Source organism: Sphingomonas sp. GW821-FHT09B04, assembly GCF_059418285.1.
Window position 1 is genome coordinate 950622 of sequence record NZ_JBWKPO010000001.1, and the last position, 55837, is coordinate 1006458.

Annotated in this window: 54 protein-coding genes (2 of these 54 only partly in view); 29 read left to right on the plus strand and 25 right to left on the minus strand. The window is 66.0% G+C overall.

The features are described from left to right. Together AC07NK_RS04680 and AC07NK_RS04685 are read right to left on the minus strand one after the other, a co-directional pair. Positions 1 to 1074: the 5' portion of a penicillin-binding protein 1A gene (locus tag AC07NK_RS04680; RefSeq protein WP_495169390.1), read on the minus strand. 1437 nt of this gene lie to the left of the window's left edge; the window shows 1074 of its 2511 coding nt (coding positions 1–1074); its start codon is at positions 1072 to 1074; the stop codon falls past the left edge of the window. A gap of 66 nt (positions 1075 to 1140) precedes the next feature. Further along, on the minus strand, positions 1141 to 2388 hold the full coding sequence (locus AC07NK_RS04685) for an N-acetylmuramoyl-L-alanine amidase (RefSeq protein WP_495169391.1): 1248 nt from the start codon (positions 2386 to 2388) through the stop codon (positions 1141 to 1143). 463 nt (positions 2389 to 2851) lie between these two features. Here AC07NK_RS04685 and AC07NK_RS04690 point away from each other — a divergent pair, with 463 nt between their 5' ends. The 6 genes from AC07NK_RS04690 (at position 2852) to AC07NK_RS04715 (ending at position 10525) form a co-directional block, all read left to right on the plus strand. Then, positions 2852 to 5404 (plus strand): Rne/Rng family ribonuclease, encoded by a 2553-nt coding sequence (locus tag AC07NK_RS04690; RefSeq protein ID WP_495169392.1) that lies wholly within the window; start codon positions 2852 to 2854, stop codon positions 5402 to 5404. 132 nt (positions 5405 to 5536) lie between these two features. Further along, complete coding sequence (locus AC07NK_RS04695) at positions 5537 to 6886, plus strand: M48 family metalloprotease (RefSeq protein ID WP_495169393.1); 1350 nt, start codon at positions 5537 to 5539, stop codon at positions 6884 to 6886. Next, entirely contained in the window at positions 6883 to 7635 is a 753-nt protein-coding gene (locus AC07NK_RS04700) for a DsbA family protein (protein ID WP_495169394.1), read from the plus strand. Before AC07NK_RS04695 ends, AC07NK_RS04700 begins: the two co-directional genes overlap by 4 nt. 24 nt (positions 7636 to 7659) lie before the next feature. Continuing rightward, positions 7660 to 8736 (plus strand): serine hydrolase domain-containing protein, encoded by a 1077-nt coding sequence (locus AC07NK_RS04705; RefSeq protein ID WP_495169395.1) that lies wholly within the window; start codon positions 7660 to 7662, stop codon positions 8734 to 8736. Positions 8737 to 8816: 80 nt separating this feature from the next. Next, positions 8817 to 9758 (plus strand): ABC transporter ATP-binding protein, encoded by a 942-nt coding sequence (locus AC07NK_RS04710; RefSeq protein ID WP_495169396.1) that lies wholly within the window; start codon positions 8817 to 8819, stop codon positions 9756 to 9758. Further along, positions 9755 to 10525: an ABC transporter permease gene (locus AC07NK_RS04715; protein WP_495169397.1), complete on the plus strand. Its 771-nt coding sequence runs from the start codon at positions 9755 to 9757 to the stop codon at positions 10523 to 10525. Before AC07NK_RS04710 ends, AC07NK_RS04715 begins: the two co-directional genes overlap by 4 nt. Positions 10526 to 10531: 6 nt before the next feature. Here AC07NK_RS04715 and AC07NK_RS04720 read toward each other — a convergent pair whose 3' ends face one another. From AC07NK_RS04720 to glpX, 3 genes are all read right to left on the minus strand, one after another. Beyond that, entirely contained in the window at positions 10532 to 12394 is a 1863-nt protein-coding gene (locus AC07NK_RS04720) for a CocE/NonD family hydrolase (RefSeq protein ID WP_495169398.1), read from the minus strand. Positions 12395 to 12444: 50 nt separating this feature from the next. After that, complete coding sequence (locus AC07NK_RS04725; protein WP_495169399.1) at positions 12445 to 13152, minus strand: CPBP family intramembrane glutamic endopeptidase; 708 nt, start codon at positions 13150 to 13152, stop codon at positions 12445 to 12447. 61 nt (positions 13153 to 13213) lie between these two features. After that, entirely contained in the window at positions 13214 to 14182 is a 969-nt protein-coding gene (gene glpX / locus AC07NK_RS04730; protein WP_495169400.1) for a class II fructose-bisphosphatase, read from the minus strand. Positions 14183 to 14346: 164 nt separating this feature from the next. On the opposite strand from glpX, the gene AC07NK_RS04735 reads away from it, so the two are divergent. Continuing rightward, the gene (locus tag AC07NK_RS04735) at positions 14347 to 14673 is read left to right on the plus strand and encodes a hypothetical protein (RefSeq protein WP_495169401.1); all 327 of its coding nucleotides are present in this window, start codon (positions 14347 to 14349) and stop codon (positions 14671 to 14673) included. 55 nt (positions 14674 to 14728) lie between these two features. Next, positions 14729 to 15076, plus strand: coding sequence for a hypothetical protein (locus tag AC07NK_RS04740; RefSeq protein WP_495169402.1), 348 nt, complete (start codon positions 14729 to 14731; stop codon positions 15074 to 15076). Between the two features lie 4 nt (positions 15077 to 15080). Here the strand turns inward: AC07NK_RS04740 and AC07NK_RS04745 are convergent, their stop codons facing one another. From AC07NK_RS04745 to AC07NK_RS04755, 3 genes are all read right to left on the minus strand, one after another. Next, positions 15081 to 16373 carry a homoserine dehydrogenase gene (locus AC07NK_RS04745; protein ID WP_495169403.1) on the minus strand — a complete coding sequence of 431 codons (1293 nt, stop codon included), beginning with the start codon at positions 16371 to 16373 and terminating at the stop codon, positions 15081 to 15083. 53 nt (positions 16374 to 16426) lie between these two features. Next, positions 16427 to 17377, minus strand: coding sequence for an isopenicillin N synthase family dioxygenase (locus AC07NK_RS04750; protein ID WP_495169404.1), 951 nt, complete (start codon positions 17375 to 17377; stop codon positions 16427 to 16429). A 133-nt stretch (positions 17378 to 17510) separates the two neighbouring features. After that, entirely contained in the window at positions 17511 to 18014 is a 504-nt protein-coding gene (locus AC07NK_RS04755; protein WP_495169405.1) for a hypothetical protein, read from the minus strand. 104 nt (positions 18015 to 18118) lie between these two features. Between AC07NK_RS04755 and AC07NK_RS04760 the strand changes: the two genes are divergently transcribed. The 5 genes from AC07NK_RS04760 to AC07NK_RS04780 all read left to right on the plus strand — a co-directional run bounded on the left by AC07NK_RS04760 (position 18119) and on the right by AC07NK_RS04780 (position 21273). Beyond that, a complete protein-coding gene (locus tag AC07NK_RS04760; protein WP_495169406.1) occupies positions 18119 to 19360 on the plus strand; it encodes a multidrug effflux MFS transporter in 1242 nt (413 codons plus the stop codon). A 78-nt stretch (positions 19361 to 19438) separates the two neighbouring features. Then, positions 19439 to 19699: a DNA primase gene (locus AC07NK_RS04765; RefSeq protein ID WP_495169407.1), complete on the plus strand. Its 261-nt coding sequence runs from the start codon at positions 19439 to 19441 to the stop codon at positions 19697 to 19699. Between the two features lie 68 nt (positions 19700 to 19767). Beyond that, on the plus strand, positions 19768 to 20361 hold the full coding sequence (locus AC07NK_RS04770; RefSeq protein ID WP_495169408.1) for a YdeI/OmpD-associated family protein: 594 nt from the start codon (positions 19768 to 19770) through the stop codon (positions 20359 to 20361). A 62-nt stretch (positions 20362 to 20423) separates the two neighbouring features. After that, the gene (locus AC07NK_RS04775; RefSeq protein ID WP_495169409.1) at positions 20424 to 20837 is read left to right on the plus strand and encodes an ExbD/TolR family protein; all 414 of its coding nucleotides are present in this window, start codon (positions 20424 to 20426) and stop codon (positions 20835 to 20837) included. 40 nt (positions 20838 to 20877) lie between these two features. Then, the gene (locus AC07NK_RS04780; protein ID WP_495169410.1) at positions 20878 to 21273 is read left to right on the plus strand and encodes an acyl-CoA thioesterase; all 396 of its coding nucleotides are present in this window, start codon (positions 20878 to 20880) and stop codon (positions 21271 to 21273) included. A gap of 496 nt (positions 21274 to 21769) precedes the next feature. On the opposite strand, the gene ppc is transcribed toward AC07NK_RS04780, so the two are convergent. From ppc to AC07NK_RS04795, 3 genes are all read right to left on the minus strand, one after another. After that, positions 21770 to 24445, minus strand: coding sequence for a phosphoenolpyruvate carboxylase (gene ppc, locus AC07NK_RS04785; protein ID WP_495169411.1), 2676 nt, complete (start codon positions 24443 to 24445; stop codon positions 21770 to 21772). Positions 24446 to 24516: 71 nt separating this feature from the next. Next, positions 24517 to 26193, minus strand: coding sequence for an MFS transporter (locus AC07NK_RS04790; RefSeq protein WP_495169412.1), 1677 nt, complete (start codon positions 26191 to 26193; stop codon positions 24517 to 24519). A 98-nt stretch (positions 26194 to 26291) separates the two neighbouring features. After that, entirely contained in the window at positions 26292 to 26663 is a 372-nt protein-coding gene (locus tag AC07NK_RS04795) for a septal ring lytic transglycosylase RlpA family protein (protein WP_495169413.1), read from the minus strand. A gap of 155 nt (positions 26664 to 26818) precedes the next feature. On the opposite strand from AC07NK_RS04795, the gene AC07NK_RS04800 reads away from it, so the two are divergent. After that, entirely contained in the window at positions 26819 to 27964 is a 1146-nt protein-coding gene (locus tag AC07NK_RS04800; protein WP_495169414.1) for an acyltransferase family protein, read from the plus strand. Here the strand turns inward: AC07NK_RS04800 and gyrB are convergent, their stop codons facing one another. Continuing rightward, positions 27965 to 30484: a DNA topoisomerase (ATP-hydrolyzing) subunit B gene (gene gyrB / locus AC07NK_RS04805; protein WP_495169415.1), complete on the minus strand. Its 2520-nt coding sequence runs from the start codon at positions 30482 to 30484 to the stop codon at positions 27965 to 27967. Positions 30485 to 30624: 140 nt separating this feature from the next. Between gyrB and AC07NK_RS04810 the strand changes: the two genes are divergently transcribed. Next, positions 30625 to 30765, plus strand: a complete 141-nt coding sequence (locus AC07NK_RS04810) for a hypothetical protein (RefSeq protein ID WP_495169416.1) — start codon at positions 30625 to 30627, stop codon at positions 30763 to 30765. Next, the gene (locus tag AC07NK_RS04815) at positions 30765 to 30905 is read left to right on the plus strand and encodes a hypothetical protein (RefSeq protein ID WP_495169417.1); all 141 of its coding nucleotides are present in this window, start codon (positions 30765 to 30767) and stop codon (positions 30903 to 30905) included. Before AC07NK_RS04810 ends, AC07NK_RS04815 begins: the two co-directional genes overlap by 1 nt. Here AC07NK_RS04815 and AC07NK_RS04820 read toward each other — a convergent pair. The 3 genes from AC07NK_RS04820 to AC07NK_RS04830 are packed head-to-tail and all read right to left on the minus strand — an operon-like array spanning position 30902 to position 33434. After that, positions 30902 to 31936, minus strand: coding sequence for a DUF5700 domain-containing putative Zn-dependent protease (locus AC07NK_RS04820; protein WP_495169418.1), 1035 nt, complete (start codon positions 31934 to 31936; stop codon positions 30902 to 30904). The genes AC07NK_RS04815 and AC07NK_RS04820 overlap by 4 nt on opposite strands. Before the next feature lie 45 nt (positions 31937 to 31981). Continuing rightward, positions 31982 to 33043 carry a DNA replication/repair protein RecF gene (gene recF, locus AC07NK_RS04825; protein WP_495169419.1) on the minus strand — a complete coding sequence of 354 codons (1062 nt, stop codon included), beginning with the start codon at positions 33041 to 33043 and terminating at the stop codon, positions 31982 to 31984. Between the two features lie 37 nt (positions 33044 to 33080). After that, positions 33081 to 33434 (minus strand): VOC family protein, encoded by a 354-nt coding sequence (locus AC07NK_RS04830; protein WP_495169420.1) that lies wholly within the window; start codon positions 33432 to 33434, stop codon positions 33081 to 33083. Between the two features lie 84 nt (positions 33435 to 33518). Between AC07NK_RS04830 and thrS the strand changes: the two genes are divergently transcribed. The 5 genes from thrS to infC all read left to right on the plus strand — a co-directional run bounded on the left by thrS (position 33519) and on the right by infC (position 38680). Beyond that, on the plus strand, positions 33519 to 35561 hold the full coding sequence (thrS, locus tag AC07NK_RS04835; protein ID WP_495169421.1) for a threonine--tRNA ligase: 2043 nt from the start codon (positions 33519 to 33521) through the stop codon (positions 35559 to 35561). After that, positions 35558 to 36001, plus strand: a complete 444-nt coding sequence (locus AC07NK_RS04840) for an acetyltransferase (RefSeq protein WP_495169422.1) — start codon at positions 35558 to 35560, stop codon at positions 35999 to 36001. Before thrS ends, AC07NK_RS04840 begins: the two co-directional genes overlap by 4 nt. Further along, positions 35998 to 36651: a helix-turn-helix domain-containing protein gene (locus tag AC07NK_RS04845; RefSeq protein WP_495169423.1), complete on the plus strand. Its 654-nt coding sequence runs from the start codon at positions 35998 to 36000 to the stop codon at positions 36649 to 36651. Before AC07NK_RS04840 ends, AC07NK_RS04845 begins: the two co-directional genes overlap by 4 nt. A gap of 200 nt (positions 36652 to 36851) precedes the next feature. Continuing rightward, a complete protein-coding gene (locus tag AC07NK_RS04850; RefSeq protein ID WP_495169424.1) occupies positions 36852 to 37997 on the plus strand; it encodes a hypothetical protein in 1146 nt (381 codons plus the stop codon). Positions 37998 to 38146: 149 nt separating this feature from the next. Beyond that, entirely contained in the window at positions 38147 to 38680 is a 534-nt protein-coding gene (infC, locus tag AC07NK_RS04855) for a translation initiation factor IF-3 (RefSeq protein ID WP_495169425.1), read from the plus strand. A gap of 81 nt (positions 38681 to 38761) precedes the next feature. On the opposite strand, the gene AC07NK_RS04860 is transcribed toward infC, so the two are convergent. The 6 genes from AC07NK_RS04860 to AC07NK_RS04885 all read right to left on the minus strand — a co-directional run bounded on the left by AC07NK_RS04860 (position 38762) and on the right by AC07NK_RS04885 (position 45058). Continuing rightward, positions 38762 to 39151, minus strand: a complete 390-nt coding sequence (locus AC07NK_RS04860) for a VOC family protein (RefSeq protein ID WP_495169426.1) — start codon at positions 39149 to 39151, stop codon at positions 38762 to 38764. A 204-nt stretch (positions 39152 to 39355) separates the two neighbouring features. Next, positions 39356 to 42097: a [protein-PII] uridylyltransferase gene (locus tag AC07NK_RS04865; protein ID WP_495169427.1), complete on the minus strand. Its 2742-nt coding sequence runs from the start codon at positions 42095 to 42097 to the stop codon at positions 39356 to 39358. Between the two features lie 187 nt (positions 42098 to 42284). Continuing rightward, on the minus strand, positions 42285 to 42833 hold the full coding sequence (gene grpE, locus AC07NK_RS04870) for a nucleotide exchange factor GrpE (protein ID WP_495169428.1): 549 nt from the start codon (positions 42831 to 42833) through the stop codon (positions 42285 to 42287). A 22-nt stretch (positions 42834 to 42855) separates the two neighbouring features. Then, positions 42856 to 43899 (minus strand): heat-inducible transcriptional repressor HrcA, encoded by a 1044-nt coding sequence (gene hrcA, locus AC07NK_RS04875; protein WP_495169429.1) that lies wholly within the window; start codon positions 43897 to 43899, stop codon positions 42856 to 42858. Between the two features lie 20 nt (positions 43900 to 43919). Beyond that, positions 43920 to 44438, minus strand: coding sequence for a hypothetical protein (locus AC07NK_RS04880; protein WP_495169430.1), 519 nt, complete (start codon positions 44436 to 44438; stop codon positions 43920 to 43922). A gap of 26 nt (positions 44439 to 44464) precedes the next feature. Further along, positions 44465 to 45058, minus strand: coding sequence for a DUF6438 domain-containing protein (locus tag AC07NK_RS04885; RefSeq protein ID WP_495169431.1), 594 nt, complete (start codon positions 45056 to 45058; stop codon positions 44465 to 44467). Between the two features lie 92 nt (positions 45059 to 45150). On the opposite strand from AC07NK_RS04885, the gene rph reads away from it, so the two are divergent. The 5 genes from rph to AC07NK_RS04910 all read left to right on the plus strand — a co-directional run bounded on the left by rph (position 45151) and on the right by AC07NK_RS04910 (position 49345). After that, positions 45151 to 45867 carry a ribonuclease PH gene (rph, locus tag AC07NK_RS04890; RefSeq protein WP_495169432.1) on the plus strand — a complete coding sequence of 239 codons (717 nt, stop codon included), beginning with the start codon at positions 45151 to 45153 and terminating at the stop codon, positions 45865 to 45867. Beyond that, entirely contained in the window at positions 45864 to 46505 is a 642-nt protein-coding gene (rdgB, locus tag AC07NK_RS04895; RefSeq protein ID WP_495169433.1) for an RdgB/HAM1 family non-canonical purine NTP pyrophosphatase, read from the plus strand. Before rph ends, rdgB begins: the two co-directional genes overlap by 4 nt. A 113-nt stretch (positions 46506 to 46618) precedes the next feature. Then, a complete protein-coding gene (locus AC07NK_RS04900) occupies positions 46619 to 47476 on the plus strand; it encodes a CDP-alcohol phosphatidyltransferase family protein (RefSeq protein ID WP_495169434.1) in 858 nt (285 codons plus the stop codon). Positions 47477 to 47482: 6 nt separating this feature from the next. Further along, on the plus strand, positions 47483 to 48574 hold the full coding sequence (locus AC07NK_RS04905) for an inositol-3-phosphate synthase (RefSeq protein WP_495169435.1): 1092 nt from the start codon (positions 47483 to 47485) through the stop codon (positions 48572 to 48574). 69 nt (positions 48575 to 48643) lie between these two features. Further along, positions 48644 to 49345 carry a phosphocholine cytidylyltransferase family protein gene (locus tag AC07NK_RS04910; RefSeq protein WP_495169436.1) on the plus strand — a complete coding sequence of 234 codons (702 nt, stop codon included), beginning with the start codon at positions 48644 to 48646 and terminating at the stop codon, positions 49343 to 49345. Between the two features lie 6 nt (positions 49346 to 49351). Here the strand turns inward: AC07NK_RS04910 and AC07NK_RS04915 are convergent, their stop codons facing one another. Together AC07NK_RS04915 and AC07NK_RS04920 are read right to left on the minus strand one after the other, a co-directional pair. After that, positions 49352 to 49747 (minus strand): cupin domain-containing protein, encoded by a 396-nt coding sequence (locus AC07NK_RS04915; protein WP_495169437.1) that lies wholly within the window; start codon positions 49745 to 49747, stop codon positions 49352 to 49354. Positions 49748 to 49758: 11 nt separating this feature from the next. Continuing rightward, a complete protein-coding gene (locus AC07NK_RS04920) occupies positions 49759 to 50265 on the minus strand; it encodes a DinB family protein (protein WP_495169438.1) in 507 nt (168 codons plus the stop codon). Between the two features lie 83 nt (positions 50266 to 50348). Here AC07NK_RS04920 and AC07NK_RS04925 point away from each other — a divergent pair, with 83 nt between their 5' ends. Together AC07NK_RS04925 and AC07NK_RS04930 are read left to right on the plus strand one after the other, a co-directional pair. Continuing rightward, entirely contained in the window at positions 50349 to 50996 is a 648-nt protein-coding gene (locus AC07NK_RS04925) for a TetR/AcrR family transcriptional regulator (RefSeq protein ID WP_495169439.1), read from the plus strand. 69 nt (positions 50997 to 51065) lie between these two features. After that, on the plus strand, positions 51066 to 53207 hold the full coding sequence (locus AC07NK_RS04930; protein WP_495169440.1) for a TonB-dependent siderophore receptor: 2142 nt from the start codon (positions 51066 to 51068) through the stop codon (positions 53205 to 53207). 150 nt (positions 53208 to 53357) lie between these two features. On the opposite strand, the gene AC07NK_RS04935 is transcribed toward AC07NK_RS04930, so the two are convergent. Continuing rightward, on the minus strand, positions 53358 to 53909 hold the full coding sequence (locus tag AC07NK_RS04935; protein ID WP_495169441.1) for a CAP family protein: 552 nt from the start codon (positions 53907 to 53909) through the stop codon (positions 53358 to 53360). A 39-nt stretch (positions 53910 to 53948) separates the two neighbouring features. Between AC07NK_RS04935 and hemW the strand changes: the two genes are divergently transcribed. Beyond that, positions 53949 to 55085: a radical SAM family heme chaperone HemW gene (gene hemW, locus AC07NK_RS04940; RefSeq protein WP_495169442.1), complete on the plus strand. Its 1137-nt coding sequence runs from the start codon at positions 53949 to 53951 to the stop codon at positions 55083 to 55085. Here the strand turns inward: hemW and AC07NK_RS04945 are convergent. Beyond that, positions 55082 to 55837: the 3' portion of a penicillin-binding protein activator gene (locus AC07NK_RS04945; RefSeq protein ID WP_495169443.1), read on the minus strand. It continues 441 nt past the right edge of the window; only the last 756 of its 1197 coding nucleotides appear in the window; its start codon lies beyond the right edge, outside the window — the gene reads right to left on this strand; it ends in the stop codon at positions 55082 to 55084. The two genes, hemW and AC07NK_RS04945, sit on opposite strands and share 4 nt — an antisense overlap.

Below are 55837 nucleotides of genomic sequence, written 5' to 3' on the forward strand. Positions count from 1 at the left end.
GCCGTCGATCTTGAGCTCGCGCATCGGGCCGGCCCAGCCGCGGCCGCGGTCGTAGCGGAGCAGGCCATCACGCAATGCCTTCTGCGCGGCTTTCTGGATCTCGGGATCGAACGAGGTGCGCACCCACAGACCGCCGGCATAGACGCTGTACGGGCCGACCTTCTCGGTCTCGCCGAACTTGTCGAGCAGCTGCCGACGCACTTCTTCGATGAAATAGCCGCCGAGCGGATCGACGCTGGGCGATTTGCGCGGGACTGCGCCGAGCGGCGCGGCGACCGCTTCGTCATGCGCCGCCTGATCGATATAGCCATTCTCGCGCATCTGCCCCAGCACCCAGTTGCGGCGCTCGATCGCACGATCGGCATGGCGTTCGGGCATGTAGTTGGACGGGCCTTTTGGCAGGATCGCGAGATAGGCCATCTGCGGCAGGCTGAGCTTACTCAGATCCTTGTCGAAATAAGCGTGCGCCGCGGCCTCGACCCCGAAGGCATTCCGGCCGAGCGCGATCTGGTTGAGATACAGCTCGAGGATCTGCTCCTTCGACAGCGTGTTCTCGATGCGGAAGGCAAGAATCGCCTCGCGCGCTTTCCGGACGTAGCTGACCTCATTGTTGAGCAGCAGGTTCTTGGCGACCTGCTGGGTGATGGTCGATGTGCCGCGCGGGGTCTCGCCGCTGGTCAGTCCCTGCCAGGCCGCGCGGACGAGACCGGGATAATCGACGCCGCCATGGTCGAAAAAGGTCTTGTCCTCGGCGGAGAGGAACGCACCGACCAGCAGCTTGGGATATTCGTCATAGGACAGCTCGACGCGGCGCTCGCGCGCATAGCTGCGTAACGGGGAGCCATCGGCCTGACGGACATTGGTCGGCAGCGGCGGCTCGTAGGCGCGCAGCATGTCGACCGAAGGCAGGTCGCGCAGGAACAAGGCCCAGAGCAGCACGGTGCCGACGCCTGAGAGCAGCGCGAGCCACGCCAGCACCTTGAACCACCAGCGCTTGCGGAGTGCCGCAAACCGGCCTCCGCCATCCCCGCGCGTGAACTTCAGCCTGAAATTGGGTTGGGTCGTTTCCGCCATTGGGGCGGGGTTTAGCAGGATTGAAGCGCCTTGCCACCCGCGCTTGCGGCAGGTGGTGAAAGAGCCCTAGCGCGCAGCCATTCGCGTGGCGAAATGGATCGCGACCGCGCGGCTCACGCTCTCAGCGATGCGGCGGCGGCCGTCGGCGGAGTTGAGGAAGGCGGCATCCCTGGCGTTCGAGATATAGCCGGTCTCGAACAGGATCGACGGCACGTCGGGCGCCTTGAGTACCAGCAGAGACGCCATGCGGTGGTAATTGTCCTTGACCGGGATCAGTCCCTGCGCCTCGCGGCCCAGCAGTCGCGCGAACTTGGCGGAGGCATTCATCGTCTCGCGCTGCGTCAGGTCGATCAGGATCGAGGAAACGTCGCGATTCTGCCCGACGAGATCGATGCCGGAGAGCAGATCGGACTTGTTCTCGCGCGCGGCGAGGCGAGCGGCTTCCTTGTCGGACGCGACCTCGGAGAGTGTATAGACCGTCGCGCCGCTCGCCTCGGCATTGTGGGCGGCGTCGCAATGGACCGAGATGAACAGCGCGGCGCCAAGCTTGCGCGCAATCTCGAACCGGTCGCGGTGGAGCAGGTAGCGGTCGTCTTCGCGCGTCATCGCGACGCGCACGCGGCCGGATGCGACAAGCTCGTCGCGCATCGCCCGCGCGACCTTGAGCGTCAGGTCCTTTTCCTGAAGGCCATCGGCCGACAGCGCGCCGGGATCATGCCCGCCATGCCCAGCGTCGATCACCACCAGCGGGCGGCTGTCGTCGTCGCCCTGGATTTTCGGCAGGCGATAGGCGGCCGGGCGCGCGGGCACCGGCACCGAGACGCTGTAGCTGTGACGGCTGGAGGCGCGCGCAAAGCTGAACGGGGGCAGGAAGCTCATCCGTCCTTCAGCCGCTGCGCGCGCAAACCGCGAATCATCGACCGTGCGAAGCTCAAGGGTGAGCGCGGTTCCATCGGCGGAAAAACGTCCCTGCGTCACGATCGCGGGGCGCGAAAGATCGAACACCACCCGCGATCCGTCGCCGCGCGCGGCCTGGCGGATGCCGTTCACCGGGCCGCCGGTGTCGGCGCGCGCGCCGGGGGCCGCGCCCGACAGATCGAGCGCGATGCGGTTCGGACCCGCGAGCACGAAGCTGCTCGCCGCCGCCACCCGTTCATCGAACTGGATGACGATGCGGTTCGACTGAACGTCGATATCGCGGATCGTACCTGCCCAACTCGGCGCGCCGGTTAGCCAGCCGGCGAGAAGGGCAAGAAAGAAGGACACCCGGGCGATATGCCGCGCCGGGCTGGGGGGGGTCCAGCCCAAAAGCATGCAATGAAACTCACACAAGGAATTACCTGACCGGGACCGGATAGGCGGGCGCCACTTCCAACGAGGTGAAACAGCACGGTTAATTTGCGGTTCGGCACGTTTTTGCCGAAATGGGTGGCAAGAGCTTGCCGGTCCGGGCGTCTTGGGCTGATCCGTTGCGCGGCCGGTTGCAGGGTGCTACGCATCGCCGACCGGCTTGTGCCGGCCGTTCGCCGCCACCATGTTTCGGCGGTAATTCAGGTTGATGCTGTGATGTCGCAATTTTCCCGTCGCTCCGATCGCCAGGCTGTTCCAGCCGGCCGGAACGTGACGGTGAAGCATCCGGGCCGCGGGCTCGGACGTGCGCTTGCAGCAGACGCAAATCTTAAAACCCATTTCGCACGCGCTGCCAGAAGCAGTGCGTGCGGCATCATTGACCGCGTGCCGCGGCTGACAACCGCTCGGCGCGCCCGGAGAACATTAAATGACCACGCGTATGCTGATCGACGCACGCCACCGGGAAGAAACCCGTGTGGCTGTCGTCAAAGGGAACCGGATCGAGGAGTTTGATTTCGAGTCCGCTGAGCGCAAGCAGCTCAAGGGCAATATCTATCTGGCCAAGGTAACCCGCGTGGAGCCATCGCTCCAGGCGGCATTTGTCGAATATGGCGGCAATCGCCACGGCTTCCTGGCCTTCAGCGAAATCCACCCCGATTACTACCAGATCCCCAAGGAAGATCGCGAAGCGCTGCTTCGTGAAGAGGCCGAGCACGCCGCCGAGGAAGCGGCGCTGCGCGAAGAGGCCGATGGCGACGACGACCACGATCATGACGACGAGGACGGCGACGTCGAAACCCTTGAGCGTCCCGAGGACGAGGAAGAGGACGCCGCTGAGGCATCCGAAGGCGAAGAGGGCGCTGCCGGCAATGGCGGCCGCCGCCGCCGCGGCCGCAAGGGCAGCGACGATCAGGTCGAGGCGTTGCGCCAGCGCCGCATGAACCTGCGCCGCCGCTACAAGATTCAGGACGTGATTCGCCGCCGTCAGGTGCTGCTGGTTCAGGTCGTCAAGGAAGAGCGCGGCAACAAGGGCGCGGCGCTGACCACCTATTTGTCGCTCGCCGGCCGCTATTGCGTGCTGATGCCCAACACCGCGCATGGCGGCGGCATCTCGCGCAAGATCAGCTCGGCTGCCGACCGCAAGCGCCTGAAGTCGATCATGGCGGACATGAAGTTGCCGGCGACGATGGGTTGCATCGTCCGCACCGCCGGGCTCCAGCGCACCAAGACCGAGATCAAGCGCGACTTCGACTACCTCGCTCGGCTGTGGGACGAGATTCGCGAGAAGACGCTGCAGTCGGCCGCGCCTGCTCTGGTCTATGGCGACAGCGACCTGATGAAGCGCGCGATCCGCGACATCTATAATCGCGATATCGAGGAAGTGATCGTCGAGGGCGAGGACGGCTATCGTCACGCCAAGGAGTTCATGAAGCTCCTGATGCCGAGCCACGCCAAGAAGGTGAAGCATTACAGCGACCCCGTGCCGCTGTTCCAGCGTGCGCATGTCGAGGATCAGCTGTCGGCGATGTACCACCCGGTGGTGCAGCTCAAGTCCGGCGGCTACCTCGTCATCAACCCGACCGAGGCGCTGGTGTCGATCGACATCAACTCGGGCCGCTCGACGCGCGAGCATAATATTGAGCAGACCGCGACCGCGACCAATCTGGAAGCGACGCAGGAAATCGCCCGCCAACTGCGCCTGCGCGACATGGCCGGGCTCGTCGTCATCGACTTCATCGACATGGACCACGGATCGAACGTCCGGAAAGTCGAGAAGGCGATGAAGGAAGCGCTCAAGAACGATCGCGCGCGCATCCAGGTTGGCCGCATCAGCGCCTTCGGCCTGATGGAAATGAGCCGCCAGCGCCTGCGTACCGGCGTGCTCGAGGCGTCGACCGTCACCTGCCCGCATTGCGAGGGCACCGGCCTGGTTCGCACCGCATCGTCGGCGGGCCTGAGCGCGCTGCGTCTGATCGAGGACGAGGCCGCGCGCGGCCGCGGTTCGCTGCTGACGCTGCGTTGCAGCCAGGAAGCGGCCTTCTATGTGCTCAATCGCAAGCGCGCCGACATCGCCGAGATCGAGGACCGCTATGGCGTGACTGTGGAAGTCATGTCGGACGGTGAGCTCGAAGGTGCGCGCATGTCGGTCGAGGCCAGCGGCCCGCCGCCGGCGCACGCACCCAAGTTCGCCGCCGCGATCGAGGAGATCGAGGAAGACATCGTCGAGGAGATCGACGAGGAAGAGGACGAAGAGGAAGAAGTCGAGGCCCGCGAGCCGCGTCGTGAGCGCAGCGACCGGGGCGAGGGTGATGGCGAAGGCCGCAAGCGCCGCCGCCGCCGCCGTGGCCGCCGCGGTCGTCGCGACGACGAGACCGGCGAGCATGCTGAGTCCGAGGAAGCCGCCGAAGACGGCGAGGACGAGGCTGAGGCTGAGGAAGCTGTCGAAGCCGAAGTCGCCGCCGACGAAGGTGAGCATCGCAAGCGCCGCCGCCGCGGTCGTCGTGGCGGACGCCGCGGTACCGGTGGTGAGGCCGGTGAATCCGAAGCGGCCGAGGTTGCTGAGGAAGCACCCGCCGAGCCGGTGACGGTTGAGGCCGAGGTCGAAGCCCCGGTCAAGTCGAAGCGTCGCAGCCGCAAGAAGGCGGTCGAGGCCGAAGCGCCCGAGCCGGTCGTGGAAGTCGCGGCCGAGCCGGAGCCCGAGGCGGCCGAGGAAGCGCCGGCCAAGCCCAAGCGCACACGCCGCAAGAAGGCCGATGCCGAAGCGACCGTCGCTGAAGCTGCGCCCGTGGTTGCTGAAGTGGCGCCGGAGCCTGCCGCGGAGGAAGCCCCGGCCAAGCCGAAGCGCCGCAGCCGTGCCAAGGCCCCGGTTGCACAGGATCTGGAGCCGACCGCTGCAGAGCCGGCCGATGGTGACGCGGATGGCGTGGGCGAAGATGGCGAGCCGCGCCGCGGCTGGTGGCAGCGCACTTTCGGGGCGTGAGATGTGGAGCGGCGGGGATGGCTTCATTCCCGCCGCTCACGCATCGTTCATGCGGCCCGATCCATCCCGTTCCGGGGCTTGCGGCCGCTGCTTGCGGTTGATCGCACGGGATAATCCGCCATGATGCCGGCTATGAAGCGCTTCCTATCGCTCTTTGCGCTCCTGCTGCTCGTTTGCGTCACGAGCCCGGTCTACGCCCAGTCGATCCTGCGCGACGCCGAGAGCGAAGCGCTGCTAGCCGACATGTCGCGCGACCTGATCAAGGCCGCCAATCTTCAGCCTAATAATGTGCGGATCATCCTGATCGGCGATCCGTCGATCAACGCCTTCGTCGCGGGCGGGCAGGCGGTCTATATCCATTCGGGCCTGATCGACGCCGCCAGCAGCGCCAATGAAGTGCAGGGCGTGATCGCGCATGAGCTCGGCCATGTCACCGGCGGGCACGTCCCGCTCGGTGACCGCATGGCCAAGGGCGCGACCGGGATCACGATCCTCAGCCTGTTGCTCGGCGCCGCGGCGATGGCTGCGGGGTCGGCTGACGCCGGCATGGGGCTGATGCAGATGGGCCAGCGCGCCGCGCTCGGTAATTTCCTCGCCTTCAGCCGCGCACAGGAAGCGACCACCGATGCCGCCGGCGTGCGTTACCTTTCGGGCGCCGGGGTCAGCGGGCGCGGGATGCTCGACTTCTTCAAGAAGCTTCAGCAGCAGGAATATCGCTGGGGCCTCAAGCGCGGCGGCGAACAAAGCTATGTGATGAGTCACCCGATGTCGGGCGAGCGCATCGCGACGTTGACCGCTGATCTTCAGGCCGATCCGGCGTGGGCCAAGGCCAACGATCCCGCGCTGGAGGAGCGATTCCGCCGGATGCAGGCTAAGCTGCGCGGCTACGTCTCCGATCCCAAGGATACGCTGAAACGCTACCCGGAAACCGACACGACCGTCCCGGCGCGCTACGCCCGCGCCTATGCTTATCATAAGTCGGGCTACCCCCAGCAGGCTGCGGCCGAGGCTGCGGCGCTGGTCAGGGCCGAGCCCCAGAATCCCTATTTCCTTGAGCTGGAGGGGCAGATCCTGCTCGAATCAGGCAAGCCCAAAGAGGCAATCCCGCCGCTGCGCGAAGCGACCGAGAGAACCAATTTTCAGCCCCTGATCGCCACGACCTTCGGCCATGCGCTGCTCGCGGTCGAGGATCCCGCGCTCTTGCCGGAGGCGGAGAAGGTCCTGCGTCAGTCGGTGGTGCGCGATCAGGAGAATCCCTTCGCCTGGTATCAGCTCGGCATGGTCTATGAGCGCAAGGGCGACAGCGCGCGTGCCGCGCTCGCCACCGCAGAGCGCACCAGCATGATCGGTGATATGCGTATCGCGCTCCCCAGCGCGCAGGCGGCGATGGCCGGGCTTCCGCAAGGCTCGCCCGACTGGATTCGCGCGCAGGATATCGTCATGGCCGCGCAGGCGATGATGCAGGACAGAAAAAGAAGGTGACCGATTCGATGGTGAAGACCCCGCTGGCGGTTGCCGGTCTCGTGGCGCTGTCTGCAGCGATCGGTGCGGGTGCGGTACTCGGCGTTCAGACACTTAGACCGGCCGGTGTCGCCGACGCTGATAAGGCGCGGATCGGCCAGGTCGTGCGCGACTATGTCCTCTCCAATCCGGAGATCCTGCCCGAGGCGATGAAGCGTCTGCAGGAACGCGAGATGGGCAAGGCCGTGCTGTCGAGCGGCGGTGCGATCACTCAGCCCTATGCCAGCGCGTGGGAGGGCAACCCCAGGGGGGATGTCACCGTCGCGGTGTTCATGGACTATGCCTGCGGCTATTGCCGCGCCAGCCTGCCGATGATCGAACGGCTGGTGGCGTCGGACAGCAATGTCCGTATCGTCTATCGTGAGCTGCCGGTGCTGAGCGAGGTCAGCCGTGTTGCCGCGCGCTGGGGCCTCGCCGCTGCCGATCAGGGCAAGTTCAAGCCGTTCCACTCTGCGCTTTATGGTGCGGGTCAGCTCAGCGAGGCGTCGATCCGCGCCGCGGCGGCTTCGGCGGGACTCGATACCGCAAAGGCACAGGCGGCGCTCGCTACGCCGCGCGTCGAAGCGGAGATCGCCAGCAATCTGGAAGTTGCTGGCAAGCTCGGCGTCAGTGGCACGCCCAGCTGGGTGATCGGCGATCAGGTCATTTCGGGCATGGTGCCCTATGAGGTGCTCGAACAGGCTGTGAAGACAGCGCGCAAGAAGCGCTGACGACGGATCAAGGGCGGAGGGTGTATGCGTATCGGTGTCCTGGCATTCACCCTCGCGGCTCTCCTCACCATCCCGGCAACTGCCCGGGATCCGCGCGATGACGCGATCGCGGCGCTGGCCCGCGAACATCCCCGCACCGCGATCGGCGCGGCGCTGATCCGCAATGGCAGGGTGCTGTGGACCGGGGTCGCCGGCGCGCAGACCGATAAACAGCCCGCGACCCGCGACACGCTGTTCAACATCGCCTCGATGACGAAGCCCGTCACCGCCGAACTGGTGATGCGGCTGGTTCAGGCGGGCCGGATCGGCCTCGACGAGCCGATGGCTGCGGTGTGGATGGATCCCGACATTGCCGGTGACGTACGCGCGCGGCGCCTCACGCCGCGGCTCGCGCTCAGCCACCAGACCGGTCTGCCCAACTGGCGGCCGGAGAACCGCCGGCTGGTCTTTGCCCGCGAGCCGGGGACGGGCTACATCTATTCGGGCGAAGGCCTTGAGCTGGTCGCGCGCTTCGCCGCGCGCAAGCTGCACACCGAGTTCGAGGATCTGGCCGACGCGCATCTGTTCCGTCCGATGGGCCTCACCCGGATCGCCTATACCTGGCGGCCGTGGATGGAGGGCCGGGTCGCGGTGCCCGCCAATGGCAATGGCTATCCCGGTACAGCGGGACCGCATCCCTATGGCCATTGGCTGGCTGCGGACGACATCTACACGACCGTCGGCGACTATGCCGCCTTTATCGCCGGGGTGGCGCGCGGCGACGGGCTGAGCGCAAAGCTCAGGGCCGAGCGGTTGCGTCCGCAGATCGCGATGCCCGGATGCGCGAAGCCCGTCGCGGGCTGCCCCGACAGTGTCGCTATGGGGCTGGGCTGGCAGATACTGCGCTTCGGCAAGCGCCGGATGGTGCTGCACGATGGCGGCGATCCGGGTGTCTCCGCCATCGCCTATTTCGACGCCGACACACGCGACGGCGCGCTGGTCTTCCTCTCGGGTGAGGGCGACGCGCCGCTGGCGTTGCAGGTCATCGATGCGGTCGATCCGCAGTCGCTGGTGGCGAGCGGCTATCGCGCGATGATGAAGTCGCACGAAGCTGTTGAATAGGAAATCGAACGAAGAATGAACATTGCGGGTTGCGAAGCCTGCATCCGTTCCTACATCGCGCGCTAATCAGGGGGCCTTTCATGCAGCCGATCCTATCCGTTCGCGGTGTCAGCAAGACTTATGCCTCGGGGCATAAAGCGTTGGGATCGGTCGATCTCGACATCAACAAGGGCGAGATTTTCGCGCTGCTCGGCCCGAACGGCGCGGGCAAGACGACGCTGATCTCGATCATTTGCGGCATTGTGACGCCGAGCTCGGGCACGATCGTCGTGGATGGGCATGACGCGCTGTCCGAACCGCGCGCGGCGCGGATGAAGATCGGACTGGTGCCCCAGGAACTGTCGGTCGATATGTTCGAGACGGTGCAGGCGACCACGCGCTACAGCCGCCGCCTGTTCGGCCGCTCCGCGAACGATGCCTATATCGATCAGGTGCTCAAGGACCTGTCGCTCTACGACAAGCGCCATTCCAAGGTGATGGAGCTGTCGGGTGGGATGAAGCGTCGCGTGCTGATCGCCAAGGCGCTGGCGCACGAGCCCGACATCCTGTTCCTCGACGAGCCGACCGCAGGTGTCGATGTTTCGCTCCGCCGCGACATGTGGAAGCTGATCGGTGGTCTGCGCGAGCGCGGCACGACGATCATTCTCACCACCCACTATATCGAAGAGGCCGAGGAAATGGCCGACCGGGTGGGGGTGATCAACAAAGGCGAGCTGTTGCTGGTCGAGCGCAAGGCAGAGCTGATGAAGAAGCTCGGCAAGCGCGAGATGGACATCGCGCTGGTCGATCCTCTGGACGATGTTCCTCACGATCTGGACGAATGGCATCTGAGCCTCGAGGACGAGGGGACGCGGTTGCGCTACACCTTCGACGCGCAGGCCGAACGCACCGGCATCCCCTCGCTGCTGCGCAAGCTCGGTGATCTGGGCATTCAGTTCAAGGATCTCGATACCTCCAAGTCGAGCCTCGAGGACATTTTCGTCGACCTTGTCGAACGTCGCGATGAGGAGAAGGCGGCATGAGGGGCTTCAACCATCACGGCGTCTGGGCGATCTACCGCTTCGAAATGGCGCGTGCGCTGCGCACCCTGTGGCAGAGCCTCGTCACCCCGGTGATCACCACAGCGCTCTATTTCGTGGTGTTCGGCGGTGCGATCGGATCGCGCATGCAGGAGCTGGACGGGGTTGCCTATGGCAGCTTCATCGTGCCCGGCCTGATCATGATGAACCTGCTCCAGCTATCGATCTCCAACGCATCGATCGGCATCTACTTCCCCAAATTCACCGGTACGGTTTACGAGCTGCTCTCGGCGCCGGTCTCGGCGATGGAGATGGTGATCGGCTATGTCGGCGCAGCGGCGACCAAGTCGATCGCGATCGGGCTCGTTATCCTGTTCACCGCGATGCTGTTCGTCGATGTGCCGATCAAGCACCCCTTCATGATGCTGACGATGCTGGTGCTGACCGCGCTCACCTTCAGCATGCTGGGCTTCATCATCGGCATCTGGGCCAAGGGGTTCGAACAGCTCTCGTTCGTCCCTGCACTGATCATCACGCCGCTCACCTTCCTCGGCGGCGCCTTCTACACGATCAACATGCTGCCCGATCCCTGGCGCACGATCAGCCTCGCCAATCCGGTGGTCTATCTGGTCAGCGGCTTCCGCTGGAGCTTCTTCGGCACCGGCGACGTCTCGATCGGGGTTAGCCTCGGCTTCACCGCGGCGTTCCTTGCAGCCTGCCTCGGCGTGATCGGCTGGATCTTCAAGAGCGGCTGGCGGCTCAAGAACTGAGCCGCCTCACCCTGCTACAGGCAGCGTGATCAGCGATCCGGCGCAGACGCGCTGGGTCGCCTTCACGAAGTCGGTGGGCTTCGCTTTGTAGATGTTCGGCACGAACGTCTGGGGATTGCGGTCGATCACCGGGAACCAGCTCGACTGGACCTGCACCATGATGCGGTGGCCCTTTTTGAAGACATGGTCGTGGTCGCGCAGCGGCACGTTCCACGCGACGACCTTGTTGGGCACCAGCGGCTTGGGCGTCGAGAAGCTCTCAAGCCAGCGCCCGCGCCGCACCTCCATCGCGATCGGCAGCTGATAGCCGTTGAGCGCTTTGGGATAGTCGCCCAACGCCTTGATCGGGGTGGTCATGTCATAATCGTCGGGCAGCACGTCGATCAGCTTGACCACCATGTCGCTGTCGGTGCCTGAGGTGGAGGCTTGCAGTGTCGCGCTGATGGTTCCGCTGACGGTCAGGTCCTTGTCGAGCGGGGCGCTGACATAGGTGAGGACGTCCGGCCGGCCGTTGACGAAACGCTGGTCCGCCGCCTCCCACCACTTCCACTCCTGCGAGGGATAGGTGACCGAGATCGGGCGCTCGCGGTACGGCACCGGATTGGCCGGGTCGGAGATATACTCGCGGCAGCCCTCGCCGGAGGGCGTGAACGATAATGATCCGTCAGCGTTCAGGTAAAGATTGGCCGTTTTTGCGCCGGCGGGCGGCCATTTGGCATAGTTTTTCCACTGCCACGATCCGCTCTGGAAGATCTTCGCCTCGCCGGTCGGCTGCGGGCCCTTGCCGTGCAGCCAGTGCGCAAAAAACGGCGCTTCGATATCGCGCATGAAGTCGGTGCCGCTGGGCTTGCCGAACTTCACATAGCCCAAATCCTCGCCCGCACCGCGCCAGCTGCCATGGTTCCACGGTCCCGCTGCGATGATGCTCAGCCCCTTCGGGTCGTCCTTCTCCATCTGCTCATAGATCTTCCACCCGCCGAGTGGGTCTTCCTGATCCCAGAAGCCGACGACATGCAGCGTCGGCACCGTCGTCCGGCCGAGCCGCTCGGTCCACACCTGGCGCTTCCAGTGATCGTCATAATCGGGGTGCTCGATGATCTGGGTCAGCATCGGCACGCTGCCCTTGAAGTGCAGCTTGTCGAGATTCTCGACCGGGCCGAGCTTCAGGAACCAGTCGTACAGATCGACCGGCTCGGGGCCGCCGGGGTTGTAATCGAAATCATCGCCATTCTTGTTGTTCTGGAGCCCATAGGTCCAGTCGGTGAGATAGGAGAGACGGAGCGCGCCATAGCGGTGGAGATCGTCGTTCATCCACCAGTCGTTCCACGCCGCCTGCGGGCTCACCGCCTTGAGCGCGGGATGCGGGCGCGCCAGCGCCACTGCGGCGGCATAGCCCGGATAGGAGCCGCCCATCATCCCGACGCGGCCATTATTGTCCGCGACGTTCTTCACCAGCCAGTCGATCGTGTCGTAGCCGTCGCTCGCCTCGTCGGGCGCGTTCGATCCCGGCGGCGACAGCGCCATCGACATGTCGAAACTCCCCTCCGACTTGTAGCGCCCGCGCATGTTCTGGAAGACGAGGATATAGCCATCCTCCATCAGATACTTCATCGACGCCGGCACCGCCTTGGGCGCCGCGCCGGGCACGCCATAGGGGGTGCGCTGGAGCATGATCGGCAGCTTGCCGCTCTTGCTGGTCGGGCGCAGGATCACCGTCTGCAGCTTCGTCCCGTCGCGCATCGGAATCATCACCTCCTGAAAGGTGAAGGCGGCCGCCGGCGCTTGCGTCGTGGTTGCCTGGCGTGCCGGAGCGGGCGCGGTCAGACCGGTTGCGGCAAGAGCGGCAAGGATAGCGGCGCGGCGGTACATCTACTCTCTCCCGGGTTTTGGCGGGAATAGAGGCGCGGCACCCGCTGCTGTCAATCGGCCCGTGGACGCAGCGCCGCGGGGCGCAGGACGAGGCCGTTGAGGTTGAGCAGCACATGCACCAGCATCGCGAACCAGAGCTCGCCCGTCGCCAGATAGATCGTCGCAAGCAGCGCGCCGGCGAGCGCGGAAAAGGCCATGCCGGCCCAGCCCTGATACCGGTGTGCGCCGGCGAAGAGCAGAGTCGCGAGCACGAAACCAAGGGTGGCGCTTCCGGTCGCCAGCGTCGCGAACAGCGGCAGGGCAAGGCGGAAGAACAGCTCCTCGACGATTCCAGCGGCGATTCCCAGCGCCGCCGTCCAGCCGAATTCGCCGCCGTTTCGCGGCAGGATACGCTCGATGTCGCCCGCGCTGAACGGCCGTTTCCCGCGGCCCAATCTCCAGCGTGCGAGGAGAAGCCCCAGCAGCGCGCCTCCGGCCAGACCCGCGAGCACTGCGACCTTGAACGCCACGCCGCCAAATCCGGCAAGCCAGCGCGCCTCCACCGCCAGCGCGGCGAATTCGGAGGGCAGGCGGGTCAGCGCGTCGAGCCGGCCACCGATCGCCAGCGCAGCCACCGCGCTTACCCCGAACGCCAGCGGTGCGCGGCGCAGCCAGCGGCGGTAGCGGGCGACCCGTCCGGTGCCTGCCGGCACCCCTCCACCCCGGAGATACCAGGCATAGGCGGCTACCAGAGCCGCCAGCAGCGCCCAATGGATCAACCCAGCGAGTCCTGACGTTGCTGCGCCGGTCCCGTTTCAGCGAAGCTGAAAATGCCCTGCATCACCCGTTGCGATGCTCGCCCCGGACCCAGCGGACGGTGCCCGAACTCGAGCGCATCACCACGCTCTCCGTCGTCATCTTGCCCGGGCGGCGCTTGACGCCCTCGAGCAGCGAGCCGTCGGTCACGCCGGTTGCGGCAAAGATGCAGTCGCCCTTGGCCAGCTCGGTCAGGTCGTACTGCTTGTCGAGATCCTCGATGCCCCATTTGCGGGCGCGGGCACGCTCGTCCTCGTTGCGGAACAGCAGGCGGCCCTTGAACTGGCCGCCGACGCAGCGCAGCGCGGCACAGGCAAGCACGCCCTCGGGTGCGCCGCCCTGGCCCATATAGACGTCGATAGTGGTGTCGGGATCGGTGGTCGCGATCACGCCGGCGACGTCGCCGTCGCCGATCAGCATCACGCCGCAGCCGATCGCGCGCAGCTCGGCGATCATCTTCTCGTGGCGCGGGCGATCGAGCACGCAGGCTATGATCTCGTTGGGCTTGACGCCCTTTGCCGCGGCGATCGCCTCGATATTCTGGGTCGGGGTCTTGTCGAGGTCGATGACGTTCGCCGGATAGCCGGGGCCGACCGCGATCTTGTCCATATAGACGTCGGGCGCGTTGAGCAGGTTGCCCTCCTCGGCGATCGCCAGCACCGCGAGGCTGTTCGGACCCGCCTTGGCGCAGATGGTGGTGCCTTCGAGCGGATCGAGCGCGATGTCGATCTTTGGCCCCTTGCCGGGCGCACTGCCCACCTTCTCACCGATGAAGAGCATCGGCGCTTCGTCGCGCTCGCCCTCGCCGATCACGACGGTGCCGTCCATATAGAGCGAGTTGAGCGCGGCGCGCATCGCTTCGACTGCGGCTGCGTCGGCGGCCTTTTCGTCGCCGCGGCCCACCAGCGTCGATGCGGCGATCGCCGCGGCCTCGGTGACGCGCACCATCTCGAGCACAAGAACGCGGTCGAGCACCTTGCTGGCGGTCTGCATGATCGGCGAAGCCCTCTCTTAAGTTCGTTTCCGCTGCGCGATAGGAGCGCGCGCAGACCTTGTCGATGGCCGCCAACGCTGTCATCCATTCAAAAGCCGGGGATGCCCGCGAAACCTAAGTCAATTCGCGGCGTTCGGTGTGGGTCGGGGGATGAGGTGCGCGCATGATTCTGAGTTTGGTGTTGGCGCTGAGCGTCGCGGGCGAGCCCAGAATCGTCACTCTGCCCAAGCGCGCGCGCCCGGTCGCGGTGGTTCGCAAGCGCGCCCCGCGTAAGCTCGCACGGCGGCCTCTCCCGCAACCGGCCAAGCTGTGCCTGACGGGCACTTGCTCCAGATCTGCCGCTCCCGGCTACCGCCTGACCGGCGTAACGGGTGCCGAGCGGAGCGGGAAGATGGATGTGGTCAGGTCGACGGGTTTGCCCTGCGGGGTGCAGGGCGCGCCGGTCTGCCCGAAAAAGGGCCAGGAGTTGCTCGCCACCGGTATCGACTGACCCGGTTTTCGCGGCGCCCTCGTTATGCTAACGCAACGAGCGGAGGGTTTTGCCCATGTCCGTGTTGCTTATTGCGTTGATGCTTCAGGCCGGTGGCGATGACGCCGCAATGCAGGCCTATCGTGACAAGACTCGCGCCATCATCCCGTGCAAGACCACCGGCGATCCGGACGAGGTGACGATCTGTGCCTTGCGCGATGCGGACAAGAAGTATCGCGTCCCGTTTGTCAGCGTGCGTGCCGCCGACAATGTCCCGGCGCAGACCGAGCGCGTGCTGGAGGACACGATGTTCCAGTGCGGCGTCAGCGGTCCGTTCCTGACGCAATGCGGCGGGATGGTCGGGGTGACGGTCGGCGTCGGGTTCGACGGCAAGGTGATGCGCAAGCGCGAACCGGCGCCCTAGCCTCTCATTCGCCCAGGATGTGCATCCACATCGGCTCGCCGGCGAGGCTGGGTGAACCGCGCAATTTCTCCAGCGCCTGTGCGATCGAGCGCTCGGGAACCTCGTGCGTCACGATGGCGACGAGCACGCTGCCGTCGGCCATCGCGCCACGCTGGATCAGCGATTCGATCGAGACGCCGGCATCGCGCATCGCCGCGGCGATCTCGGCCAGAACGCCGACCTTGTCGGCGACGGTGAAGCGCAGATAGGCGCGGCCCCGGCGCTCGCCGGTGGGGGCGACGGGCTCGGCGGTCAGGCTGGCGGCGGGCATCGCATAGGGCGGGCCGAATTCGGTGCGCGCGATATCGATCAGGTCGGCGACCACCGCCGAGGCGGTCGGGCCATCGCCCGCGCCCGCGCCCTGGAACAGCAGCCGGCCGACGAAATTGCCTTCCGCCACGACCGCATTGGTCGGGCCAAGCACGTGCGCCAGCGGATGTGCCAGCGGGACAAGGTGGGCATGGACGCGCTGGAACAGCCCGTTGCCGTTGAGGTCGGCGATGCCGAGCAGGCGGATGCGATAGCCCAAAGCCGCCGCCTCGGCGATGTCGGCGGCGAGCAGATGGCGGATGCCGCCGATCGCGACGTCCCCAAACGCGGGCTGGGTTCCGAAGGCGATGCTGGCGAGGATCGAGAGCTTGTGCGCGGCGTCGACACCGTCGATGTCGAAGCTGGGATCGGCTTCGGCGAAGCCCGCTGCCTGTGCCTCGGCCAGCACTTCGCCGAAGTCGCGGCCTTCGGCTTCCATTTTGGACAGGATGAAATTGCAGGTGCCGTTGAGGATGCCATAGACGCGGTCGATCTGGTTCGCCGCAGCGCCCTCGCGCAGCCCCTTGACCACCGGCACGCCGCCCGCGACCGCCGCCTCGAACTTCATCGGCGTGTCGCTCTTCTCGGCGACCTGCGCCAGCTCAAGCCCGTGATGCGCGATCATCGCCTTGTTGGCGGTGACGAGGCCCTTGCCCGCCGCCAGCGTTGCGCGGGCGAGGGCGAGGGCGGGGCCATCCGATCCGCCGATCAGCTCGACCACCACATCGGCACGCGGATGGCGCGCCAGTTCGGTCATGTCGTCGACCCAGTCGAAACGCGAAATATCGACGCCGCGATCCTTGGCGCGGTCACGCGCGGAGACCGCGACGATCTCGATCGGCCGGCCCGCACGGCGCGCGATCAGCTCGGCATTGGCGTCGATCAGGCGAATGACGCCCGCACCCACGGTTCCAAGTCCGGCAAGAGCAACGCGCAACGGTTCGGTCATGTCTCAATCTCCTGGCACTCCCGCTAGAGAATGCCCGGAGCGCCGCAACCCTATTATTTCTTTGTGAGGCCGATCTCGCGCAGCCGCTCGCCAAGATAGTCGTGCGCGGTGATTGGCGGCTCGCGCTCCGGGTTCGCCGCGCTCACGCATTGCGGCAGCGCCTTGATCAGGAAATCGGGCGCGGGGTGAAGGAAGAAGGGCATCGAATAGCGCGGCGTGCCGCGGCGCTCGACCGGCGGGTTGACTACGCGGTGGGTGGTCGAGGGCAGGACATGGTTGGTCAGCCGCTGGAGCATGTCGCCGACATTGACCACCATCGCGCCTTCGGGCGGCTTGACCGGCAGCCACTGACCGTCCCTGTCGAGCAGCTCGAGTCCGGCTTCCTCGGCGCCGAGCAGCAGCGTGATGAGGTTGATGTCCTCATGGGCGCCGGCACGCACATTGGGCGCATCCTCGGTCACCGGCGGATAATGGAGCAGGCGCAGCACCGAATTGCCGTCCTTCACCGCATGGTCGAACCAGTCGGGCTTGAGGCTCAGGTGGCGGGCGATCGCCGAGAGCAATTTGTCGCCCGCGGTGTCGAACGCCGCGAACAGCTCGAGAAAGGTGTCGCGAAATCCCTCAGGCTGGTCGGGCCAGATGTTGGGCGACATGTTTTCTTCGAAGCGATGCCCGGCGGGTAGCTCGCGGCCGATATGCCAGAACTCCTTGAGGTCGACATACTCCGCGCCTTTGGCGATCTCGGTCTTGAACGGGGTGTAGCCGCGCGCGCCGCCGCCGCCCGCGACGAAATAGCCGCGCTTCTCGTCCTCGGGCAGCTCGAAGAACGTCTTGGTCGCCGCCCAGGCACGGTCGATCAGCGCTTGCGGCACGCCATGATCGGACACCATCGCAAAGCCGAACCGCTCGAACGAACCGCCCAGCGCGGCGGCGAAACCGTCAGGGTCGCCAGCCTGATCGGCCAGGCTGACCAGCGGGACTTCGGCGAGAATTGTATCGGGCATTCAAGGTAACTCCGGAAACGATTCTCCCGGAAATAGACCTTCGTGGCGTCCACGAACAGAGGCGGGAGAGGCGCAGTGCCGTGCACCCCTCCCGCAGACCAATCGCCTACGCAGCGACGGACTTTCCGAAACCCTATTTGCCAAGAACGGTGAGCGTGCCGTGGCTCTTGCTATCTCCTGCCGGGTCGACCTTGAGCGTGAAATCGCTACCTTCGCTGGTCTTGCCGCTGAACTGCCCGTCCTTCGCCGCGACGGTGAAGCCGGCGGTCTGCATCTGCTCTTCGAACCAGCTGCGGACCTGGCTCGCGGCAGCGGGTGCCTCGAACTGGACCCGCACCGTATCCTCGCCGCCCGCGTCGCGATTGGCGTCGACATTGAGGTTGGCGATCGTCGATCCGGGGTAGAGCTTCAGTCCGTCGACATCGAAATTCTCTGCCTTCAGGTCGAATTTGGGCAGCTTGATCGATCCTTCGAAGCCGGGGACCTTGACCGCGACGCGACCGTCCTTGTCGGCCTTGATCGATGCGTTACCCTCGCCGCTATTGACCGAGATGCTCGCGCCATTGCCATCGCCCGTACCGTCGCCGCACGCCGCGAGCGCCAGCATCAGGGGCAGAACAAGCCAGTTCCGGGTCATGCGTAAAACTCCGCCGTATTAGTTAAACAACACACTATGCCCTCGCGCAAAAAAGATCAAGCCGCGGGGTGACGTGTCCGAAGCGATGCGGCATTGGGCGCGGCATGGACGCGCAGACTCCGCATCAACCCGGCGAAGCGGCGAACCGGTCGCCCATCCCGATGGGCGAGTTCGTCGCGCTGATCGCATCGATCATGGCGCTGACCGCGCTTGGCATCGATTCGATGCTGCCTGCGCTGCCCGCGATCAGCGACGAGCTGGGTGTGACAGAGCCCAACCATCGCCAGTACGTCATCACGGCCTTCATGCTCGGCTTTGCGGTGGCCCAGCTCTTCCACGGGCCGCTTTCCGACCGCTTCGGACGCAAGCCGGTGATCGCGATCGCGCTTGCCTTCTATGTCGTGACCAACGCGGTCGCGGCATTCTCCGGCAGTTTCGAGTTGTTGCTGCTCGCCCGCGCCGCGAGCGGCGCAGCGGTGGCCGCCGGGCGTGTCGTGACGATCGCGTTGGTACGCGACTGTTTCCAGGGGCGGGCGATGGCGCGGGTGATGAGCCTTGCCTTCATGACCTTCATGGTCGTCCCCGTGCTCGCGCCTGCCTGGGGCCAGCTGATGGTGATCATCTTCGGCGACTGGCGGCTGATCTTCGGCGGCATCGCGATCATCGCTGCGCTGGTGCTGATCTGGTTCACCCTGCGCATGCCCGAGACGCTGGCGCGCGATGCCGTGCAACCGCTCGATCTGCGCGCGATCTGGCGGGGTTACCGCACCATGTTCCGCGATCGCTGGGCCGTCGGCTACACCCTTGCCACCACCGCGATCTCGGGCTGTTTCTTCTCGTTCATCGGGTCGATCCAGCAGATCGTCTATGATGTGTTCAAACGGCCCGAATTGCTGACATTGGTGTTCGCATCGGTGGCCGGGCTGATGGCGCTCGGGTCGTTCCTCAACTCGCGGCTGGTCATGCGGTTCGGGATGCGCTTCCTGTCGCATTTCGCGCTGGTGGCGACGACGGCGCTCGCGGTGATCCACCTGATCGTGATCCTGCTGGGTGGCGAGAATTTGTGGGTGTTCGTCGCGCTGCAGGCGCCGATGATGGCCGCGATGGGGCTCGCCAACTCCAATTTCTCGGCAATGGCGATGGAGAATATGGGCGAGATCGCGGGCACCGCGTCGAGCCTTCAGGGCTTCATCGCGACGATGGGCGCGGCAGTGCTCGGGGCGCTGATCGGTCAGGCGTTCGATGGCACGACCATACCGCTCTATCTCGGCTTCACCGTGCTCGGTTTCACAGCGCTCGCCATCGTCTTCGTCACCGAGCGCGGCAAGCTGTTCCGCCGCACCTGAAGCGCGTCGCGGCGGCGTTACGGAACCGCACGCTCCCTCCCGCCGTTCCTGTCTTCAGGAGAAGGAAGGAGGGCTGCGATGGGCGGTCATCAGGTTCCCGGGCGCGGACCCGGCGACGACGGCTATGACGAGGACGGCTATGACGAGAGCCAGCGCGCGGAGATTCTCGAAGCGACGCGCAATGGCCCGACCGACGGGCTGATCCAGACCGACCTCGACCCCGATCTGGGCGAGGAGATCGACGCGGATGAAGACGATCCGCTCGAGATGATCGCCGATGACGCCGAGGGGGATGTGGCGGAGTTCGATGCCGCCGACGAGGATGATCCCGACGCGTAGCGATCGCCCATGCGTGCGTTGACTGTCGCGTGTTTCGCGCAGAGCATCGTCCGCGAAGGGAGCGTGACATGGCGACCGATCCGCGAGTCGACAGCTATATCGACCGGCAGGCCGATTTCGCCCGTCCGATCCTGAGCTGGCTGCGCGCCCGGATCCACGCCGCTTGCCCCGATGTCGCGGAAGACATCAAATGGGGAATGCCCGCATTCACCTATCAGGGTCGCCCACTGGCCGGCATGGCTGGGTTCAAGGCGCATGCCAGCTTCGGTTTCTGGTATCGCGATCAGCTCGCCACGGGAAAGGAAGGGGAGGCGATGGGTCAGTTCGGCCGCATCGCATCACTCGCCGACCTGCCTGACGATGCGGCGATGGAGGCACAGGTGCGCGAGGCGATGGCACTGACCGATTCGGGCGCGATTCCGAAACGGGCGAGCAAGCCGGCCAAGCCTGAAGCTGAAGTCCCCGAAGTCTTGGCGGAAGCTCTGGCACGCGACCCAACCGCCGCTGCCAATTTCGATGCCTTCGCGCCCAGTTGCCGCCGCGAATATTGCGAATGGATCGGTGAGGCCAAGCGCGAGGCGACCCGCGACAAAAGGCTGGCCGAGGCGATGGGCTGGATCCGCGAGGGCAAGAAGCGGAACTGGAAATATGAAAGCTGCTGAAGGGGCTTGCATCCAATAAAGATCATGGCATGATATATCATCTCTTATCAAGGAGGTGATATATGCGACGTTCCATTGCTCCCACCCGATCCGCGGACGAGCCGATCTCCGCGCTCAACACCACCCCGCTGATCGATGTGTTGCTGGTGCTGCTGATCATGCTGATCGTTACCATCCCGTCCGCCATGCACAAATTGCCGGTCGATCTGCCGCAGGGGCGTTCGCAACCGACGCCGGAGCTGCCGCACCGGCTGGATATCGCCGCGAACGGCGCCCTTGCCTGGGACGGGCGGGCGATCACCGATGCCGAGCTTCCCGCATTGCTCGCCTCGACCGTTGCGACAAGCGGTGTGCTGCAGTTCAAGGCCGACGATGCCGCGCGTTACGAGCGCTTCGCCACGGTGCTGACTCAGGTCAAACGCTCGGGCGTCACCCGGTTGGGTTTTGTCGGCAATGAGTCGATGCGGTTCGACTGATCTTTCCCGCGCGCCACGGGTGCCGTAAACGTCAACGCCTATGGCGCGTTTCACACAGACCATCACTGCCGGGCCGGACGACATCGACGAGCTCGGCCATGTCAACAATGCGGTCTGGGTCCGCTGGATCCAGGATGTCGCGGTCGCGCACTGGAACGCGGTCGCTCCGCCCGAGCATCGTGACGCCTATATCTGGGTCGTGACCCGGCACGAGATCGACTATCGCGGCAACGTGTCGGAGGGCGAGACTGTCACCGGCGAGACCTGGGTGCCCGAACCGCCGCGCGGCGCCCGCTTCGACCGCCACATGCGCTTCACCGGTGCCGACGGCAAGGTGAAGGTCGAGGCGGTCTCGACCTGGGCGATGCTCGACCGCGCCACCGGCCGGCTGGTGCGCGTGCGCGACGAGATCGCCGCGCCGTTTCTGGAGGGGTGAGTGGGGGAGACGTGCGGGGCCGCTTTTGACTCTATTGCGAAACCTCGCGGTCAAGATAGGCTCGACCTATGCGGGCCGTTCTCACTATTTTTGCTCTCGTGGCGTTTGCCAGCGTGCCCGCTGCGGCACCCGGCACATATGATCAGACCATAAGGCGGCTCGCGCCCGCGGAATTGGCAGCGTGTTATTCAGCCGGGGGCGTACCCACGATGGTAAGCTTTCTCATCGAGGGCTGCCGGCGACCGTATCGCGACGCTGGCAAATCATGCGCGGACGATAGAGAGTGTGAAGGGGAATGCATTTACCCTGCCAAGGGAAGCCCCCCGCCGCCTCATAATACATCCGGTCTATCAGGTGTGTGTGAACCGTCGACGGGGACCTTGAGTTGCCGCGCGCTAATTCGCGATGGAGTCCTGCACCAAGAGCCATGCGCCTAATCGACATCCCGTCGATTACGTTTCCTATCCGCTGAAAGCCGATGACCGCGCTGTGCGGCTCACCCCGAATTGCGCAGCGCGGTCGCGATCGCGTTGATCGACAGCAGGATGCCCTGTTCGATCTTGGGATCGGTCTCGCCCGCGCGGTGGCGCTTGAGCAGTTCGACCTGAAGCAGGTTGAGCGGCTCGATATAGGGCAGGCGCAGCTTGATCGAGGTTTCGAGCGCCGGGTGCTTCTCGAGCAGCCGCGTCTGGCGCGTCACTTCGAGCAGCTGGTCGTGCGTCGCCTGCCAGCCGTCGCGGATGCGCCCGAAGATCGCATCGCCTGAGCTCCGATCCTCGACCAGCTCGGCATAGCGTGCGGCGATGCCCATGTCGGACTTGGCCAGCACCATTTCCATATTTGCCAGCGCCGATGCGAACAGCGGCCAGCCCGCCGCCATCTCGCGCAGCAGCCCGCGATCCTTGAACTGCGACAGCGCCGCGCCGACGCCGTACCAGCCCGGCAGCATCACGCGCGCCTGCGCCCAGCTGAACACCCAGGGGATCGCGCGCAGATCCTCGATCGCGTCGCTCTTCTTGCGGCTCGCCGGGCGGCTGCCGATCTTGAGGCCGGCGATCTCGGCGATCGGAGTCATCTGGCGGAAGAAGGTCGTGAAACCCTCGGTGCCATAGACCAGATCGCGATAGGTCTTGAACGCCGTGCCCGACAATTCCTCCATCGCCGCCTCGAACCGCGCGGCGTCCGCGGTGCTGAGCTGCTGCGGCTCGAGGCTGGCGAGCAACGTCGCCGATGCCATCGCCTCGAGATTGGTCTGCGCGCTCTCGCGCGTGCCGTATTTGGCGGCGATCACTTCGCCCTGTTCGGTGATGCGGATGCGCCCCTGCACCGTGCCCGCGGGCTGCGCCTGAATCGCCTGGAACGACGATCCGCCGCCGCGCCCGACCGCGCCGCCGCGGCCATGGAACAGCTGCATGCCGATCCCGGCTTCCTCGAACACCGGCTTCAATGCGGTCGAGCCCTTGGACAGGCCCCAGGTCGAGGTGAGGTAGCCGCCGTCCTTGTTCGAATCCGAATAGCCGATCATCACTTCCTGATGCCCGCGTTCGCCGGCGATCGCCGCGACCTCGGGCAGCGCGAACCAGGCGCGCATGATGTCCGGCCCGGCATCGAGATCGGCGATCGTCTCGAACAGCGGTACCGCCATGATGTGTGCCTGCGGTTCCTCGCCCGGGATGTAGAGCCCGGCTTCCTTGAGCAGCACATGGACTTCGAGCAGGTCGGAGACCGATTGCGCCATCGACACGATATACTGGCGGATCGCGGCGCGACCGTAGCGCTGGTGCGCCTCGGCGGCGGCCTGAACGATCGCCAGCTCCGACGCGGTCTCGTCCGAATAGCTGGCGAAGCGGCTGGTCAGCGGGCGCGGCGACGCCAGCTCGCGGCGCAGCAGTTCGACCCGCGCCGCCTCGTCCAGCGTGACATAGTCGGCTTCGACCCCGGCAACCTTGAGCAGTTCTGCGATCACCCGCTCGTGCACCGCGCTGTTCTGGCGCATGTCGAGCGTGGCGAGGTGAAAGCCGAAGATATCGACCGATCGGATCAGTCGCCCGAGCGCGCCGCTCGACGCCAGCGTCTCGGCGCCCTGCGCGGCGAGGCCGTGCGCGACGGTGGAAAGGTCGGCGCGGAAGGCGGCGGGATCGGGATAGCGTTCGCCGGTTAGCGCGCCGGGACGCGGCGGCGCCTTGCCGGTGAGGTCGCGATAGGTGGCGGCGAGGCGGGCATAGATGCCCGACAATGCGCGGCGATAGGGCTCGTCGGCACGGCTTGCGGCGGCGTCGCCGCTGGCATCGGCGAGCGCAGCGACCTCCGCATCGATATCGGCATGATGGCTCGAGATCGACAGCTCGGCGCCCAGCGCATGGACCGCGTCGAGATAGTGGCTCAGCACCGTCTCGGCCGAGCGCGACAAGGTCAGGCGCAGCGAATCGGCGGTGACGAAGGGGTTGCCGTCGCGGTCGCCGCCGATCCAGTTGCCGGGGCGCAGGAAGGCGGGCACGCGGCTGCCCAGCGCGCGGTCCCAGCGCGCGTGGAGCGCGGGCAGGACCGGCAGGAACACATCGCGCATATAGGACAAAGCCGTCTCGACCTCGTCGGCGACATAGAGGCGCTCAGGGCGCAGGACGCGGGTCTGCCACAGCAGCGCGATCTGCCGCACCACCGCCTCGTCGACCAGATCGCCATCGGCCGTTTCGGCGATACCGCGGTCCTTGAGCGCCATCAGCTCGGCGATGCGGTTGCGATGGTCGATCATCGACTTGCGCCGCACCTCGGTCGGGTGCGCGGTCAGCACCGGCGCGACCAGCGCGTGATCGAGCAGCTCGGCGATCCTGGCGGTATCGACGCCATGCTCCTTGAGCCTGGCGATGGCGTGCTCGACATCCGCACCGGTTTCGGCGGCCACGCCCTGCCGGTCCTCGGCGAGGTTCGCGAGCATCGAGAACAGCATGAAGCTGCGCACGAAATCGAGCGTGTCGTCGAGGCTCAGGCTGTCGAGGCCGGGATCGATGCTGTCCGCGCCCGCGATTCCGCGGTGCCGGTCGACCGATGCCGACCGGATATATTCGATCCGCCGGAACAGTTTCTCCCCGCCATAGGCGCGGATCACGTCGCCAAGGACGCGGCCCAGATAGCGGATGTCAGGATTGTTCGTGATCGGTGGAGCGCTGGCCATGCGCGCGTGCTGCACTGCGGCATGGCCAGCGTCAACCAGATCGTTACTTTAGCAACGACAAGGGTGAACGATTATGTCGCATGATCGTCGATCCGGCGGCGGAAAGTCTCGGGCAGGAATAGCAGCCCGATGATCAGCGTCAGCACCGCGACGGTGATCGGGTACCACAGGCCGTAATAGATATCGCCGGTCGCTGCGACCATCGCGAAGGCGATTGTCGGCAGGAACCCGCCGAACCAGCCATTGCCGATATGATAGGGCAGCGACATCGCAGTGTAGCGAATACGGCTTGGAAAGATCTCGACCAGCAGCGCCGCGATCGGACCATAGACTGCCGTCACCAGCAGTACGAGCCAGAAGAGCAGCGCGACGATCAGCGGCTTGTTCATCGCCGCCGGATCGGCCTTGGCGGGGTAGCCGGCATCGGCCAGCGCCGCCTTCAGCTCCGCTTGATAAGCGGCGATCGCGGTGGCGCGTTCGGCCGGGGCGATTCCCGCGGGGTCGGGGGCGGGGAACTCGGTGTCGCCGATCTTCACCGTCGTGAATTTGAGCGTCGGCGCACCGGGCGGGAGTGTCGCGGGTACGTTCTTGTACGGGATGCCCGACTTGGCGAGATAGGCCTTGGCGATGTCGCAGCCCGACTGGTCGAACTTGTTGCCGCCGATCGGATCGAACTGGACCGAACAGATATCGTTGCTCGACGCGATCGTCACCGGCGCCTTCGCCTGCGCCGCCGCCAGCGCCGGGTTGGCGGCGTGGGTCAGTGCGTAGAAGGTCGGGAAATAGGTGATCGCGGCCAACGCGCAGCCGGTGAGGATGATCTTCTTGCGCCCGATCTTGTCGGAGAGTGCACCGAAAATGACGAAGAACGGCGTCGCCAGCGCCAGCGCGATTGCGATCAGGATGTTGGCGGTCGCGCCATCGACCTTGAGCGTCTTCTCGAGGAAGAACAGCGCGTAGAATTGCCCGGTATACCAGACCACCGCCTGGCCCGCGACCGCGCCCATCAGCACGATCAGCACCACGCGCAGGCTGCGCCATTGGCCGAACGCCTCGGTAAACGGCGCCTTGGACGTGGTGCCTTCCTCCTTCATCTTCTGGAACACCGGGCTCTCGGCGAGCTGGAGCCGGATCCACAGCGACACGGCGAGCAGCAGGATCGAGACGAGGAAGGGCAGGCGCCAGCCCCAGTCGGCGAACGCAGCTTCGCCGATCGCCGTGCGGATGCCGATCACCACCAGCAGCGCGGCGAACAGGCCAAGCGTCGCGGTGGTCTGGATCCAGCTGGTGAACAGGCCGCGTTTCCCCTCGGGCGCATGCTCGGCGACATAGGTCGCCGCGCCGCCATATTCGCCGCCGAGCGCGAGCCCCTGGACGAGCCGCAACAGCACCAGGATTACCGGTGCGGCAATGCCGATGCTGGCATAGCTCGGCAGCACGCCGACCGCGAAGGTGGAGAGGCCCATCAAGCCCATGGTGACGAGGAAGGTGTATTTGCGTCCGACGACATCACCCAGCCGCCCGAACACCAGCGCCCCAAACGGCCTTACGGCAAAGCCCGCGGCGAAGGCGCCGAGCGCGAGGATGAACGCGGTAGTCTCGTTCACGCCCGAGAAGAATTTGGCGGAGATGACGGTGGCGAGCAGCCCGTAGAGGTAGAAATCATACCATTCGAACACGGTGCCGAGCGATGAGGCGATGATCACCTTGCGCTCGTTCCGGCCCGCAACCGCTGGCTGCGCCGTCATCCTCGTCTCCCTGATTTGTCTTTGGGCGGATGGTGGCGGGATTTGCCGGACACGTCGAGGGCCGAAATGACGCTACGACACGGCCAATGCGGTACGGCTCAGTCGTCGAGTTGGGTGAGGCTGACCCTGGCGGTCCCGCTGCGGTGCATCCCGATCTCGCGCGCGGCGGCGTGGGACAGGTCGATCACACGTCCACCGCTGAACGGCCCGCGGTCGTTGATCCGCACGACGACGCTCTTGCCGGTGGCAAGGCTGGTGACGCGAATGCGGCTGCCGAACGGGGCGGTGCGGTGTGCGGCGGTCAGCGTGTCGGGATCGCAGCGCTCGCCATTGGCGGTGCGGTTGCCCGCCATCTCGCGGCTGAAATAGCTCGCCATGCCGCTACCCAGATCGCTGCCGGCATCGTCCTCTTGCGCCGCGGCCGGAACCGCCAAGGCAAGCGCGATCGCGCCGATGAAAAGACCCCGCATTCCCATGTCCCCTTTTGCGGGCACGGGTGAAACAGCCAAGTGTGCCGGGCGGCAATCCTTTCAGCGCCGCATTGCCCGGAATCCGCGACCATCTGCGTCCATTTCGCCAAATCGCTTGTGCGAGGGGCAGCGGTGATTACAGCGTATGTCCAACCATGGGGGTTGAGACGAAGACGGGTGCCGCGACCGGCGGCGAGGGTGGCGCGCAGCAGGGCAGCGCGGTCTATTCCTATATGGATGCGGCCCGGTCCCTGCTGGCGGCGACCGTCGTCTTCGCGCATGCTTGGCATCTCGTCATCGCCGATTATGAGGGGCAGGCTCCGATCTGGGCCCGGATCGGCTATTTCGTTGCCGGCTTCTCGCACGCCGCCGTCATCCTCTTCTTTGTCCTGTCCGGCTACTGGATCGCGCGATCCGTCGAGCAGCGACTCGAGCAGGGCTGGACCTGGCGCAGCTACCTTTCCGGCCGGCTGTCGCGCATCTGGATCGTGCTGATCCCCGCACTGCTGATCGGCGGCACGCTGGATATCATCGGAACGTTCTGGCTGCAGACGCCGACTCACCTCGGCCTCACCAACACCTATGTCCTGCGCACCGATGTCGCGGCGAACCTCGCCTGGCCGGTGTGGATCGGAAACCTGTTCTTCCTTCAGGATACGCTGGTGCATCCGCTGGGCACCAATGGGCCGCTGTGGAGCCTCGCCTGGGAATGGTGGTTCTACCTCTGGTATCCGGCGCTGATTCTGCTCTGGAAGACGCGCCGGCCGGCGCCGGTGCTGCTCACCATGGCGGTCTTCTTCTGGTATCCGGCGATGCTGCTCGGCTTCCTGTGCTGGCTGCTCGGCGTGCTGGTGCGGGTGATCGAGCGGAAGGGGATCGCGCAGGCTCTGCTGAATCGCCGCTCGACACTGGCCGTTACCGCTGCCGTCGGTCTGGCAGTTCTCGCCTGGGCGCGCCTTGCGCCGGTGCTCGGCTGGGAGTTCCCGGTCGCCGTCGCGTTCGCCGCATTCCTCGCCGCGCTGCTGGCCGTGCGCCCGCGTTTTCCGGACCTGCTTGAACCGCTGGCCAATTTCGGCCGGCGCGCGAGCTTCTCGCTCTACGTCACCCATTTCCCGGTGATCGCGATGATCGCCGGGATCGAGGTCGGCGCCGCGCGGGTGCCGCCCAGCCTGACGTCGCTCCTCTTCGTCGGCCTCGCCTTCATGGCGGCGGTGTTCTTCGCCTATGGCTTCTCGATGGTCACCGAAGCCAATACCGGGCGCCTGCGCCAATGGCTCAAGGCGCGCCGCGCCTCGACGTGATCACACGTCGAGGTTGGCGACGCTCAGCGCGTTCTCCTGAATGAACTCGCGCCGCGGCTCGACCACATCGCCCATCAGACGCGTGAAAATCTCGTCCGCAACATCTGCCTGATCGACCTCGACCACCAGCATCGACCGGTTCTGCGGGTCGAGCGTGGTTTCCCACAGCTGGTCGGCGTTCATCTCGCCCAGTCCCTTGTAGCGCTGAATCGACAGGCCCTTGCGGCCCGAAGCGAGGATCGCGTCGAGCAGTTCACTCGGCCGGGCGACAAGGGTCTCGCCCTTGGCCGCGACCACGGGTTCTTCGTCCTCGGTCGCGGGCGCGGTTTCCTCCGTCTGTGCGGCCTTGACCGACACCAGCTTCGACACCGTCACATAGCTATCGGCCTGTTCGGCGGCGAGCGTATGGAGCTTGCGCCCTTCCGCCGAAGTCAGGAACGCCGCCTCGATGATGTGGTGATCGGTCACGCCGCGCCACAGCCGCTCGAAATGGAAGCCGCCGTCTTCGGTGACGCGTGCCGACCAGCGCGCATCCTCATCGGTCAGGTCGAGCCGCTTGGTCACCGCCGCCAGCCGCTCACCGCGCTGCTCGCGTGAGGCTTCGGGGTCGAGCGTACGGCCCAGCGCCAGCGCCTCGATGATCGAGGGATCGTACCGGCGCGGGACGTAGCGCATCAGCGTCTTCATACGGCGGGCATGTTCGACCAGCTTGGCGAGATCCTCGCCGAAGCGCGGCCCCTCATTGGTCTCCAGGCGGTTGCCGCTGACGCCTCCCTCGACGAGGTAATCGTCGAGCGCGGCATCGTCCTTGAGATACACTTCCGACCGCCCCTTGCTCGCCTTGTAGAGCGGCGGCTGGGCGATGTAGAGATGCCCCGCCTCGATGATCTCGGGCATCTGGCGGTAGAAGAAGGTGAGCAGCAGCGTGCGGATGTGCGCGCCGTCCACGTCGGCGTCCGTCATGATGACGATCTTGTGGTAGCGCAGCTTCTCAAGGTTGAAGTCATCGCGGCCGATGCCGGTGCCCATCGCCTGAATCAGCGTGCCGATTTCTCTCGATCCCAGCATCCGGTCGAAACGCGCGCGTTCTACGTTGAGAATCTTGCCGCGCAGCGGAAGGATCGCCTGGAAATGGCGGTCGCGGCCCTGTTTGGCCGACCCGCCTGCCGAGTCACCCTCGACCAGGAACAGTTCGGACTTGGCCGGATCGCGCTCCTGGCAGTCGGCGAGCTTGCCGGGCAGCGACGCGATGTCCATCACGCCCTTGCGCCGGGTCAGCTCGCGCGCCTTCTTGGCGGCCTCGCGCGCGGCGGCGGCGTCGATCACCTTCTGGATGATCGCGCGAGCCAGCGCCGGATTTTCCTCGAGCCAGTCGGACATCTTGTCGGCCATCAGCGCTTCGAGCGGCTGACGGACTTCCGAGCTGACCAGCTTGTCCTTGGTCTGTGACGAGAATTTAGGGTCAGGCAGCTTGACCGAGACGATCGCGGTCAGCCCCTCGCGCATGTCGTCGCCGGTGAGCGTCACCTTCTCCTTTTTGAGGAGGCCCGACTTGTCGGCGTAATTGTTGATCGTACGCGTCAGCGCTGCGCGGAACGCCGCAAGGTGCGTGCCGCCGTCGCGCTGCGGGATGTTGTTGGTGAAGCAGAGGACGTTCTCGTAATAAGAATCGTTCCACTCCAGCGCGACGTCGATCGTCACATCGTCGCGCGTGCCACTGATTGCGATCGGATCGGGGAACAGTGGGGTCTTGTTGCGGTCGAGATACTTCACGAAGGCGGCGATACCGCCCTCGTAATAGAGCTCGACTTCCTTGACTTCCTCATGCCGCGCGTCGCGCAGGAACAGGCGAACGCCCGAATTGAGGAACGCCAGCTCGCGATAGCGATGCTCGAGCTTCTCGAAATCATATTCGGTGATCTTGAAGGTCGCGGGCGAGGCCAGGAAGGTCACGCGCGTGCCCTTCTTGGGGTTCCCGTCGTCATCGACCGCCTTGCCGATGACCTTGAGCGGTGCCACCGCGTCGCCGAACGCGAAGCGCATGTAATGCTCCTCGCCGTCGCGCCAGATGTTGAGGTCGAGCCACTCCGACAGCGCATTGACCACCGACACGCCCACGCCGTGCAGGCCGCCCGACACCTTGTAAGCATTGTCGTCGCTGGTGTTCTCGAACTTACCGCCCGCGTGGAGCTGGGTCATGATGACCTCGGCCGCCGACACGCCTTCTTCGGCATGGATTCCGGTCGGGATGCCGCGGCCATTGTCCTCGACCGAGACCGAGCCGTCCGGATTCAGCTGGATGATGATCTTGTCGCAATGCCCGGCCAGCGCCTCGTCGATCGCATTGTCCGACACCTCGAACACCATGTGGTGCAGGCCCGAGCCGTCATCGGTGTCGCCGATATACATGCCGGGCCGTTTGCGCACGGCGTCGAGGCCCTTCAGGACCTTGATGCTGTCGGCACCGTAGCTGTTGGTGTTGGGTGTGTTTTCGGGGGTGTTCTGATCGTTCGATTCCATGCCGAGCATATAGGGTCGCGAGTCACGAAACGGAAGCAAAATGGGTCACCGCGTGCGGCTCCCGCGCTTATGAAACCTTAATGGCGGCCGGGCGGGTTCGCGGTGGCAAATTTACGGGCCTTTGCGCCATTTGATCGGGCATGGAACGTCATCGATATCCTCGCACCCGATGGGAAGCTGTCACCGACCGGCTCGGTGCCTGCAAGCCGCTCGAGCTGATCCTTGGCATGGTCAGCGGGATCACCTTGGTCGCCGCGCTCCACGCATATTGGAGCGCATGATGATGGATGCGCTGCTGGTCTTCGCCGTCACGATCGCCTTCATGATCTTCGCGATCGGCTATACCGGCCGGATGGCGTTGCTGGAGCGTCGTGGCAAGCTGGCGCATCGCGGCGCGATGCGGCGCGGACGCAACCGCTAGCGCGGCGTCAGTCCGGCAAGGCTCGCGGCAAGCGCGGCGTCCCAGCGCGGCAGGCGGGCTCTCCCACGTTTCTCCTGTACCGCCGCCGCCTCATTATAGGTCGCGAGCAGGGCCGCCGGGCGGCAAAAGGCGTCGATCGCCCGCGCGCGGCCGAGATTGACTTCGATAGTCTGCGCCATACGCCAGCCGACAGTATACCAGGGTCCCTGCGTACCGAAATAGCCGCGCATCTTCGCGGCGATCGTGGTGTCGTCGCCGGCGGTTCCGGCGAGGATCGATCGGAACCATGCGTCTTGTTCGGCCAGCTCCGCCGCGAAATTGGCGGTATTGCGATCCCATTCGGCGCGCTCGGCCGTATCGCTGACGGCGTGGGGGTGGATCGTCGGACCACCCGCGGCGGCGAGCATCGCCAGCCCCTCGCCATAGGCGCTGAGCCAGCCGATCAGCGATGCGCGCCCAGGCTCGGCGCCCCGCGTCTTCGCACCGCAGGCGGCGCCCATGCCGATATGATGCAGCTCATGCGCGAGCGTGTTGGCCGCCTTTTCGGGGCGCCCCGAGGGGGTGACCATCAGGAAAATCGCCGGATCGCCACCCAGGTCGAAGACGAACTCATTGGGTTTCGGCTTCACCATCGGAAAGATGGTCGCGCGCAGCATGGTTCCGGGCGGAAGATAGGCCAGCGCCCGCGCCGCTGCGTCGCCGCTCGGGTCGGTCCGCCAGCGATCGAGCGCCTCGCGAAGCGGCGCGGCGCGCGCGACCGTTTCGGGCGCGGACAGGAATGTGCGGAAGTCAGCATCGGTGAAGTCGCGCTTCATTGCCGCTTCGCGTTCCTTGAGGCGCCGATATCCCCGGCTCGCGAACAGCGCCTGCCATTTCGCTTCGTCCGGCGTTCGACCGGCGGCCAGTGTCTCAATCAGCGCGACGGCCGCGTGTGCCTCGCCCATGTCGAGCGATACCTGAACTTGCGCCGGTCCGCTGGCGGCTGGTGCGGCGAGTAGCGCTATCGCCAGCCATAGGGAAGCGGGCTTCATCATCCGCCGATGATAGCGATTACATCCGTAATCGTAAAGCAACGGTCAGGCCGGGGCGATCGCTCCGTCGCATACCGTGTAGCGCTTAGCGTCACCGATCCCTTCGAACAATTCCGCCTCGGTCCCGGTCATCCAGACCTGTCCGCGCCCCGCCAGTCGCTCGAACAGCGCAACCCGGCGGCTCGGGTCGAGATGCGCGGCGACCTCATCGAGCAGCAGGATTGGCGTGCGGCCGGTGCGGTCGGCGACCAGTTCGCCATGAGCAAGAACGATGCCGAGCAGCAGCGCCTTCTGCTCGCCGGTCGAACAGAGCTGTGCCGGCTGGCCCTTGCCCAGATGCGTAACCGACAGGTCCTGCCGGTGCGGTCCCGCCAGTGTGCGCCCTGCGGCGGCATCACGTGCGCGGCCCGAGCGTAACGCCTGAACCAGATCGTCGGCCGGTTCTCCCTCCAGTACCAGCCCTGCGCGTGCGAACGGTCCCTCGGGCTGATCGATCAGCCGCACCGCCAGCGCGTCGACCGTCGTGCGCCGCGCACCGTCGATCGCTGCGCCATGTTCGGCCATCCGCGCCTCCAGCGCCGTCAGCCAATCGGGGTCCGCCGGTTCGTCAGCGGCGAGCAGCCGGTTGCGCTCGCGCATCGCCGCTTCGTAGCGCGCGGTATGATGGGCGTGCCCCGGCGCCAGCGCCAATGTCAGCCGGTCGAGAAAGCGCCGCCGCTCGCTCGCCGGTTCGACGAACAGCCGGTCCATCGCCGGGGTCAGCCACAGCACGGTCAGCCACTCGGCAAGGCTGGTCGCCGCGGCGGCCGCGCCGTTGACGCGTACCAATCGTCGTTCCGGGGCAGTGGCTTGCGTTCCGGTGCCGATCTCGACCGCTTCGGCCAGGGTCGTCGCCACGCCGAACCCGCCGCTGCCGCCCTGCCGTGCGATCTCAGGCAGCGGTGCGCGGCGCAGGCCACGGCCGGGCGCGAGCAGTGACACTGCTTCCAGCACATTGGTCTTGCCCGCGCCATTGTCGCCGGTCAGTACCACGAACCCTGCGCCGGGCGTCAGGGCTGCAGCCGCATGGTTGCGGAAATCGGTGAGGACAAGGCGGGCAAGGGCCATCCGACCGCCTCTAGCGATGCGATGGCGGATGCGGAAGCTAGTCGGCGATACGCCCGACCCGTACCAGGACCCCGTCGGGATCGCTCACCGCGAACTCATATGTTCCCCATGGCTTGAGGTGCGGTGCGCCCGGCTCGATGATCGCGTCGCGCACGCGGCCCGCCACCGCATCGACATCGTCGACATAGAGATACAGGCCGAACGGATTATACGGCGCCTGCAACTTCGACATGTCCTCGGCGCGCAGGTGCAAATGCCAGCCCTTGCCGTCGGTGAGGATGCGATAATCGCCCCAGTCGCTCTCCAGCGTGAAGCCGAGCAGCGTGTAGAACGCTACGCTTGCGTCGAGATCGTTGCACGGCAGGATCGCGGTGACGCGGTGATCGCCCATGGTCTCGTCTGCCTTCTTGCCTATATCGCTGTCGCGCGGGCATAAGCCGCGCTCCGAATACCTCCTAACAGAAAGCAAGATACCGTGTCCGAGATGTTCCGCATTACGCTGCCCGACGGTTCCGTCCGCGAGGTAGCACCGGGGACTACCCCGGCGGATATCGCCGCGGCGATCGGTCCGGGTCTTGCGAAGGCGGCGATCGCCGCGCGCGTCGACGGCGAACTGCGCGATATCGGGCGGGCGCTGGAGGGGGACTCCAACCTCGCGCTGGTGACGGCGAAGGACGAGGCCGATGCGCTCGAACTCGCGCGCCACGATTTCGCGCACATCCTTGCCGAAGCGGTGCAGGCGCTATTCCCCGGCACGCAGATCACCTTCGGCCCGGCGACCGACGACGGCTTCTACTATGACGTGCTGGCTCCCGCTTCGCGCGATCCCTTCTCGATGGACGATCTGCCCGCGATCGAGGAGAAGATGCGCGAGATCATCCGCGCCGACAAACCGCTCCGCCGCGAAGCGTGGAGCCGCCAGGCGCTGATCGACCGCTGGACCGCAGAGGGCGAGAGCTTCAAGGCCGAATGGGCCAGGGAATTACCCGAGGGCGAGGAACTGACGGTCTATTGGTCCGGAAGCGACTGGCTCGATATGTGCCGCGGCCCGCACCTCGCTTCGACCGGCAAGCTCGACCCGCAGGCGTTCAAGCTGATGCGCGTCGCCGGTGCATACTGGCGCGGCGACCAGAAGAATGCGCAGCTGACGCGCATCTACGGCACCGGCTGGCTCAACAAGAAGCAGCTCGACGCGCACCTCCACAAGCTCGAGGAAGCGGCCAAGCGCGACCACCGCAAGCTCGGGCAGGAGATGGACCTGTTCCACCTCCAGCAGGAGGCGCACGGATCGGTCTTCTGGCACCCCAAGGGCTATATGATCTGGCGCGAGCTTGAGGCCTATATGCGCCGCGCGATCGACGGCGCGGGTTATCGTGAGGTCAAGACGCCGCAGGTGATGGACGCGCGCCAGTGGGAAGCGTCGGGCCATTGGGGCAAGTATCGTGAGAACATGTTTGTCATCCCGGACGAGGTGCCGAACGTCGACGACGAGGGCCCGATCGTCTCGAACGACGCCGATTGGATGGCGCTGAAGCCGATGAACTGCCCGGCGCACATCCTGATCTTCAAGCAGGGGATCAAGTCGTACCGCGACCTGCCGATGCGCCTCTATGAGAATGGCTGCTGTCACCGCAACGAGCCGCACGGCGCGCTCCACGGCCTGATGCGCGTGCGCCAGTTCACCCAGGACGACGCGCACATCTTCTGCCGTGAAGACCAGATCGTCGACGAGGTGCAGGACTTCTGCCGTCTTGCCGACCGCGTCTATCGCGATTTCGGCTTTAAATACTCTATCAAGCTCGCGCTGCGCCCGGAGAAGCGCTTCGGCACCGAGGAGATGTGGGATCAGGCCGAGGCCGAGCTGCGCGATGCGGTCGAAAAGGCCGGGCTCGCAACCGCGGAGTATGGCTGGGAGGAACTGCCGGGCGAGGGCGCCTTCTATGCGCCCAAGCTCGAATGGCACCTCACCGATGCGATCGGCCGGACGTGGCAGGTCGGCACGATCCAGTCGGACCGCGTGCTGCCCGAGCGTCTCGACGCCACCTATATCGGCGAGGATGGCGAGCGCCATCGCCCGGTGATGCTCCACCGCGCGATCTTCGGCTCGTACGAGCGTTTCATCGGCATCCTGATCGAGCATTTCGCCGGTCGTTTGCCGGCATGGCTTGCGCCGACTCAGGCGGTGGTCGCGACGATCGTGTCCGACGCCGACGATTATGCGAAGGAGGCGGTCGCCCGGCTCAAGGCCGCAGGCATCCGCGCCGACAGTGACCTGCGCAACGAGAAGATCAACTACAAGGTGCGCGAGCACAGCCTTGCCAAGGTCCCGCATCTGCTGGTGGTCGGCAAGCGCGAGGCGGAGGAAGGCACCGTCGCCATCCGCACGCTGGGCGTTGAGGGTCAGCGCGTGATCCCGCTCGATGAGGCGATCGCATGGCTGCTGGGCGAGACGACTCCGCCCGATCGCTCGATCGTCTGGCTCACCGACGAGACGGCGGACCCGGATCTGCTGGGATGATTCGCGCCGGAACCCCTGCGGACGTGCCGCGCGCGCTGGAAATCTGGCGTGCCGCGGTCGATGCGACGCACGGCTTCCTCAGCGCCGAAGACCGCTCTGCGATCGACCATTTGGTAGCGGAGCAGTTCCTTCCCAATGTGCCGCTATGGCTCTCGGTCGACGGTGCGGACCGGCCGCAGGGCTTTCTCGTCATGGACGGCGAGATGATCGACGCGCTGTTCGTCGATCCGGCGGTACACGGGCGCGGGATCGGCACCGCTCTGGTCGATCATGCGCTGTCGCTCGTGCCCAACGCGCTGGTCGATGCCAGCGAGCAGGCGAGCAACGCCGCACCCTTCTATGAATCCCGCGGCTTCGTCCGCACCGGCCGCTCCGAAACCGATCCGCACGGGCGGCCCTATCCGGTGATCCATTTTCGCCATCCCGGCCGCGCGGCGTGAAAGGCTGGACGCGCCATGCTCCCGGAGAGGCGCTGGCGCGGCACCGGCATGATTCGGGCTATGTCGCGGTCGTTCTCGACGGCGGCTATCTCGAAGCGGGCGAGGGCGGGCGTATCCGTGCCGAAGCGGGCATGGCGCTGATCCATCACGGCTGGTCCGCGCATCAGGACGGCTTCGGTGCGACGGGCGCGCGCGTCCTCAACCTGCCGCTGCCCGCAGGTCTCGCCGAAGGCGCGGTGCGGCTCGCCGATCCCGATGCGGTCGCGCGGCTGGCTGAACGCGATCCTCAGGCCGCCGCCGAGCTGGTGCGCGAAACCGCGACGCCGACGGTCCCGGGGGCGAACGACTGGCCCGATCTGCTCGCCGCCGCGCTCGGCCGCGATCCGGCGTTGTCCATCACCGGCTGGGCCGATCAAGCGGGACTCGACCCTGCCTCGGTCAGTCGCGGTTTCCTGCGCGCCTATGGCGTGAGCCCGAAGCGCTTCCGGCTCGAACTGCGGACCCGCACCGCCGTGCGCGCGCTGTCCGGCTGGCACGGCTCACTGGCCGCGCTGGCGGCCGATCACGGCTTTGCCGATCAGGCGCATTTCGCGCGGGCCGCACTGGCGCTGACCGGGTTCACGCCTTCGCAGCTGCGGATGCCGGGTTAGGTTCACCGATTCACTTTTACATCCGTCATTCCCGCGCAGGCGGGAATCCATTCCGGCTGACCAATCGGATTGAGCCGCCACGGCAGCCTCAATGGATTCCCGCCTACGCGGGAATGACGAAGTTGGATAATCCTAGGTGCCATTACCTAGGCAAAGTCCGTTCAAGCCGGACCTCGGTGTTCTAGTCTAATAGCACAGTCATGGACCGTCGTCTTTTCCTCGCCGCCACGCTGGGCTCGCTCGCCGCCGCCCGCGCCATTCTCCCCGCTGCTGCGCGGGCTGAGCCCCCCGTCACTCGCTGGAAGGTCGGAGCATCGGAAGGCCATGATGCCTTCGCCTTTCTCGGCCCGCTCTCGGGCGAGCCGCTTTATCAGACCTACTACGCCGCCGATGCCGCCGCCTTCGCGCCCAAGTTGCCCGAAGCGATTCGCAGCGACATTCCCAAATTGTGGAAGGAAGCGGGCAAGGATTACGGTCTGCTCGGCCCCAATCTCTCCACCACCTTGTCGGGCGCCGACGTCACGACCATCGACGCAGTGATCGCCAATTTCGACGATCTCGAGGGCCGCGTGCGCCCGGCCTATCAGGCCAGCCCTTATTGGGATGCCAAGGACTGGGCCTGGCTCACCGCCCAGGCGCCGCGCCTGCGCGCGGTGTTCGCGGCAATGCGCGACGCGGGTTTCGCTGCCTTCCGCGCCGAACGCACCGCGGGGATCGACACGCGCGCCGCGGAGATCGCCCGCGCGCTGGCGAACTATGATGTGATCAAATGGCAGCGCAAGCTCACCGGCCGCGCCTTCGATCCCGAGATTGCGATCGTGCTGCTGCAATTCTCCAAGCCGCATGGGATCAAGGTGCAGGGCCAGACCTTCCTTCAGTCCGCCGACTATGACGTCGCGCTCACCGTGCGCATCGCCGCGCACGAGATGCTGCACCCGCCGGTGCCGATGGACGGTGCTGCAGCCAAAGCGGCGATGGCGGTGATTGAGAAGGACGCGGTGATGATGCGCATCGTCCGCGAGCATGATCCGCGCTGGGGCTACACCACGCTCGAAGGCTATCTGAACGAAGATCTGTGCCAGGCACTCGATCAGACGATCAGCGAGGCGCTGGGCGTGGCGCGCAACCCGGCCGACCGCTGGCGCAAGGCCGATGACGGCATGCACGTCCTCGCCGCGGGCCTTTACGGTTTGCTCCGCGCCGACAAATGGGTCGAGAATGGCGGCAATATTGAGCAGTGGCTGGCAAGGGCTGTCGCGGCCGGGCGACTGGCGCCGCGGGTCCTTCACTCCGTCGCTGCGCAGGTGCTGGAAAGGCCGGTCGACACGCTCTGGCCGCTTGCCTGAGCAGGACCGCGCGCCCATATTGCGTAGCGTACGCGCCACACTGTGTGGCTATTTCGCCGGGACGGCGTGGCGGGGCTACCCCGCTGCGCCGTCCTGCGCTATCCTAACCGTCTGTAACTGTCACAGGAGAAGCATCCATCCGTCCTCCCATGTCCCGGCGCGGGTTCGCGCCCCCGGTGCCCACCGGCCCGCGCTTCAACGAATTCATCCAGTCGCCCAAGGTCCGCGTGATCGACCACGAGGGTGAGAATCTGGGCGTGATGTACACGCGTGAAGCGATGGAACAGGCGCAGGCGCTGGGCCTCGACCTCGTCGAAGTGTCGCCCAACGCTGATCCGCCGGTCGCCAAGTTCCTCGATGTCGGCAAGTATAAGTACGAGGCGCAGAAAAAGGCGAACCTCGCACGCAAGTCGCAGAAGACGCAGGAGATCAAAGAGATCAAGATGCGTCCGAACATCGACGACCACGATTACGACACCAAGATGAAGGCGGTTCACAAGTTCATCGGTGAGGGCGACAAGGTGAAGATCACCCTGCGCTTCCGCGGTCGCGAACTGTCGCACGGTCAGCTCGGCATGAACCTGCTCAAGCGCGTCCAGGAGGATTGCGCCGAGGATGCGAAGGTCGAGAGCTATCCGCGCATGGAAGGCCGTCAGATGCTGATGGTGCTTTCGCCCAAGTGAGTCGTGTGCGGCTGCGCTAGTCGCAGCCGCCGCCTCCTCCTCGCTGCTTTTCCGAATCGCAGGTGTTGTTTGGCGCCTGCCTTAGTCGGCCGGCGGCTCCCACAGTTCGATCGCATTGCCCTCGGGATCGTGGATTCGCGCGAACCTGCCCGTCTCCGGCGTATCCCATTCGTCCTTGGTGATGATCGCGATTCCCGCGGCGTTGAGCTGCTCGAGCATCCCCTCGAGGTCGCTGACACGCAGATTGATCAGGAATTGCTTGTCCGCGGCGAAATAATCGGTGTCCGCCTTGAATGGCGCGAACACCATCGGTCCGCCCTGCGTCTGCCAGTACCAGTCGTCGGCATCGCCTCCGGCCGTGTCGTCGGCATTGCACCCCATGCCGATGTTCAGATGCTCGCGATACCATGCGACCAGCGCATCCGGGTCCTTTGCGCGAAAGAAGAACCCGCCCATGCCGAGTACGCCCATCGATCCATCTCCTTGCCGGTGGCGCGATCCTAGGGTTCAAAATCTCGTACGGCTAGCTGGGCACCCGTCCACTCTGTCATCCCGGCCTTGTGCCGGGATCCACCGGGAGGCGAGCGATGCGCAAGAGGTTCGATCGAATCGTGTCGGGAGCCGTGGATCCCGGCACAGGGCCGGGATGACGATCGAGATGACGACGCCGTATGCTCAAGCCGCTGTCGCGAACTCGCCCAGCCCCGTCGCCGCATCCAGCATCCGTCGCTCGAGCGACTTCAACCGCAGCACCGCGTTGATCTTGTCGCCGGTCAGGTCGGTCACATAGAAAGTGTCGACCGCACGCTCGCCATAGGTGGCGACATGCGCGCTGTGGATCGTCACCTTCGATTGAAACAGCGCATAGGCAAGGTGGTGGAGCAAGGCCGGCCGGTCGCGCGCATTCACTTCGATCACCGTGAAACGATTCGACGCCTTGTTGTCGATCAGCACCGCTGGCTCGATCGCGAACGCGTCGGCACGCGGGCGGGGCAGGGGTTTGGCTGCCAGCCGCTCAGTCAGCTTGGCGCGGTTGGCCAGTGCCTCGGCGATTCCCGTCTCGATCCGCGCAAGCTGGCCGGGATCGTCGAACGGCCGGCCGAGCGGGTCCTGCACCAGGAAATTGTCGATCGCCATGCCGTCGCGCGTGGTGTGGATGCGGGCGTCGATGATGTTGCCGCCCGCGGCATGGATCGCGCCGGCAATGCGATAGAACAGGCCGGCATGGTCGGCGGCATAGACCGTCACCAAAGTTGCGCCGCGGTCGGGATAAACCGTCGCTTCGACCGACAGCTGCGCCTCGCCCGCTCGCTCGATGAAGCGCGCATTGCGCTCGATCACATCCTCGGGCTCGGCGACCCAATAGGCATCAGGCAGGCGCTTGATCAGCGCGCTCATGTCGCGCCCGGTTGCGGCGGTCAGCACGTCCTGCTTCGCCGCGATGCGCTCGTTCCGCCCCTTCTGCTTGTGGCCGAGCCGCAGCACTTCCTCCGCGCTGTCGTAGAGGTTGGTGAGCAGCTGGCGCTTCCATCCGTTCCACACGCCCGGCCCCACCGCGCGGATGTCGACGATGGTCAGCACCAGCAGCATCATCAGCCGTTGCGGTGATTGCACCACCTCGGCGAAGTCGAGGATCGTCTTGAAGTCGGACAGGTCGCGCTTGAACGCGGTCGCCGACATCAGCAGGTGCCAGCGCACCAGCCACGCCACCGTTTCGGTCTCTGCAGGCGTCAGCCCCAGCCGCGGGCACAGCCGTTGCGCGACCTCGGCGCCCAGCTGGCTATGGTCGCCGCCGCGCCCCTTGGCGATGTCGTGCAACAGCACTGCGACATAGATCGCTCGCCGCGACGCGATCTGGTCGAGAATGCCGCTGGCGAGCGGATGATCCTCCTTGAGGTCGCCCTTCTCGATCTGGTTCAACAACCCGATCGCGCGGATCGAATGTTCATCCACCGTGTAATGGTGGTACATGTCGAACTGCATCTGCGCGACGACGCGACCGAAATCGGGCACGAACCGCCCGAACACCCCCGCCTCGTTCATCCAGCGCAGCACCGTCTCGGGATCGCGCGGACTGGTCAGCACGTCCATGAACAGCGCATTGGCGCGCGGGTCGGTACGCTTGTCGTCGATCAGCTTGGCGTCGCGCGCGGCGGCGCGCATCGTCAGCGGATGCACTTCCAGCGCGTGGAGATCCGCGAGCTGGAACACCTCGAGCAGCCGCACCGGGTCCTCGGCGAAGAACGTATCGCGTGGTAGCGCGAGGCGGCCACGGTCGAGCACGAAACCCTTGAGTTTCGCCGGCGAGCGGCGGATGCGCGGCAGCCCGAAACGGCTCCCCCGCGCCGCGAACTTCTCGTCGAGATGCGCAAGGAAGACGCCGGTCAGATCGCCGACCATCTTCGCCTGCAGGAAGTAGAAGTGCATGAAGCGCTCGACCTTCGACTTGCCCGGCCGGTCGGCGTAGCGCATCCGCTCCGCGATCTCGCGCTGGAAGTCGAAGGTCAGACGATCCTCGCCACGCCCGGCGATGGTGTGCAGATGGCAGCGCACCGCCCACAGGAAATTCTCGGCGCGGCGGAACTGGCGATACTCAAGCTTGGTCAGCAGCCCCGCGCCGACCAGCTCGGCCGGCTCGACCACGCCGTGCGCATATTTGCCGATCCAGAACAACGTGTGGAGGTCGCGCAGCCCGCCCTTGCCCTCCTTGATGTTGGGTTCGACGACATAGCGGCTGTCGCCCATCTTGCGGTGGCGCTCGTTCCGCTCGTCCAGCTTCTGCGCGATGAACGCGCGCGCGCTGTCCTTCTGCACCTCGTTGCGGAAGCGAGTCGCGCCTTCATCGTACAGCGCTGTGTCGCCCCACACATAACGTCCTTCGAGCAAAGCGGTGCGGATCGTCACGTCCGCCTTGGCCTCGCGAACCATCTCGTCGAGCGAGCGCGAGCTGTGCCCGACCTTCAGCCCCATGTCCCACAGCGAATAGAGGATCGATTCGATCACCTGCTCGCTCCAGCTGGTCTGCTTCCACGGTGTGATGAAGGCGATGTCGACGTCGCTGAACGGCGCCATCTCGCCGCGCCCGTACCCGCCGACCGCGACCAGCGCCATGCGCTCGGCGGCGGTCGGATTGCTGTTGGGATAGAGCCGGGCGAGGGTGAAATCCCACAGCACGCGCAACAGCTGGTCCATCATGAACGCGCCGCTCGCCGCGCTTTCATGTCCGCGTGCGGGATGCTCGGCGAGCCGGTTGGCGATCTCCGCCCGCCCGGCTTCCAGCGCTGCCTTGAGCCGCAATGCTGCGGCCTGGCGCAGCCGCATCTTGTCGGGCGCATCGAGCGCCGCCAGCTCGTCCGCCAGCGCCCGCCGATCGACGATTGCGCGGCGGTGCGGAACGGAATCGAAGCGCGCGGACATGTCCGACCGATACGGTAAGCCGGAGCGGGGCGCTACATACGATAACTATATCGTCACCCGGTCGTCACCCCGGCCTTGTGCCGGGGCCCACCGGGAGGCAGGCAATGCGAACAAGGTTCTTGCGCATCCGAGGTGCCGTGGACCCCGGCACAAGGCCGGGGTGACGGGCATTCATCGATGCCGTCGTCTAGTCCGGCTTGCGTGCCACGCCGACCAGTGCCGGCCGCAGCAGACGGTCCCTGATCATGTAGCCCGACTGGATTTCCTGCACGATCGTGCCCGGCGCGGCGTCCGCGCTCGGCACTTCCATCATCGCCTGATGACGGTTGGGGTCGAGTGTTTCGCCCAGCGATGAAACCTTGGACACGCCATGGCGCGCGAATACGCTATCCAGCTCGCGACCGGTTGCTTCCAGCCCGGTGACCAGCCCCTTGAACTTCTCGTCCTCGCGCATCTCTTCCGGAATCGTCGAGAGGGCACGGGCAAGGTTGTCGGCCACCGACAGGATGTCGCGGGCAAAACCGGTCGCGGCATAGGCGCGCGCGTCCTCGGCTTCCTTCTGCGCACGGCGCAGCAAATTCTGCGCTTCTGCGCGGGCATAGAGGCTCGCGGATTGCGCCTCGGCGAGCTGTGCTTCCAGCTCAGCGACGCGGTCATGCTCGGCGACTTCGGGGGCGCCTTCCGCAGTTTCGTGGCGAAGGTCCTCGGTCGCTTCGGTCTTGCTTTCTTCGGTCATAATTCCTGTATTTCTTCGTGTTTCAGGCCAGCAATCTGGCGAGTGTCGCGGCGGTGAAATCCACCATGGGCACGACGCGGGCATAGTTCAACCGTGTCGGTCCGATGACACCGACTACACCGACCACGCGTCCGTCGAGCGAACGCACCGGTTTCGCGATCACCGACGACCCCGACAGCGCGAACAATTTATTCTCGGATCCGATGAAGATACGGGTCGCCTCGCCCTCGCGCGCGCTGTCGAGCAGGCGGGCGATCTCTTCCTTGCCTTCCAGCTCGTCGAGCAGCTGGCTGACCCGGTCGAGGTCGTCGGCGGCCGCGCTGTCGATCAGCCGCGCCTGGCCGCGCACGATCAGCACCGGCCGATCCCCGCCATCCTGCGACCAGACGGCGAGGCCACGCTCGACCAGCGCCCGCGCCGCATCGTCCAGCGCCGCGCGCTCGACGCGCAGCTCGCGCTCGACTCGTGCGCGCGCCTCGCTCAGCGTCAGCCCGCCCAGCGTCGCGGTCAGGTAATTGGCCGCCTGCTCAAGCGCGCCCGCGGGCATCCCCGATGGCAGCTCGACCACGCGGTTCTCGACCGACCCATCCTCGCCCACCAGTACCGCGAGCGCGCGGTCCGCGCCCAGCGGTATGAAGCCGAACTGGCGCACGACGCGCTCGGCCTTGGGCACCAGCACCATGCCGGCGCACGCCGACAGGCCGGAGAGCGCCGCGGTGGTGCTGGCCAGTGCCTCCTCGACCGGCCCGCCGCTGCCCGCCCGCGCCTCGATCGCGGCGCGCTCCTCGGCCGAGGGTTCGGACGCACGCATCATCCCGTCGACGAACAGCCGCAGCCCCAGCTCGGTCGGCATCCGCCCGGCGCTGGTATGCGGCGCGGCGAGCAGCCCGAATTCCTCCAGATCCTGCATCACGTTACGGATCGATGCGGGCGAGAGGTTCAATCCCGACATCCGCGAGATCGTCCGCGATCCCACCGGTTGTCCGGCATCGAGATATGATTCAACGACCACGCGAAAAATGTCGCGTGCGCGGTCGGTCAGTTCAGTGATCGGCGGCGTGGTCATCGGGCCTATCTAGGGCGGTTCTATGGATGCCCCAATAGCGACGGCAACATCCCCTCCAGCAGATCGATTTGCGCCTCCAGCAAAGTGTCCGTCCTGCCGTCATTCGGCAGATAGCTGCGCGCCGTGAATTCGTGAATCCTTCCGTCGTCGCGATGCCAGTGAACCCTCGTTTCTTCGGTGAAGGCGCAATGATCGCACACGGGGCGAATATTGCGATCGAACTCGCTCGCCGACATGTCGGCGGCCGGCCTCAGTTCCTCGAACCTGATCTGGATCCGGCGAAAGGCAAAGGGGGTCATTCTGAACTGGCGAACCTCACGCTGGCCATTCCGATAGAAGATCATGTCGCCAGTGCCGTCGCGGTTGATGGCGATCTGATAGGCCTTGCACGGCCTCTCGCCGGTGCAGGTTGCGGACGCAATCTCAATTCGCTCGTCGCGCAACTTCTCGGGCAAGATCATCTGCGAAGCGTCGGGGCGTTGCGACACAGGCTCTCGCCCGCTTGCCGATCCGGCCAGGATCAGGGCGATACAGCTCAATGTCGGTCTGGATAAAGCACGAACATTCAAGGGTGCGCACCAATCAGTGGGGCGAGGGCTGGGATCAGGTCGGGTGCGTTGCCCAATGCATCGGCCATTGCCCGATTCGTATCGCGGTTGCAGCCGAAGTCAAAATAGAGCGTCGTCGTGCTGCGCCGGCCGCGCCAGCGTATCTCGGCGCTCGGCATGTCGGTCGCTGCCTGCTCGCATCCCGGCTCGCCATGCGCATAGCGGCGTGTCCGCCCGGTCGCCGGGCGATAAGGGGCGAGCGACTGCGCGAGCGCGGCCGCCTGTTCGGGCGTCACGCGGAAGCTGCGTTGCCCGGTCACGGCGGTGAAGCGGATTCCGGTGAAGCTGCCGGTGCCGTTGGGGTTCACCTGAAAGCGATAGACCGGGCAGCTGCCGAAGCACGGTCCGGTCTGGTACTCGATCGCCTCGCCGCTCACCGGGCGCGCCGGCGATGTCGGGGCCGGGGGCGTATGGGTCTGAGGTGGCGGCACCTGCGGCCTCGGCGCCACGGGCGGACGCGGGGCGGCGGGTGTTGTTCCCGGCGGTGGTGTCACCTGCGGGATACAGGCGCTTGCCCCCAGCCCAGCCAGTATAATCGCGATACGCTTCATTCATGATCCTCCACGGATCGCGAACCGAGACTGGCGCGTTCGGTTCCCGCGGTTTAGGTGCCAAGGCGAGAAACCCACAGGAGATTCCCGTTATGCGCCCCAGCGGCCGCACCCCCGATCAGATGCGCGCAATCTCGATCGAGCCCAATTTCACCATCCACGCCGAGGGTTCGGTGCTGATCGCGTTCGGCAACACCAAGGTGCTGGTCACCGCCAGCGTCGAAGAGCGCGTTCCCCCGTTCCTGCGCGGCAAGGGGCAGGGCTGGGTCACCGCCGAATATGGCATGCTCCCCCGCGCCACCCACACCCGCGGCAATCGCGAAGCGGCCAAGGGCAAGCAGTCGGGCCGCACCCAGGAAATCCAGCGGCTGATCGGCCGTTCGCTCCGCGCCGTGACCGATCTCACTGCGCTGGGCGAGCGTCAGATCACGCTCGACTGCGACGTGATTCAGGCCGATGGCGGCACCCGCACCGCAGCAATCTCGGGCGCGTGGGTCGCGCTGCGCATCGCGGTGGACAAGCTGCTCGCCTCAGGCGCGCTGACCACCGACCCGATCCTGACTCAGGTCGCTGCGGTCTCGTGCGGCATCTATCAGGGCAATCCGGTGCTCGACCTTGACTATGACGAGGACTCCGCCGCCGATGCCGACGCCAATTTCGTCCTGCTCGCCGACGGCAAGATCGCCGAGGCGCAGGCGACGGCGGAAGGCGCGACCTATGACGAGGAAGGGCTGTTGCGTCTGCTCCGCCTTGCCCGCATCGGCTGTACCGACATCTTCGCCGCTCAGCTTAAGGCGGCGGGCCGGTGAGCGGCGAGGGGCGCGACCCGCAGGCGATCCGCAAGCTCGCTGCCGGCAAGCTCGTCATCGCCAGCCATAACGAGGGCAAGGTGCGCGAGATTCGCGCGCTGCTCGCCCCCTATGGCATCGAGCCGGTCAGCGCCGCCTCGCTCGGCCTGCCCGAGCCTGATGAGACCGGCACCACCTTCGTCGCCAATGCGGAGCTCAAGGCGATGCAGGCCGCCGACCTCTCGGGCCTGCCCGCGCTCGCCGATGATTCGGGGATGTGCGTCGATGCGCTCGGCGGCGATCCCGGCATCTTCTCGGCGCGCTGGGCAGGGCCGTCCAAGGATTTCGGTCTCGCCATGGAGCTGGTTGAGAAGAATATCGCCGACAAGACGGTCCCCGGTGAGCCCGCGCCTTCGCGTGACGCACATTTCGTCTGCGCGCTCGCTCTCGCCTGGCCCGACGGGCATGTCGAGTGGTTCGAGGGCCGCGTTGACGGCATCCTCGTCTGGCCGCCGCGCGGCAAGAACGGCTTCGGCTATGATCCGATGTTCCTGCCCAACGGCCATATCCAGACTTTTGGCGAGATGGACGCGGACGCCAAGCACGCGATGAGCCACCGCGCCGACGCCTTCCGGCAGCTCGTCGCCGCGGTGTTCTGAAGCACCAAATGGCTGCTGGCGCGGCGGGGCGAGAGCCCGTCGCGCCGCGCTCCACATAAACTCCATCTAATTCGCTTGCTGCGCGGGTACCTCGCGCTGTACGTGACAGTCCAATGACAATTCCTCCGCCGGATCGGTCGCGGGATCGCCGGATCGAGGATCCGTCGAACCTCTGGATCATCCACCCAGCAGGACGCCGCCTCCTGCCGGGCTTCCTTGCGCGTGGAATTTCGGCGAATGCCGTGTCGATCGGTGGCCTCGCGCTCGGCATCGGTGCTGCCTTCGCCTATTCGAACTGGACCGCCTGGCCCTGGGCCGTCGCCGGGCTGCTGCTGTCGATCGGCTGGCTGATCGCCGATGGGCTGGACGGGATGATCGCGCGCGCGACGGGCACCGCCAGCCCGCTCGGTCGCTTCCTCGATGGCCTGTGCGATCATGGCGTCTTCATCCTGATCTATGTCGTCCTCGCCACCTCTATCGGTACGGTCGAAGGCTGGGCGCTGGCGATCTCTGCGGGTGTCGCGCACGCGGTGCAGTCGAGCCTCTACGAGGGTGAGCGCGCGCGCTTCCACCGTCGGTGCAAGGGCGAGGCGGGGACCCCGCCAGTGCCGAGCCGCAACCCGCTGGTGCGCCTCTACGATTCGGTTGCCGGGGCGGCCGACCGCTTCGCGCGCGCCTTTGACGAGACGCTGCGCCGTCACCCCGCTCCCGAACGCTTCGGTGCCGCCTATGGCGAAGCCGCTGTCGGGCCGATGGGGTTGATGCGGCTGCTCAGCGCCAATATGCGCGTGCTCGCAATCTTTTTTGCCTGCCTGGCTGGCAATCCGCGGCTGTTCTGGTGGTTTGAGCTGATCCCGCTCACCATAATCCTCATCATCGGTCTGATCTGGCATCGCGTCGTCGAAGCCCGTCTCGCCGCTGCAGTTGAACCTGTTTCCTCTTCTGACCCATCATTCACTCAAAGGACGTGAAGTAAAATGTCGAGCATCAACATCGCCATCGTCGGCGTCGGCAATTGCGCCAGCTCTCTGGTTCAGGGCCTGTCCCATTATCGCGACGGCGCCAATGACACCGTTGGTCTGATGCACTGGGATCTGGGCGGCTACAGGCCCAGCGATATCCAGGTTGTCGCGGCATGGGACGTCGATGCGCGCAAGGTCGGGCACGACGTTGCCGACGCGATCTTCGCCAAGCCCAATTGCACCGCGATCTTCTGCGAATCGATCGAGCCGACCGGCGCCAAGGTCATGATGGGCCGCATCCTCGACGGTGTCGCCGATCACATGGAAGATTATGCCGACGACCGCACCTTCGTCGTCGCCAAGGAGCGTGAGGCGACCAAGGACGAAGTCGTTGCGTCGTTGCGCGCCGCCAAGGTCGATGTGCTGATGAACTACCTGCCCGTCGGGTCGCAGGAAGCCAGCGAATTCTACGCCGAATGCGCGCTCGAAGCCGGCGTCGCCTTCGTCAACAACATCCCCGTCTTCATCGCCAGCAATCCTGAATGGGCGCAGCGCTTCATCGATGCCGGCGTGCCGATCATCGGCGACGACATCAAGGCCCAGCTCGGCGCGACGATCGTCCACCGCGTGCTGACCGACCTGTTCGCCAAGCGCGGCGTCAAGCTCGAGCGCACCTATCAGCTCAACACCGGCGGCAACACCGACTTCCTCAACATGTCGAACCACCGCCGCCTCGCCTCGAAGAAGGTGTCGAAGACCGAGGCGGTTCAGTCGGTTGCGGCCGAGCGGCTTGAGGACGAGAATGTCCATATCGGCCCGTCGGACTACGTGCCCTGGCAGAACGACAACAAGGTCTGCTTCCTGCGTATGGAAGGCGCGATGTTCGGCGGCGTGCCGATGAACCTCGAACTGCGCCTGTCGGTTGAGGACAGCCCGAACTCGGCTGGCGTCGCGATCGACATGATCCGTTGCGCCAAGCTCGCCAAGGACCGCGGCATCGCCGGTCCGATCGACGCTGCCTCGGCCTATTTCTGCAAGCATCCGCGCACGCAGATGACCGACGATCTCGCGCATGATGCGGTTCAGGCGTTCATCGCCGCCGCGTAAACGGGAAGACGGCGCCGGCCCGTTTCCCTGCATGGGGAGGCGGGCCGGCGTCGCAATGACGGGTTCAAGATGATCGACACCGCGATCCTGCTCGCCGCGGGTGAGGGCAGCCGCCTTCGCCCCGCGGCGCCGTTCAAGCCGCTCTGCCCGGTCGCCGGCCGTCCGCTGATCGCGCATGCGCTCCACGGTCTCGCCGCTGCAGGCATCGCGCGCGCGATCGTCGTGCTCGGCTATGGTGCGGACGAGATCGAGGCGTATCTCGCCGCGAATGACTGGCCGCTCGCGGTCGAAACGGTGCGCGTCGCGGATTATCGCAAGCCCAATGGCAGCTCGCTGCTCGCCGCCGGGCCTTTGCTGGCGGGCGGGCAGGCGGTGCTGGCGATGTGCGACCATCTCGTCGATCCCACGCTCTACCGCCGCATGGCGGAGGCGGGTGCAGGGCAGGGCGCGCGGCTCGGTATCGACCGGCGCCTCGGCCACCCCTGGGTCGACCCCGAGGACGTGACCTGCGTGGCGACACAGGGCGAGGCGATCGCCGCGATCGGCAAGGGGCTCGAACCGCACGATTGCTACGACACCGGCGTGTTCGCGATCGGCCAGCCGCTGTTCGATGCGCTCCACACGCTCGACGCGCCCTCGCTGACCGAGGGGATGCGTATCCTCGCTGCGCAGGGACGCGCGCAGGTGGTGGAGTGCAGCGATCTCGACTGGATCGACGTCGACGACGCCCCCGCACTCGAAAAGGCGGAGGCATGGCTGGCCAGCCGCTAGCCGGGCTCAGCGCGGCCGGTGGTCGGTGCCCGCGCCCGCGGTGATGAACACGCAGTTCGCGTGCTCGCCCGGTGCGACATCCGCGGTGTGCCACACGCCCGGCGGGTTGATCGCATAGTCGCCCGCTTCGAGCGTCACCCGTGTCTCACCGCCATCGTCGCTCTGCTGGATCAGCGTCACCCGCCCGTCGACGCACAGCACCACCTCCGCGCCGAGCGGGTGGACCTCCCACATCCCCCAGCTCTCGCTGAAGTCGTACTGCATCACCACACGCCCCTCGACGCCATCATCCTCGTGGCGCGCGGCATAGGCCTCGTACCAATCGTTGCCGGTGAAGGCCGGCTCGACGATTGCGGTGGCGCCAAGGCCAAGGTGGATGGGCTGGGTGTCGAGCCGGGGCATGGTCGGTCCTTTCAGGCGGCTTCCAGCGTGCGTTCGGCCGCCAGAAAATCGGTCAGTCGGTCGGCATTGGGCTCGATCCCGTTCTTCTGCAGGATGATCCCGATATTGCCGCGATGATAGGTGCCGTGCGTGGCGACGTGCAACAGCATGTCGCCACGCGACATCCGCCCCGGCGACCCGTTCGAGAAAAAGAAGTCGATCGTTTCGTCGCGCTGCGCCGATGTCAGCCGGTCGGCATAGTCGACATACCAGTCGGCGGTGACCGCAGCATCGCGCGCCAGCGTCTCGAACGCCGGCAGCTCGATGGATCGCGGCGCGTCATGGCCATGGGGATAGCCTTCCAGATTGCTGCCAAAGATCGCGTCGACCGTCTGGATATGGTCGAGCAGCCGCCGGATCAGCACCATGTCGCGCTCGCCGATCCGGTGCAGATTGCCCGCCACCACCGCGTTCAGGCCATTGGTCGCCCAGCGTTTGTAGCGGGTCAGCGTGTCATAGGGATAGGCCGGCATCGTCATCCTCCCGGGCTTGCGGATTGCGTGTCGAAAATTTGCGAGCTATTGCTCACATTGTCTACTCGCATTGCCAGGAACGAACCGTCATGCCCCGCGCCATCGCGATGAATCCCCGCAAATCCGCGTCGCAGGAGCGCTCCCGCGCGACGGTCGAGGCGCTGCTCGACGCGACCGCTCGCATTCTCGTGCGCGAGGGGTATGAGCGCGCCAGCACCAACCGCATCGCCGCGGTCGCGGGGGTTAGTGTCGGTTCGCTCTACCAGTATTTCCCGAACAAGGAATCGATCGTCGCCGCGCTGCTCGCGCGCCACAATCGCGAAATCCTCGACCTGCTGCGCGACTCGATGGCGGCGGTCGCCGGGCTCGATCTCGAAACCGCGATCCGCACGCTGATCGCCGCGATGATCGATGCGCACAATGTCGATCCCGATCTGCATCGCATCTTCGACGAACAGATTCCGCGCATGGGCAAGCTCGCGGAGATTCGGGCGATCGACCGCGAGATCCTCGTCGTCGTCCGCGCCTATCTCGCCGGGCGGCGTGACGAGATCGCGGTCGCCGACCTCGATGTCGCGGCCTTCATCTGCGTCACCACGGTTGAAACGCTGACGCACGAGGCGGTGATCCACGAACCCGGCGCGATCGATCCTGCGCTCCTGGTCGATGAGGTGACCCGGCTGCTGGTCGGCTATCTGCGGCCGGTCCATCCCGGGCTGGCAACAACTCACCCTTAGCGTAAAATACGCTATTGCGAGTCAATTGCAGAACACCTATCCGCGCCCCGTCAACAGGGCGGGGAATCAATGAAAACGATCTTGCAAGCTTCGGCGGCACTGGCTGCGATCCTTCTCGGCACGGGAGCAGCGTGCGCCGATGAGGTTCCACCCCAAGCCCGCGGCGCCGCCTCAACCGCCGACGACGCGCAATCTTCCACCGATACGGTCACGATCACCGGCCATCTCGATGAAGCCCCGGTCGCGGCCAAGGCCGATATCCCGCCGCTCGAAAGCAGCCAGGCGATCTCGACCGTCTCTGCGGACCTGATCGCGGCACAGGGGTTGCGCCGTGTCGGCGATGCGCTGTTCAACGTCGCGGGCATCTCGCGCAGCAACAATTACGGCTTCTTCGACGGCTTCAACATCCGCGGCTTCAACGCCACCAACGCCACCTATCTCGACGGGCTGCTCGACGACACCGGCTACGGTACGTCGGAGATGAGCATTCTCGACCGGATCGAGGTGGTGAAGGGTCCCGCCTCGGGCCTGTTCGGGCAGGGGCCGATCTCGGGCATCGTCAATCTCGTCAGCAAACGCCCGCAGGCGGATGCCTTCCTCGATATCGGCGTCGCGGCCGGCTCGCATGCGTTCAAGGAAGTGACGCTCGACGCCAACGCCCCGCTCAACGCTTCGGGCACGCTGCTCGCGCGCCTCGCCGCCGTCTATCGCGACCAGAATTTCTTCGTCGACTATTCGGGGCAGCGCCGCATCCTGCTCGCGCCCGCGCTGACGTGGAAGCCGACGCCGGAAACCACGCTGACCTTGCTCGGTCGCTATCTCGACGATCATATCAACCCGTGGTCGCCGACCACTGCCTATGGCACCGCCTTGCCCAATCCGAATGGGCAGATACGCCGCTCGCTGTCGATCAACGACGGCGTCTATCCCGCGGTTCAGGACAATGACTATTGGAGCCTGGGCTATGTGTTCGATCACAAGTTCAGCGATGCGATCGCTGTCCACCAGTCGCTGCGCTATCAGGATTTCCACAACAGCTGGGACAATTGGCTGTTCCTCACCGGCATCTCGGCCGACCGCCGTCGCGTGACCCGCGCCTTTTACGGTCCCTATGATCAGCACGGCACCTATTTCCGCGTCGACACCAATGCCAGCGCACGCTTCGCTACCGGGCCACTCGATCATTATCTGATGGTCGGGCTCGACTATGGCCGCCGTCAGGCCAGCGACACCAATCTCTACGACACCAGCCGCCCCTATGAGCTGGACCTGTTCGATCCCGTCTATGGCACCGTATCGACCCACAATCCGGCGGTTCCGGCGTCAACCTATGCGGCGATCACCCGCCAGCGCGGCGTCTATGTCCAGGACCATATCAAGCTCGGTGACCGCATTGCGATCACGCTGGGCGGCCGCTGGGATCTCGCGATCAGCCGCACCACCAGCAACGGCGTGCAGGGCGCGGAAGTACGCGACACCGCGTTCAGCCCGCGCGCCGGCGCCACGGTCAAGCTCGCGGACTGGGTCTCGGCCTATGTCAACTACGCCAAGTCGTTCAACCCGCAGGGCAGCTACCGCTCGGCCGATGGATCGCCGCTGCCGCCCGAGAATGGTGTCAATTATGAGGGCGGTCTCAAGCTTGCGCGCGCCGACGGCAGCCTGACCGGGATGCTGACGGTGTTCGAACTGACGCGCACCAATGTCGCGACCGCCGATGCCGTCCTGCCCAACGTCTATGTCCTGACCGGGCAGCAGCGCACCCGCGGGCTCGAGGCAGAAGTCGCGTGGCGCCCGGCGCCGGGCGTCGAGCTGACCGGCGCCTATACCCATCTCAACGCCGTGGTCACGGCCGACAACCGGCTCAAAATCGGATCGCGGCTCGGCTCGATCCCGCGCGACATCGTCAACCTCTGGGGCCGCTACACTATCCAGGACGGTCCGTTCGCCAATCTCGGTGCCGGGCTGGGGCTGCACCATGAAAGCAACCGCATGGCGAGCACCGCCTCGGCAGTGCCGGGCGCGACCGCGCCCTTCCTGCTCGGCGCGTACACGCTGGTCGATGCCGCGCTTTACTATCGCATCGGCGACTGGTCGCTTCAGGCCAATGTCCGCAACCTGTTCGACGAACGCTATTTCCCCACCGGCTCGCTCACTCGCACCACTCCGGGCGAACCGCGCAGCTTCACGGTGCGGCTGAGCCGGCGGTTCTGAGGCGAGAAGCCCATCCTCATAGTCCGTCATCCCCGCGCAGGCGGGGATCCATTCTGGCTGACCGATCGGATCGAGCCTAGACTTCAGTGCCAATGGGTCCCCGCCTGCGCGGGGATGACGAAAGGCTTGGAGCCCGACCGAACCGCCGCCCTAGGGCAGCGCCTTGCGCCCCCACACATTCCCGGCCGGCGAATAGCGGCACACCAGATAGTCGTCGCGCCGGTTGCTCGCGATCGCGCAGCCGACGCGCGTTGTGCCGTTCCACACGATCTGGCTGTAATGGCCGGTGTCGCCGAACTTGCCGGTCCGGCTGATGTTCGGCACCGGCCCGTTCACGAAATCGCGCCGCTCGTCGATCCAATGCTGTGCCATCTCGCCATAGCGATAGGCGCCGCGCGTCCCGGTCCACAGATTCTCGCCCTGCGCCGCCGGGCCACGCGGCTGTTTCGAATGTTCGAACACGCTGCGCCTGGCCAACTCCTTCGCATAAGCCTCCGCGTCCTTCGCCAGTGCCGGGTCCCAGCTCAGCGGCGGCATCCGCACATCGGCACGCGCGCGATTGTGCATCTCCAGCATCGTCTCGCGCAGCCGTTCGGTCCCGCGCGGGGCATTCTCCTCGAACCGGCGCGGCTCGATCACCCGTTCGGGCGCATCCTGCGGCGGTGCCGAACACCCCGCGAGCAACAGCAACGGCAGCAGCATCTTTCGCAAACCTCCGTTCGGGCGCATAGCGCGCCACAAATGAACGCTTCCCGACCGCAGCCGCCTTTGGCCCTTTACGTCCATTGGCCGTTCTGCGTTTCCAAATGCCCCTATTGCGATTTCAACAGCCATGTCCGCGAATTGGTGGACCAGGATGCGTGGCGCAAGGCGCTGCTCGCCGATCTCGCGCATGAGGCGGCGTTGCTTCCCGGGCGCCGGCTCGGGTCGATCTTCTTCGGCGGCGGCACGCCCTCGCTGATGCCGCCCGAAACGGTCGCGGCGGTGATCGACGCTGCCACCGCCGCATGGTCTCCGGTCGGCGATGTCGAGATTACGCTCGAGGCCAACCCCTCCTCGGTCGAGGCGGCGCGCTTCGCCGATCTTGCCGCAGCCGGGGTCAACCGCGTCTCGCTCGGGCTTCAGGCGCTCGACGATGCGGCGCTCGATTTTCTCGGCCGTGCCCATGGCGTGGACGAGGGGCTGGCCGCGCTTGCCACCGCGCAGCGTCATTTCGGCCGGGTGAGCTTCGACCTCATCTATGCCCGTCCCGGCCAGAGCGTCGCTTCATGGGAAGCCGAACTCGCCCGCGCGCTGACCTTCGGCACCGAGCATCTCTCGCTTTACCAGCTGACGATCGAACCCGGTACGCGCTTCGCCACGCTTGCCGCCAAGGGGCAACTCATCATCCCCGACGAGGACGCAGCCGCCGACCTGTGGGACGTGACTCAGGCACTGACCAGCGCGGCGGGCCTGCCGCGCTACGAGGTGTCGAACCATGCCCGTCCGGGGGCGGAGAGCCGCCACAACCTCGCTTACTGGCGCTACACCGATTATGCCGGGGTCGGCCCCGGCGCGCATGGCCGCCGCGGCGGCGTCGCGACGTTGCGCCACAAAAAGCCGGAAAACTGGATTTCCGCGGTCGGGCGTAATGGCTCAGGATTGCAGGAAGAAACACCGCTCACCGAAGCTGAGCGGATGACTGAAGCATTGGTGATGGGCCTGCGGATGACCGAGGGAATCGATCTGACGCGGATTGACCCCGTCTGGCTCGACAAAGTGGCGGTCGAGCATCTCGAATCGCACGGTTTGATATCCCGCTCACCGGACCGCCTCCGCGTGACCGCGAAGGGGATGCCGGTGCTTGAGGCGATCTTGCGAGAGGTTGTGCGGACCTAGCGCCCGCCAAAGCCCGTCGGCGCCGGGGAGACGGTCACGGTCGTGCCGCCGCGAATCTCCTGCACCTCCAGCGCGCGCTCTGCGATGCCGTCGCGGCCAAAGCGGAACGCGCCGTCCAGCCCCGCGAAGCCGTCGCGGTCGCTCAGCCGCGCGGTCGGGAAGGCGTCGCCCGGCCGCCAGCCGCGGGCGATGCGCGCGGTCAGCAGCACGGCGTCATAGCCCAGCGTCGACAGGCGGTACGGCGCCGCACCGAAGCGGGCGCGGTATTTGGTGGCATAGGTGCGGTAATAGGTGTCGGAGACGCTGGCGAACCACGCGCCGTTGAGTGCGGTGACCCCGCCGATCGCCGAATCGCTGTTCCACAGCTCGGTGCCCAGCACGCGCGCGCTGGGGCTGGCGCGGCGGATGCCGGGGACCGCGGCGACCGCGCCGGTCGCGCCGTCGGCGATCAGCACCGCCTGGAACGGTGAGCGGGTGAGCTTGGCGATCGCGGCGTTCATCGCTGGCGCGCCGCGGCTATAGGTTTCGAGCGCGGTGACCTTGCCGCCCGCGCCCTCGACGGCGCGGAGGAACGCGGTCGAGGCGCGCTCGCCATAGAGGCCGGTGGGCATCAGCCCGGCGAATTCCGTGACGCCGCTGCGGCGGGCATGGTCGACCACGCGCTCGATCGACTGGGCCGGGGCATAGCCCATCAGATAGGTGCCGTTGCCCGCGACGCTGGTGTCGTTGGAGAAGCTCAGCACCGGCACCCC

Excerpts from the sequence above, each read along its gene's own strand:
- hrcA (WP_495169429.1), bottom strand. The coding sequence starts at position 43,899 with ATGACCACGCCGCCGATCACTGAACTGACCGACCGCGCACGCGACATT.
- grpE (WP_495169428.1), bottom strand. The coding sequence starts at position 42,833 with ATGACCGAAGAAAGCAAGACCGAAGCGACCGAGGACCTTCGCCACGAA.
- AC07NK_RS04860 (WP_495169426.1), bottom strand. The coding sequence starts at position 39,151 with ATGGGCGTACTCGGCATGGGCGGGTTCTTCTTTCGCGCAAAGGACCCG.
- AC07NK_RS04920 (WP_495169438.1), bottom strand. The coding sequence starts at position 50,265 with ATGACGATGCCGGCCTATCCCTATGACACGCTGACCCGCTACAAACGC.
- AC07NK_RS04710 (WP_495169396.1), top strand. The coding sequence starts at position 8,817 with ATGCAGCCGATCCTATCCGTTCGCGGTGTCAGCAAGACTTATGCCTCG.
- AC07NK_RS04750 (WP_495169404.1), bottom strand. The coding sequence starts at position 17,377 with ATGCCCGATACAATTCTCGCCGAAGTCCCGCTGGTCAGCCTGGCCGAT.
- AC07NK_RS04810 (WP_495169416.1), top strand. The coding sequence starts at position 30,625 with ATGGAACGTCATCGATATCCTCGCACCCGATGGGAAGCTGTCACCGAC.
- recF (WP_495169419.1), bottom strand. The coding sequence starts at position 33,043 with ATGGCCCTTGCCCGCCTTGTCCTCACCGATTTCCGCAACCATGCGGCT.
- AC07NK_RS04685 (WP_495169391.1), bottom strand. The coding sequence starts at position 2,388 with ATGCTTTTGGGCTGGACCCCCCCCAGCCCGGCGCGGCATATCGCCCGG.
- AC07NK_RS04775 (WP_495169409.1), top strand. The coding sequence starts at position 20,424 with ATGCGACGTTCCATTGCTCCCACCCGATCCGCGGACGAGCCGATCTCC.
- AC07NK_RS04780 (WP_495169410.1), top strand. The coding sequence starts at position 20,878 with ATGGCGCGTTTCACACAGACCATCACTGCCGGGCCGGACGACATCGAC.
- infC (WP_495169425.1), top strand. The coding sequence starts at position 38,147 with ATGTCCCGGCGCGGGTTCGCGCCCCCGGTGCCCACCGGCCCGCGCTTC.
- AC07NK_RS04905 (WP_495169435.1), top strand. The coding sequence starts at position 47,483 with ATGTCGAGCATCAACATCGCCATCGTCGGCGTCGGCAATTGCGCCAGC.
- AC07NK_RS04770 (WP_495169408.1), top strand. The coding sequence starts at position 19,768 with ATGGCGACCGATCCGCGAGTCGACAGCTATATCGACCGGCAGGCCGAT.
- AC07NK_RS04910 (WP_495169436.1), top strand. The coding sequence starts at position 48,644 with ATGATCGACACCGCGATCCTGCTCGCCGCGGGTGAGGGCAGCCGCCTT.
- AC07NK_RS04830 (WP_495169420.1), bottom strand. The coding sequence starts at position 33,434 with ATGGGCGATCACCGCGTCACCGCGATCCTGCCGTGCAACGATCTCGAC.
- AC07NK_RS04690 (WP_495169392.1), top strand. The coding sequence starts at position 2,852 with ATGACCACGCGTATGCTGATCGACGCACGCCACCGGGAAGAAACCCGT.
- AC07NK_RS04900 (WP_495169434.1), top strand. The coding sequence starts at position 46,619 with ATGACAATTCCTCCGCCGGATCGGTCGCGGGATCGCCGGATCGAGGAT.
- AC07NK_RS04800 (WP_495169414.1), top strand. The coding sequence starts at position 26,819 with ATGGGGGTTGAGACGAAGACGGGTGCCGCGACCGGCGGCGAGGGTGGC.
- AC07NK_RS04720 (WP_495169398.1), bottom strand. The coding sequence starts at position 12,394 with ATGTACCGCCGCGCCGCTATCCTTGCCGCTCTTGCCGCAACCGGTCTG.
- AC07NK_RS04760 (WP_495169406.1), top strand. The coding sequence starts at position 18,119 with ATGGACGCGCAGACTCCGCATCAACCCGGCGAAGCGGCGAACCGGTCG.
- AC07NK_RS04765 (WP_495169407.1), top strand. The coding sequence starts at position 19,439 with ATGGGCGGTCATCAGGTTCCCGGGCGCGGACCCGGCGACGACGGCTAT.
- AC07NK_RS04790 (WP_495169412.1), bottom strand. The coding sequence starts at position 26,193 with ATGACGGCGCAGCCAGCGGTTGCGGGCCGGAACGAGCGCAAGGTGATC.
- AC07NK_RS04695 (WP_495169393.1), top strand. The coding sequence starts at position 5,537 with ATGAAGCGCTTCCTATCGCTCTTTGCGCTCCTGCTGCTCGTTTGCGTC.
- hemW (WP_495169442.1), top strand. The coding sequence starts at position 53,949 with ATGAACGCTTCCCGACCGCAGCCGCCTTTGGCCCTTTACGTCCATTGG.
- AC07NK_RS04815 (WP_495169417.1), top strand. The coding sequence starts at position 30,765 with ATGATGGATGCGCTGCTGGTCTTCGCCGTCACGATCGCCTTCATGATC.
- AC07NK_RS04840 (WP_495169422.1), top strand. The coding sequence starts at position 35,558 with ATGATTCGCGCCGGAACCCCTGCGGACGTGCCGCGCGCGCTGGAAATC.
- AC07NK_RS04820 (WP_495169418.1), bottom strand. The coding sequence starts at position 31,936 with ATGAAGCCCGCTTCCCTATGGCTGGCGATAGCGCTACTCGCCGCACCA.
- AC07NK_RS04915 (WP_495169437.1), bottom strand. The coding sequence starts at position 49,747 with ATGCCCCGGCTCGACACCCAGCCCATCCACCTTGGCCTTGGCGCCACC.
- AC07NK_RS04865 (WP_495169427.1), bottom strand. The coding sequence starts at position 42,097 with ATGTCCGCGCGCTTCGATTCCGTTCCGCACCGCCGCGCAATCGTCGAT.
- glpX (WP_495169400.1), bottom strand. The coding sequence starts at position 14,182 with ATGCAGACCGCCAGCAAGGTGCTCGACCGCGTTCTTGTGCTCGAGATG.
- AC07NK_RS04745 (WP_495169403.1), bottom strand. The coding sequence starts at position 16,373 with ATGACCGAACCGTTGCGCGTTGCTCTTGCCGGACTTGGAACCGTGGGT.
- AC07NK_RS04795 (WP_495169413.1), bottom strand. The coding sequence starts at position 26,663 with ATGCGGGGTCTTTTCATCGGCGCGATCGCGCTTGCCTTGGCGGTTCCG.
- AC07NK_RS04930 (WP_495169440.1), top strand. The coding sequence starts at position 51,066 with ATGAAAACGATCTTGCAAGCTTCGGCGGCACTGGCTGCGATCCTTCTC.
- AC07NK_RS04715 (WP_495169397.1), top strand. The coding sequence starts at position 9,755 with ATGAGGGGCTTCAACCATCACGGCGTCTGGGCGATCTACCGCTTCGAA.
- ppc (WP_495169411.1), bottom strand. The coding sequence starts at position 24,445 with ATGGCCAGCGCTCCACCGATCACGAACAATCCTGACATCCGCTATCTG.
- AC07NK_RS04925 (WP_495169439.1), top strand. The coding sequence starts at position 50,349 with ATGCCCCGCGCCATCGCGATGAATCCCCGCAAATCCGCGTCGCAGGAG.
- AC07NK_RS04705 (WP_495169395.1), top strand. The coding sequence starts at position 7,660 with ATGCGTATCGGTGTCCTGGCATTCACCCTCGCGGCTCTCCTCACCATC.
- AC07NK_RS04740 (WP_495169402.1), top strand. The coding sequence starts at position 14,729 with ATGTCCGTGTTGCTTATTGCGTTGATGCTTCAGGCCGGTGGCGATGAC.
- AC07NK_RS04850 (WP_495169424.1), top strand. The coding sequence starts at position 36,852 with ATGGACCGTCGTCTTTTCCTCGCCGCCACGCTGGGCTCGCTCGCCGCC.
- AC07NK_RS04935 (WP_495169441.1), bottom strand. The coding sequence starts at position 53,909 with ATGCTGCTGCCGTTGCTGTTGCTCGCGGGGTGTTCGGCACCGCCGCAG.
- AC07NK_RS04885 (WP_495169431.1), bottom strand. The coding sequence starts at position 45,058 with ATGAAGCGTATCGCGATTATACTGGCTGGGCTGGGGGCAAGCGCCTGT.
- rph (WP_495169432.1), top strand. The coding sequence starts at position 45,151 with ATGCGCCCCAGCGGCCGCACCCCCGATCAGATGCGCGCAATCTCGATC.
- AC07NK_RS04755 (WP_495169405.1), bottom strand. The coding sequence starts at position 18,014 with ATGACCCGGAACTGGCTTGTTCTGCCCCTGATGCTGGCGCTCGCGGCG.
- AC07NK_RS04735 (WP_495169401.1), top strand. The coding sequence starts at position 14,347 with ATGATTCTGAGTTTGGTGTTGGCGCTGAGCGTCGCGGGCGAGCCCAGA.
- gyrB (WP_495169415.1), bottom strand. The coding sequence starts at position 30,484 with ATGGAATCGAACGATCAGAACACCCCCGAAAACACACCCAACACCAAC.